Genomic DNA, 41,253 nt, shown 5'->3' with positions numbered 1-41,253 from the left:
ACTGCGGCCACGCCCTCCCATGTTGGCGTTTCCGGGGTGTGCAGCTCCAGGACCATGATGGTGATGATGATGGCCAGCACGCCGTCACTGAACGCCTCGAGCCGGTTCTTGTTCACAGGACCCGGTCCCGTCGCACGTGGCACTGCTTTCGGGCCACCCTGTCATCAGCCATAGTCGGCTCCTCTGAAGGTCTGCACTGTAGGGCGACACGCACCCGGTGGCTAGAGTACACCCGGTAGGTGGCGTGGCCGCGGCAACCCAAGACGCAAGCAGGGGAGGGCGTCAGCGTGAAAGGGGCAGCGTCACGGTCCCGGACGACGCCTTCGCCGCCGACCCTGACACCGGTCCCTCTGCTGCCATTCGCTCGTCCAGTTCAGGCCGAGCAGGTGGAAGGCACCCTTATTCGAAGGCAACGCTGTCGAGGGGCATCGCCTCGTAGATCCAAGCGGCAATCGACTGCGTGAGTTGGCATGGCCGGGCATCCTTCAAGGCCGCGGCATCAAAGTCCAGATATCCGACGCTAAGGGCCATGCCGATGAAAGCATGTAGAGCGGGAGTCGCGCTCTGCCAGCAAGGTTGCTATGTGGTGGCGTGACGAAGCCGCGTTATCAGCTCGGCCGATGGTTTCCCTCACCGTCGGCCCACTGACGCACCAGTTTCCGGAACTCTTATGGAATCCTGTTTCGCCGTCAGCCCGCCATGGGCGCCCAGTTAGATGGTGGTGACTCGTCAGGCTGACATGAAGCGCCAGGGGCTGCCGGCGTTAGTGCTGGTAGATGTCTCGGCGCTGGCCCATGGCAAGGACAAGGACGACGAGTTGTGCGTCCTGGATCTCGTGGATGATCCGATAGTCACCGGTGCGGACGCGCTTATCGCCGTTGCTGCCTGTGAGTTGCTTGGCATCGGGCGGCCTTGCCGTTTCGGCCGGATCCCGTACGGCAGTCCTGAACGGGAATGAACTGAGGATGACACGCACTGAATTCGACCTCCTGCTTGCCCTCCTTACGACCGGCAGGATTGTGCGGACCAAGGCAGATCTGGCGCGGCGTCTGCGAAATGACCTACGACGTCGACAGTTACGTCAGCGATGCGGATGAACGCGCCGTTGAGGTGCATACGGGCAATTTGCGCAAGAAGCTTGGCGACGGCAGCCAGAACCCGCGCTGGCTCGAGACCGCGCGCGGCGTTGGGTACCGGTTCGCGCCGCTGGCTCAGGGCAACTGACATGCGGGCTTGATTCGAGTTGATTCCTCAAATTTCGCCCCAGAGGGGAAGGACCGTACTCGGCCCGGTCCACTGGCCGTGAGATACGAGTCCGAAGAATTCGCCCGTCATGTAAGGTTTTGGCTCACTTCTTGCTACCGGTCAGCCAAGCGTCCAGTTCCTCATTAGTGGCGGAGTGAATCAGTTGCACTAGGGCCCAGTTGCCCTGATGATTCGGCGCCCTGCGGAGGTGGTCCTCCCAGTCTTCGGCGTATTCACGAAGAGCGGCGATTAGATCAATGGTCGCTTCTTCCGACGTCGTCTCCTCGGCTGCCAGGGCAAGCCGGGCAGGAACCTGGCCCAAGCCCCGTCCTCGTTGACTACCTGCGCTTTTGCCAAAACGTTATTCACTAAGAATTCCTTGAACAATCTGGTGTTCACCACAGGGGGAGTCCTACGATGCTCAATTATGGACGAAAGTCCGCCGCTCGTGTGCAGGAGTGCTCAACGCGCTAGGCGGCGTGAGCCGCCTTTGCTGCCGCCCACGCGGAGCCAGGATTAGCGCGGTTTGGATGCTTTTCGAGGATGGCGGCATATAGCTCGGCGGAGGTTGTGGTGGCTTCGCGCAACACGTCAAAATCTTCAAGGTAGGACAACGTTTCTGCGATATCGTCCGGGTCATCCGGGTAGTCGCTGTGTTTATGCCCTGCCACCACAGCCCTGGCGCCGAGTCTGGACAGTTGCTCAAGTGCAGATCGCCAATTGTCCCGCGATAAGGGAGTAGTCTCCGCGAGGTACGGGTGCGTGTGGTTATAAACAACGTCACCGCGACGAGCAAACCCAGACTAGGTACCCATACGGCCGTGGTGTCTTCGGTGTCTGTGAAACCCGTTGGAATGATTTGGAGTTCATGGCCATGAAGCTCCAGGACCGGCGAATCGATAACAGTGGGCAGTTGCAGCGGAGACGGGATCTCACCGGGGAACAGCATGCCCCAGAATTCCGTCAGCATTGCAGGCGAGGCATGCTTCCTAGCCTCCCGGACCGTTCCGGAGGTTGCGACTGCAGTGGCTTCCCTATACCGGCGGAGCAACTGTCCGATGCCGAAGAAGTGATCCCCATGCCCATGGGTGGAGTAAATTCGAACCAAGTTGCGGTCGAAAGAGGCGACCCACTCGACCAGCCTCTCGTTTTGTGCCGCCGTCGTGAAGGTATCGATCAAGATCGCGTCACGGGAGCCGTAGAGCAGGGTTGACGTATTCGTTACCCACTGAAGATCGGCAGGCCCATACGGGAGGTCTCGGGTAAGAGAGGGGCGACGGTCGACGAGAACGGCATACTTCAAGCTCTCGTCTTCGCTTTGAGGTAGCTGCGTGATCATTTTTCTCCTTTTGGAAGAACCGAGGCTGGCTATCATCTGGATCTCTCAGCCACCCGACGGAACCGCAGTTCCGTCGGGTGGCTGAATGTCGCAACTCGTTTCTACTTATTGCTGATACCCAGACGCTCGGATGCCTCCGGATAGGGAGTCCAACCATCAATCGGTTGGACCATCTCGAACCGTAGGCCTGTCTGCTCTCGGGCGTCCATCACCAACAAGCGGGTGGGCGCCTCTCCCATGCCGAATTCGTGGAACGGCACGTCCATATCGATGAGTGCGGTGGCTCCCATGCCGACCATTCGCTGTTTGACCGCTTCCACATCGTCCACATAGAACGTCACGTTATGAACGCCAGGGCCGCGCTCCTCGAGCTCCTCGTACCACGAGGTGGGCTGGCCCAAGATAGTTGGCGGAGGTTTCAGGATCTGAAAAACAATGTTTCCGACCTTGGCATGAAGGATAGGTCCGAATCCGAATGCCTTCTCCAGATTCTCGGAGATCTCCTTTTCCACCCGCTCCGCCCCAAGGCAATCGCTGAGGAACTCAAAGACCGCTTCCGGGTCGGGATGAACGATCTCGAGATGGAGGAGGGCCTGGGCGGTGGGTTGGTCGGTGTTGGTTGGTGGTGTGGTGTCGGTTCGTCCTGGATAGGGGTTCCAGCCGGGGACGTTAGGGCATAGTTCGAATCGGAGGCCGGTTTGTTCTCGTGCATCCATGACGAGGAGGCGGGAGGGTCCGTCGCCGAGGCCGATCTCGTCGAAGGGCACGTGAGTGTCGATGATCTCGGTGGCACCCTTGCCGAGCATCCGTTGTTTGACGGTCTCGACGTCGTTGACGAAGAAGGTGACGTTGTGGACGCTTGGTCCGTGTTCGTGGAGTTGGGTGTGCCAGGTCGGAAGGTTGGGTCCGGGGGTGAAGATCTGGAACACGATGTTTCCGACCTTGACGTGCTCGCCGACGACCCCGAAGGTATTCGAGATGTAGTCGGCGATCTCTTTCTCAACTCGCTCGGCACCGAGGCTGTCGCGGAGGAACTCGTAGGCGGCGACCGGGTTGTGGTGGACGAGTTCGAGGTGGACGAACTCGAGGGCGGTGGGTCCGGGTGACGTCGTTGTCTGGGACATGATTCGTGGCCTTTCAGTGCCCGGTGGGGAGGTGTTCGAGGAACCAGTCCCGGGCGGCTTGGGAAGTGGTGTCGAAGTTGGGTCCGGTGTAGGAGTCGAAGTGGCCTCCTGGGATCGGGACCAGCTTCTTGGGCTGCAAGGCTGTTTCGTAGGCCGCGAGAGCGATCTGGCCGTCGGTTACCCGGTCGTGAGGTGCAACGATCATCAGCAGCGGGGTGGGCGAGATCGCGGGGATCCACGACTCGACGTCGTAGCCACGCACGAACTCGACGGACTGCACGGTGAGTTCGTTGCGCCAGGACGGGGCCCGGTCGGCGTGGGTGGTGAACCATTCGTAGGAGTCGCGGTGTCCCAGCGCGGCGTGCCCGGCGGGGTCTTCAGTGACGACGGGCATCATCGTCGGTGCGGCGCCGCTCATCCGGGCGAGTCGTTCGCCGGCGAACGCGGCGTCGGTCGGTGCCCAGTGGTCGATGCGGATCTGGCTGGTGAACGATGCGGTGCCTGAGATGGCTGGGACCTGGGTGACGACGGCTTTGACCCGGTGATCGGTCGCGGCGACGACGAAGGCGTGCGAAGCGCTGTAGCTGGTTCCCCAGAGGCCGATGTGGTCGGCATTGACATCGGGACGGGATTGGGCGTAGGTGATCGCGTGCTGGGTGCAGCGGATCTGCTGCCACGGGTCGATCTCCTGACGTGGCGTACCCGGCAACGGGTCACTGGCCCCGAATCCGGGGTGGTCGTAGACCAGGCAGCTCAACCCGGCCGCCTGGAACACCTCGGCGTAGTGGTCGAGCCACATCTCTTTGACTGCTGAGAATCCGTGCGACAGGACCACGCACGGCGCCTCACCGCTGGAGTCGTCGGCGGGGTAGAACCAGCCACGCATTGTCGCACCTTGTGCGGTGAACTCGATGTCTTCACGGGCCACAGAAATTCCTCCTTGATTTGTTACGGCTTGGTGAATACATCTTCACTGGCGGCGAAGGTCGACTTCCTGCATTTGCGTGCCAGGTTCTGGCCTATCTGTGCCAGAACCTTAAATCGAAAATCAGCACGTCAGGATAATGTCGCGGCGGAGGTCCGGTAATCCCGGGGCGCGCAGCCGTACTCTGCGCGGAAGGCACGAGCGAAGTGGCTGGGATCGGAAAAGCCCCAACGTACCGCGATATCCGCGATTGAACCGGCTCCAGCGGCGAGATCCCGACGCGCCCTAGCCAACCGTCGTGCTCGCACGAACGCTCCGACAGTCTCGCCGGCCTCCTCAAAGACCCTATACACTCCGCGAACCGACATCCCGTGAGCGGCAGCGATCGAAAGGGCTGTGATGTCCCCCGACCGAAGGCGCTGCTCGATCCAGTCCTTCATCAGGGCAATTGGCGGCTCAGTTGCTCCTCCGTTTTCCGCAGTGACGTGGTGGCGGGCCGCCGGAATTAACAGCTCCAAGGCCGCACTGCGTGCCGCGCGCATTTCGGAGGCGCTCAGCCGGTCAAGCGTCCGCGCCAGCAACGCGAGGTACCCGGTAAACAACTCAGTGGCCGGTGCTGTGCGGTCAAGGAGTAGCGGTCGGAACAGGAAGTTCCCGCCACTCGTTTCCTCCAGTGCGATCAGCGGGATAATAAGTGTCTGTTTGATTTGTGGTGAGTGGACCTGAAACCGGATCGGCTGGTCGCTGCGCCACACAACAGCATCGCCTGGGCGCATGTCGAACGTTGCGTCGCCCACAACCAGCGTTTCGCTCCCTTCGCGCAGGACCGTTACACCGAGGTATGGGTCCGCTGCCCGAGCGGCCCGGCGCTTTCCTCGCATGCCTTGGCAGGGATCACAGCCAGCCTCAACAAGGGCAAGATCCTGGATCCAGCGGCGGCGGGCCCAGGACTGAAACGACGCTGCCGTCCAGGTTGCGTCGATACGCACTGCCATGTCTACAAGTGCGGTCGATAAGAACTCTTCAAAAGTGGCCTCCCTTTTGGATGCATCAACCTCAGTGAGATCCCAGTAGCCATCTGCACCAGGGGCAGGCAGCAATCGCTGCGGAATGTCTTCAATGACAGTCATGCCGATTCCCTTCCTTTTTCAAAGCTCGATACAACTGAGGCAGTCTCACAACCGTCCAACGAGAATAGGTAACGCACGAGTGACTGGTGGGGTCACGGGGTCGAATCACGTTAGAGATGGGAGACGAATGGCTTTGGCACGGCCCGCGTCCAGTGGTTCTCAGCCGTTGTTCTCGGCGTTGTATTGGATGATGGTCCGTTCGGCAACACGGAATGACTCCAAGGCGGCTGGAGCCCCGCAGTAGACCATTGCCTGAATCAAGACTTCTTGTATCTCCTTTTCGGTGACACCGTTGTTGAGTGCTCCGCGGACGTGCCCGGCGAGTTCCTGGTTTCGGTTCAGGGCAGTCAACATGGCGAGATTCAGCATGCTGCGCGTTCGCAGATCCAAACCCGTTCTGGTCCAGATCCTTCCCCAAGCAAAATCTGTAACGAGTTCCTGAATGGCCCGCGAGAAGTCACTTGCTTCCTCAAGAGACTTTTGGACATGTTCTTTCCCCATCACTTTTTCTCTCAGGGCGAGGCCTGATGTGGCAGCGGTCTGGGTTGCGTCGAAGTTCGTCAATTTCTGTTTCCTTGCCCTGTCGTCTGTACGTCCGCATGCCAGAAAACTGCTCCTATGTGGGACTCGCCCCTGCAAGGGCATTGAAGAGTGGCGCCCAAGCGTCATCCAAGGGCTGGGATATCAACCCGGTTGACCGTGACGCTTCGTTGACTCCCGAGTCTGGCGCCGGAACGCCGCGACCAAGGGGTGCAGGAGCTGATGCCGGCGCTGTTGTCTGCTGATAACTCTCACGAAACTCTCCGGGTGTCATCGCAAACTCGTGCTTGAATATCCGGCTCAAGTGACTAGCGTCGAAGAAACCCCAGCGGTGGGCAATTGTGGCCACCGGTTGGTCGGATGTGAGCAAGTCGCGCCTGACCGCCGCGAGTCGATGAGCGCGAACAACCGACCGGACGCTGTCACCTGTTGAAGCAAAGGCTCGCTGTACCGTTCGCGGAGAGACATTATGTGCTGTGGCGATGTCCTCTACCCGGAGGGTCCTGCATTGAAGATGCTCGCTAATCCATTGCTCAAGACGCGGCCGAAGCATTGGCAGGAAGTCGCTGCCGCCAACGTTGGCCTTATTACCGAGGACCAGTCCGGCGATGAGCGAAAGCATCGCGTTACGGGCACCTTCCAGTTCCGACTGCGACATTCGGGTGTATTGACGGTCGATCCCGTGCAGTAGGTCTTGGAGGATCTGTGCCAGGGGGCTGTCTGCTGTCCGGAGTACCAAGGAGTCCGGAATACTTGTTTTGGCAAGGAAGGGGATGAGGGCGGAGGAAGGTATCCTGACGCTCTTCTTCCGTACGAAATGCGGAATGACAAACTTGCCCGGCCCGCGGGTGTCGGACAGAAGCACGATCCCGGGCTGTAGGACCGCGCTTCCGTATGCCGTATCTATGACTTGTTTCCCGGCAGAGGCCGTGAAGAGCAGCAATGCCTCATCGCCTCCGCGTCCGTCCTTCGCGCTGCGCACTCCCTCGATCGGCGGAGAATCCCAGTCGGTGATCAGGATGTCCCCAAGGTCGCGCTTCAGGAACTTCCCTGGACGTTCGCTTGCTCCAATCGGCTTTAGATCCATCCTTGCGATGCGCTCATTTGCTTCGATCCTCCAATGAGCATCGAACTCCGAGTTGGTACTGAGAGTATTTCGCAGGTCTAACAAAACGGCCCTTTCCACAGTCACAGACAAAAATCCGTGGCGAACCCGAAGCATCACCCTTCAGGCCCCCACTCCGGGTTCCGACATAACCATAAGCTGAATGACTATGTTAGGGAAGAGTGGATGCGGCCTCGTTTCCGAACGTCTGAAGAAGAATGGTAACTAGTTCACCTCTGTCCCAGTGCTTACGAGGAGTTCGCCGGAATCGCGACGTGCTATCGCACTCTGCGCAGAGAACTGAAGTGTCCACAGGTTTCCGTGATGCGGATACTTGGCCACCATGACGCGGGTGAGTTCTTCGGCATCCTTGGCATCTTGATAAGCGGCAGCGAAATCCTTGATGTAGGCCCGGGTGGTGGCGATCATGTCAGTGACGGCATAGTCATCACCGTCCGGCCTTCGGTGGCCACTGACGATCATCCGGGGATTGAGGCCCTCCACAAGATCCACTGTTTCCAGCCAGTCCTCCCACTCCGCGGGCCTGGAGAGTCCGAGCATTGGATGGATTTCGTTGTAAATCGCGTCACCTGCCACAACCAGGCCGATGTCCGGCACGTGGACCACGGTGGTTGGATTGATGTCGGCCTGCTTTACCTCAATGATCTCCACCAGCGACCCATCGACGTGCAGGGTGTGGCCTTCCAAGGGATCGGGAAGGGGGCCGGCCGTCACGCAAGCGTCACCGAACAACAGATCCCACTCCACTCGTTGCTGCTCCATTGTGTCTTTGATGGCCTCCACTACGTGGGGAAGCGCCACGGCTCTTGCTTCGGGGAAGCGCTCCAGGAGCGGTCCAAAGCCCAGATAGTGGTCGGCATGTGCATGGGTCAGGTAGATCGTGGTGAGTTTCTTGCCCGAGCGCTCGATCAGGTCCCCGAGATCCTTGACGTCCTCTTTGAGGAATAGCGCGTCAACGAGGATTGCCTCCGTAGGGCCGCTGATAAGAGTCGCCGTGGTGGGAGAGAAAGTACCAGTTGGGATGCCGGGAAACTCGCGGGCCGGGATCTCGGGCCAACGGCCGGCGTAGACCGTCGCACGGACCGGCGGGCTTAGCTTCGAGGAACGGGTGTTGCTGCTCATTATGACCTCCAGTGTGGTTGGCGGCTCCGAACGAGGCGCCACAGTTGCCACGCTACGGATGAACAACGAGGTCGCTATAGGAAAATCGCGTCCCTCAGTCGCATATGTGCGCCAGGGTCAGCCACGGGAGCAGGGGCAGTTCAATTCAACGAGGCGCAGTTGTACATCACCTTGACGCGCTGGTCCCAATCCGGCGGTCACGAGCGGCTCTACGGTGATGAAGATCACGATTGCGGGGCTGCTAATCCTGCAAAGGGGGCCGTGGTCACCATGCAACACCTACAAAGGAGAAGGAGGAGCCTGGATGCCATTCTGGGAGATTTATACGCCCGAGGGCGCTTTTGCCGATGAGGACAAGGAGGCGCTGACAGAGAAAATCACGTCGATCTATGAATTAGTGAACCTGCCGAAGTTCTACGTTGTCGTCGTGTTCCACAACATGTCCCGCAACAGCATCTACGTCGGAGGCGAAGCCGCAAACAATTTCATACGCATCCGCGTTGACCATATCGCCCGCGACATGAACGAGGACATGGTCGTGAACGGGATGCCCGCAGGAAGCTTCACCACCGAACAGATTAGGGCGTACTTCCACAATCTGGCCGAGGAGATGCTGGCACCCTTCGTGAAAGAGCGCGGCTACGACTGGGAGATTCACGTCGACGAAACTCCTGAGGATCTTTGGCGTGTGCAAGGCCTCGTCCCCCCACCAGGAGAATCGGACTTTGAGAGGCTCTGGCGCAAGGAGAACCGTCCCGTCCCGTACTACTGAGCAGGCCAACAGGACTGCAACTCACCACCAACTGCCGACGAGTTAGATCAGGAAACACTTGTGAAAAATAGTGAAGCACTCGTAAGAAGAGATATTGAAATCAAGACAGAGGACGGAACCGTTCTTCGTGGCTACCTACACGCAGAACCGAACGTGGCCGCACCCTGCATCGTCATGGCCCATGGATTCGGTGGAATAAAGGAGCACATCGACCACTATGCAGCGGCCTTCGCGGTATCCGGTTTCACCGTGATCGTCTACGACCACCGAGGCTTTGGCACTTCAGGGGGCAAGCTCCGCCATGAGGTTGACCCCTATGTGCAGATGGCGGACTGGCGAGACGTGATCACACAAGCTACAGAACTTCCCGAGGTTGACGGCGCTGCCGGAGTTGGCCTCTGGGGATCCAGCTTTGCAGGAGGGCTGGCCATGGTGATCGGCGCCAACGACCCCAGGGTCCGATGTGTCGTTGCCCAGATTCCACAGGTAAGCGGGCACTTGAATAGTCGGCAGATGTTCAGCGTTGAGCAGAGAGCCGAACTCGAACGGCGCCTCGAGGCCGATCGCCGCGGCCGTATCGCCGGAGAAGCGCCTGAAATGATTCCGGTCTTCTCGTCGGACCCCAACACGCTCTGTGCCCTTCCTCCGAGCGTTGAGCAGGACTTCATCAACTTCGCTCTCCAGGATTCGCCGTCATGGAGCAACGAGGTGACGCTACGATCGGTAGCCCACTTGCTGGAGTTCGAACCAGCCGGATGGATTCCTCACCTGGCACCGAAGCCCCTGCTGATGATCGTAGGCCGGGCTGATACCTGCACCTTCCCGGAAGTCCAGTTGGCAGCATTCGAGTCCGCCCGTCATCCGAAGCAGGTTCTCGTGCATGAAGGCGGCCACTTCGACACCTATACGGACCACTTCGAGCAATCCAGCGAAGCCGCAAGTTCATGGTTCTTGGAGCACCTGCGTGGTGGCGAAGAGTTCCCCTCAATGGCTGCTGTTCCAACAGCGGTGGCGCTGGATAGGCATTAGTAGATCACGCAGCCACCGCCTTAAGCCACGCAACTGGACCTTGCCGGAGTGCGCCTGAATCACGCACTGTTCAACCAGGCGCAGTTGTACATCACCTTGACGCGCTGGTCCCAATCCGGCAGTCACGAGCGGCTATATGGTGATGAAGATCACGATTGCAGCGCTGCTAATCCTGCGACGGGGTCTACGGTCACCCATGCAACACCTACAAAGGAGAAGGAGGAGCCAGGAATGCCATTCTGGGAAATTTACACACCCAAGGACGCTTTTACCGATGAGGACAAGGAGGCGTTGACTCGAGGAATAACGTCGATCTACTACGACTTGGTCGATCTGCCGAAGTTTTACGTCGTCGTCGTCTTTCATGAGATGCCCCGCAACAGCATCTACGTTGGAGGCGAAGCGGCGAACAATTTCATACGCATCCGCCTTGACCACATAGCCCGTAAAACAGTTGACTACATCGAGCACCACACGAACAAGAAGACGGTGGTGAACGGAATCGCCCTCGGAAGCTTGACCTCGGAACAGCTCCGGGCAGACTTCCACGACAAAGTGGAGGAGGTCCTTGTGCCCTTCGTGAAAGAGCGCGGCTACGACTGGGAGATCCACGTCGACGAAACCCCTGAGGACCTTTGGCGCGTTCAAGGCCTCGTTCCGCCACCTGGATGGTCCGAGTTCGAACAGCTCTGGCGCAAGGAGAACCGTCCCGTTCCCTACTACTGAGCAAGCCGATTTCCAAGCAGGGTCTGGCAACATCGCTGGCGGCTGGGGAATCAATAACAGTTCAGACAAAAATGCTCGGCCGGTATGTTCCGGTCGAGCATTTTTGTTTCCGGCAGGGAAGGACCAGAGAGGTGCGATATTGCGGACGTCGCTCATGGAGCGGTGCTGATCATGTCACGGCTTGCGGCAGAACACCGTCGCAATAGGCAAACCGTTGTTACTTCTGTCACATTCTGATAGCTTCATCCGCTATGGAAACGATGATGTTTAACGCCGGCGGCAATGTTCAACTCGAGATTCTCGCGTCAGGCCCTCCGGGGGCGATCCGACCCCGTTCTGCTCTTCTCTTTGTGCATGGCCTCGGTCATGACGCAACGTGCTGGCGCAACTGGATGCACGCAGCCTCCGAGGATGGCTATGCGGCGTACGCGATCTCGCTCAGGGGCCATGGCGGCAGCGGAGGACGCCTGCGTTCCGCCCGGCTGAAGGATTATGTTGAAGACGTCCTTCGCGCCGTCGAGGCTGTCGATGCCGATGAGATCGTCTTGGTTGGACACTCACTCGGTTCACTGGTGGTGCAGCGGGTGTTGGCGCTGCAGCCGACGACGGTGAGCGCGGGCGTGCTTGTTGGCTCCATCACCTCCGGTCCGGCCTTCGGAACGGTGTTTTCGGTGCTGAGAAGCCATCCCTGGCAAGCGATGCGGTTTCTCGCGGGTCGAAGCCTTCGGCTGCCGCCGGACATGTTGTTCGAGCGGATGGGCGCTGAGGAGGCGGCGGAGATCTCCCGATCCCTTTGCGGGGAGTCACCCTGGGTCCAGTACCAGCTGCTTTTCCACCTTCCGGCGAAGGTGAAGTCCGAATATCCGCTTCTGTCCGTCCACAGCAGGCACGACCGAATGGTGCCAGCGCGGTCGGCGCGCGCAACCGCACGACGCTATGGCGCCGATGTGCGGGAACTCGCCGGGATCGGACATGACATGATGCTCGACGGCGGCTGGGAGGAGTCCTGGAGCGTGATCAGCGGCTGGTTGAAGGCGCTTCGGGTCGAGGCCATCTCGCGGACGGCAAGGCCAGCGGATTGAATACCGAAAAACCATTGCTTGAAAGAGCTGTGTAGCTTAAGCTTCTTTCAATCGCAGAGTTCACCCTGTGTCCCCGATCACACTTGAGGATTCGGTTGCCATGAGCAAGGCGCAAGGGAACAACCTAGACGGCAATCGCTCACGGAAGACTGCGTGCCCTGATCCACGAGCACTACGAGCTTCGCATCAGCTCACGCACGCCAACGACGGCGTGCATTAGAAAGGCAAACAACATGGCAATTGCCAACGAGGCGTCAAAGACGACCGACCTCCGGACCCCGGCATCCTCCCGCTTGACCGTTCAGGAAATACTCAATCAGGCGCCGCTTGGCAACAGGCGCCGCGTGATCATCCTTCTCGGGTTCCTGACCATGACCCTTGAAGGAGTTGAAATCGGCCTGTGGGGATTCATCTACCCACAAATAGTCACGCAGTGGGGTACCTCGCTGGCAACAGTTACCACCATGGTGACGCTGGGAGTTGTGGGCCTCACCGTCGGTTCGATGGTTGCCGGCCCGCTGTCGGACCAGATCGGCCGAAGGCTCCCGATTATCGTAGGCACGGCAGGATTCGGGCTGGCCACCTTAGGCGGCGCGCTGGCACAAAACGACCTTACGTTGGGAATCTTCCGGGTGGTGGCATGCCTGTTCCTCGGAGCTGTGATGCCCCTGGTCATCACACTCGTTGCCGAGTTTGCGCCTGAAAAGCGTAAGGCCGCCATTGTGGCCATCACGTTCACGGGTTTCCCGTTGGGGACAGTCATCACCGGCTTCCTGGCATCCACCATTCTCCCCACCTTGGGCTGGCAGTGGCTGCTCGGAACCGGAACAGTCCTGGCATTGATTCTCCTGCCCGCGCTGTTGTGGGGCCTTCCGGAATCAACGGTGTTCATGATTCGAAGGGGAGGCCGGACTGAAAAAGTGACGAAGGTACTGAGTGCCATCATCCCCGGCTTCGACATGAACACTGTGGATCTGACGGGCGCACCGCAGGCTGGCGCTGCCAAGCCGGTTGGAGGTGTCAGGGCCGTACTGTCCAAGAAACTTGTGGTGGTATCGCTGCTCATCTGGCTTTGCTACTTCATCTGCGCCGCAGTGGTTTATATGTTCCTGAACTACCTGCCGCTGATCGTCAAGCAACTTCATATCGACGCCGCGGGCACAGGCAATGTGGTTTCGATGTTCGGCATCGGCGGTGTGATCGGAGCCTTGGCTATCGGGTTTGCCATGGAGAAGCTGGGCAAATATGTATCCCTCGGTGCGGCCTTCACGCTGGCCGCCGGAGCGGCCTGGATCCTGGCATCAGTCAATCTGACCTTGCCCCTGCTGCTGGTTCTGGGCTTCACCATCGGCGTTGTGCTGGTGGGTGCCAACAGCGGTATGAACGCACTGAGCACATCCGTTTTCCCCACTGAAGCCCGCGCAACCGGCGTGTCATGGATGCACAGCTTCGGCAAGGCCGGCTCCATCGTCAGCGGTGTGCTGGGTGGCGTGATGCTGGGTGCGGGATGGGGCGTGGACCAGATCTTCTTCGCCCTGGCCATTCCACTCCTGGCCGGAGCTGCAGCCGTGGGGGCAGTCAGGGCGATGACCATGCGCCGTTCACGTTCGGACGCATAAGGGTCACACAGGACGTCAGCGATAAATAGTCCCAATCCGAGCCACCTTGCTCCTGCTCCGGAGCAAGGTGGCTCCGCTGTTTGCCGAGTCAGCCGGTGGCAAGGTTCGCTGACTTCCGAACGGGTGCTGTCGCACCTTCCGGCGCAGTTCGCTGGCAGCGCCTCCGGCAGGCGCCGACTGGAGAAGCAATTGGCATCCCGCGCCGAGCTGCTCAGGGCCCGATGCTCCCGCGCCACGGTCATGCCCTCGCGGCGAGTGCCCTGAACACGGAAAAGACCTCCGAGTGGAGCTGGACTCTCTACAAGTCCCGCTCCACCCGAAGGTCCTTCCTTGTCGCCCCTGCGCGCCGCAACCATTCCCAGAACTCAAGCGCCCGACGTCGAACATCCAGTTGGGCGCCTCCGCGCGGACTTGCTGTGGTCACGCCTATGCGGAAGCGTCAGCGCTCTTTCTTGGCTGGCGAACCGTGAATGAGTGTCCGTATTCCGGTGCCAAGAACAAAAGCCGTGGCAAGGCCCAAGAGGGCCCAGGAGATGAGTTCCGAGCCGGCGACGTCGACGGTCTTGAGCCACCGGATGCCGTAGTTCGCCGACGTTGACACCGGGAAGGTGAAGATCCAGAACGTCAACGAAAACGGCAGGCTGGCGTACTGGGGAATCAGAACCACCTGCATCAGAATCATCATGAGGAGGATTCCCGTGAGTCCTGTCTGGATGATTCCGGAACCCTCCGGGCGGATGACTATCCAGGCAACGCAGGCCGTTGCGGGGGCGGCCACATACGCGGCCAAGACGGGCTTCAACTCGTCCGGCATCTCAATCCCCGCCATGAAGCGCACCGTCACCACCGTTCCCATCACCAGCCAGAAAAAAGCGCCGGTTCCCCACGCGGCGATCGCTGCTTGGGGCAAACCCATGGTGGAGAAGCCGATGCTGGCGATGAAGGGACCTGCGGCAACGGGAAGCAGGTAACCCGGGTGGACCCATTCCAGAGTCACTCCTCCGGTCACCCAGTGGGCCAGAAGTCTTGCTCCGAGCAGCGTGAGAGCGATGATGAAGCACAGGCACAGCAGGGACCAAAACGTCTTGTTGTATTCGATGTAGTGACTGCTCAGGAGGATGCCCACCAGGGGAATGAACGACGCTGACGGGCCGTTTCCGGGGTGCCTTAGTTCTTTGTCGAAGTGTCCCTTGGACCCGTATCGGAAACTTTTTGCCAGATACCGGATAAGCAGGATGGACCAGATGCCGGCACTTATCCCGTAAAAGACCTCCGCTGGCCATGCGGGAGCACGAAGTGTCAGGCGTGCCGCCTGCCAGGCGCCTCCCAGCCCAGTGATGCCCAGGGGAATGGCAAACAGGTTGAACGGGTGCGACGGAGGCTTTGGGGGAGGTTCAGCGAGGGGAGGCGGTGGTTCAGTGACGAGATCGGGCAACTGAGCTTCCGAAGTCGTCGCAACGCGCCCTATCGTGGGCGCCTGTCTGCTGGTCAACTGAGCAGTTTCATGGCCGCACCCCACAATGCACCCGGGTTTATCCGATCAGGATGAAGCGCAAGCATTGCGGAGAAGAACTCCTCCGGCGTTGGTTGCTCGGCCAGGAGCTTTGATGCGTCCAAAAGGTACCTGCGGGTCTCTTGGATCTGTCCGGGCAGATCGGGCACTGCGGGATTCTTGTGGCCGGCCACAACGAACTTCGGATCGAGGCTTTCCGCGATATCAATCGCCCGCAGCCAGGCTTCCAGACCCCCGTCCTGGGACTCGGTCAGATAGGGGTGGACCCCGTTATAGACGGCGTCCCCGGCTACCAGGAGCCCGATGGAGGGAACGAAGAGCATGGTGGTGTTGTCGGTGTCGGTATGGCCCGCTTCAATGATCTGCAGTTCATGACCCTCAAGTTCAAACGACCCATTGTCCACCGGCTGGGTCACTGTTGTGGTGGGCGGAATCTGGTCGGGGAAGATCGAGTCCCAGAAGGAGGAACGGAACTCCGGGGAGCCGTGCATGGCCATTTCCTGGAGCGTGCCCGGGGTTGCCAGTACTGTAACCCCCGGAAACCGCTCGGCCAGGGGACCTGCGCCGAACCAGTGGTCGCCATGGCCGTGGGTGATGTAGATGTGGCTAAGTGTCCTCCCTGAGGCCTCAATCCAGTCCCCGACCCTCGTTGTCTGGTCCACCGTCATGGGCGGGTCAACCAGCACCGCGTTCTCCTGTCCGGAGATCAGCGTGGAGGATAGCGGGGACCAGATGCGGGGGTCACCGTTGGGAAGTGTGCCTCGTCCCGTTTGAGGCAGGGTGCCGGAGACAAAGACGTCGTAAACCAGCTCGGTTGTGGGTGCCATAGTATGCGTCACTTTCCCTGAAGCTTGTGGTGGTTAGAGGTGTAGCAAGAACCAGTCGAGGGCGGCGGAACTTGATTCTTCGAAGTTTTCTACGTACGGCTCGAAGTGGCCGCCCGGAAGCATCACGAGTGATTTGGGCTCCTGGGCCTGTTCGTAGGCCTCGAGGGCCAGGTCCGTGCCGGTCAGTTCATCGTCAGCGGCCACGATGAAGAGCAGCGGCTTCGGGGACACCCTTGAGGCCCAGACTCCCGGTTCGTACAGGCGCGCTGCCCGGGTGGATTGCAAGGTGACGGTGTTGTCCCAGCCGTATTCTTCCGGACCGGGTTGCGTGTAGAAGCGCAGGGCGGAGGGAAGCCGGTACGCGGCAGGCTGATTTGGATCACTGCTTACCACTGCGATCATCCTGGGTGCCTTGCCGGCGGCTTGGTCCCGTTCGTCGTCGATGAAGGACTGTTCCAGCGCCGTCCTGGCATCGCCCACTGCCCTCCGGGAGCCGGCCACATGGCCGTTAATGGCGGGCACCTGGGACACCACTGCTTTGAGCCGTCCTTCCGTGGCCCCCAAAACAAGCGCGTGCCCGCCGGAGTAGCTGGACCCCCAGAGGCCTATGCGCGAGGGGTCCACTTCGGGCCTGCCTTCGAGATAGGTTACCGCCCGGCGCCAGTCCTTGATCTGCTGCCAGGGATTGATGTCATGACGAAGTTCGCCATCACTCGCGCCGAAATTGCGGTGGTCGTGGACCAGGACCACGAATCCGTTGGCAGCAAAGCGGGAGGCGTATGCGTCGAGGCGATGAGCTCGGGTTCCGGCATAGCCGTGTGCCATGGTGATGGCGGGATGAGGCCCTGGCCCATCCGGGATGTAGAGCCAAGCACGGAGCGTGATGCCCCCATCGGCCGTGAATTCAACATCCAGTCGTTCTGCCATGAGTCTCTCTTTTCTTTCCAGCGCCCCTGGACGGGCAGGGTGAAGCCGCGGGAGCAACGCCGCGCGCCGCGGGGAATTTGTGAGGTGTGAGTAAAGGGGGTAAAGACGTGAAATAAGCGTACAGCTTTAGACTATGTCCTGCAACGATTTTTTGGCGTATGCTCCTTTCACGGCCGCGTGCCGGCTACCCATTCCAGATTTCCTTCCCCGATGCACGACGAAAGGCAGAAGCATGGCAAGCAGCTTCATCTACGACGGGATCCGAACCCCCTTCGGAAAATTCGGTAAGTCATTGGCTGGCGTTCGTCCTGACGATTTGGCCTCCCATGTGGTCCGCGAAGTGGTGGGCAGGCAGCCCGGGCTGGAAGCGGACAGGATTAACGAGGTGATCCTGGGCAACGCCAATGGTGCTGGGGAGGATAACCGCAATGTGGCGCGCATGGCTGCGCTGCTCGCCGGGCTTCCGACGTCGGTACCTGGCGTCACGGTCAATCGACTGTGCGGCTCTGGACTTGAGGCTGCCATCCAGGCAAGCCGCGCTGTGGAAATCGGAGATGCCGACCTGATTGTTGCCGGGGGTGTTGAGTCGATGAGCAGGGCGCCCTGGATCCTGGGAAAACCCGAGAGGGCGTATCCCGCTGGCCCTGAAACCCTGCACAGTTCGACGCTGGGCTGGCGTATGGTCAACCCCCGGATGAACGAGGCCTGGACTATCTCCAATGGCGAGACGGCTGAAATCCTGGCCGACAAGTTTGGCATATCAAGGACCGAGCAAGACCAGTTTGCCGTGAGAAGCCACACCTTGGCTGCCAAGGCCTGGTCCGAGGGCATCTACGACGACGAAGTCGTGCCCCATCCGGATTCGACGCTCCTCACCGATGAGGGCGTGCGACCCGGCACCTCCGAGGTGGCCCTGGCTGGCTTGGAGCCGGCGTTCCGCGACGGTGGCTCGGTAACGGCGGGTAATTCCTCTCCGCTCAATGATGGGGCGGCGGCCATGCTCATCGGCCGTGAAGGTGCCCTCGAAACGGAACCTCTGGCTCGCATCGTTTCACGTGGGGTGGCCGGCAACGATCCGAACGTTTTCGGCATTGCCCCTGTGGAGGCTGCGAATCAGGCGCTTGCCCGGGCAGGCAAGACCTGGGCAGACGTCGACGTCGTCGAGCTCAACGAAGCGTTTGCCGCCCAAAGCCTTGCGTGCCTGCGGCTTTGGCCTGACCTGGACCCGGAGAAAGTGAATATCCATGGTGGAGCCTTGGCGCTGGGCCACCCGCTGGGGGCGTCCGGCTCCCGCATTCTCATACACCTGGCGCGCGAGCTGAAGCGCCGTGGAGGCGGTGTTGGAGTCGCTGCCATTTGCATCGGCGTCGGGCAAGGCCTTGCTGTCGTTCTGGAGCGATAGCCGCCGCCCCGCCCCCCGCGCGGTTGCGGCACCCAAGGCGTTTTCGAATTCTCAATCAACACTCTTGTCTGAAATAGGTAAAGCGGATACGCTTACTTCAGCTGCCTTTCACTAGGCTCCAAAACTTCCCACCACCGCAGGCCGCGCCGATGCAGCCTCAGGTCGCGTTTCTTCTAAGGAACGCCCCCACACTGACAAGGAAAGATAAAGGCTCTCCATGATCATCAATAGTGCGGATCTCGACGCCGTCGACTCCTACAAACTCCTCATCGGAAGCATCATTCCCAGGGCCATCGCCTGGGTGAGCACCGTCTCACCCGACGGAGTGGCCAATCTTGCGCCCATTTCCTTCTTCACGGCGGTGGGGCGAAAGCCGCCCATGGTGTCGATCTCGCTGCAGCCGCGCTCAGACGGGAAGACCCTCAAGGACACCTTCGTCAACATTCGCGAAACGGGAAACTTTGTGGTGAACGTGGCGACCCTTCCACAGGCAGACGCCCTGCACTCCTCCGCCTTCGAATTTCCCTCGGGCATCGACGAGTTTGAGGCAGTGGGGCTGGAAAAAGAGGCTTCACAAGCCGTGTCTGCGCCCAGGATCAAAGACGCTCCCATCGCAATGGAATGCATCGTTAACCGCATCATCCCTGTGGGCGAGATGAACGATCACGTGGTCTGGGGCGAAGTTGTCCGTTTCCACGTCAAAGACGAGCTTTACCTGGAACGAGGCCGGATTGATACGGCAGCAGTTACCGCCGTCGGGCGGTTGGCGGCTGAGTACACCCTGGTTGAAAACGTGTTTACCACGCCGCTTGAGGATGAACTCCTCAAGTCCAAGCACAAGCAACGCATGGCACGGCTGGACGGTCAGCCGAGCGACTGGTCACCCATCAATACAGCAGCCTGGTCCCCATCCGGCTCGACCCTCACCAAGGAGCAGTAGATGAGCACTGTAATGGAGCAGTTGCAGAAGCAGGACCCCTCGTTGACAACCACTGGCAGCGGCGATGTGGCCGTACTTTTCATCCACGGATTCCTGGATGACCAGAGTGTCTGGGACGACGTCGTCTCCGAACTCGCCACCGCGAACGCCCAGTTTCTGAGGCTGGACCTGGCAGGGATGGGGGACCGGAGCGGGGACGAAGGCCCCTACAGCCTGGAGCGATACGCCGACGACGTCGCTCGCGTCGTGGCGGGTCTGGACAGGCCCGTCGTGGTCGTCGCGCAGAGCATGGCAACGCTCGTAGCCGAACTAGTTGGGGTCCGCCATCCAGACAAAGTGGTGGGTGCTGTATTTGTTACCCCGGTGCCTTTAGCGGGGACACACCTTCCTGAGGAAGCTGTTGGTCCTTTCCGGCATCTGGGTGGAGATGCAGCAGCCCAACGAGGGATCCGGCAGTACCTCGGCGGCGGGTTGAACGAGTTCGGGTTGGACAAGCTCACCTACATAGGGGGCCGCATCCGTCCGGAAGTCGTGACCCACCTCGTGGACTGCTGGAACGAAGGGATTCCGAACGCCCCTGCGGAGAGCGAATTTAGCTCACCAGTGTTAATAATCCGCGGTGAAGCAGACCCGTTCGCGACCGCCGAGCTGATCTCTTCAGCTGTCGCCCCGCGATTCCGGCACGTCAAGGAGGAAGTACTCAGCGGGGCGGGCCACTGGCCTCACGTCGAGCAGCCTCAGAACGTGGCCGGTTTCATCGGCCGATTCCTCAAAGAAGTTTCTGAAGCATCTGCCACTACGTCTGGCGGAGGAGACGCCCAAGGCTGGATCAACGCTTTTGCCAGCAAATCCGCTGACGACTTTGGCGAGGCCTTCCACCGCGACGTGGTGCTTGAGGCTTCCGTTATCCGATCGCCCATCACCGGCCGGGAGAACGTGAAAGCGGTAATGAGCGCAGCCAGCTCTATTTACGAATCGCTGGAGTTCACCCATCAAACCGTCAATGGGCCGCGCACTTACCTTGAATGGCAGGCCACCGCGTTCAGTGGTCTCAAGATCGACGGAGTCACTATCCTCACCAAAGACGAAGCCGGCCAGATCGTCTCGGCTGCCATCCACCATCGCCCGCTTGACGCAGCGCTCCGGTTTTCGGCTGAACTGGGGAAACGCCTCGGGAAGTCCGTGGGCGATGAATCCCGTTTCTACTCCGCCGACTGATTCCTTCGGATTCAGCTGGTTCGCAACTACTTCCTAGCGAAAGGGCTTATGCCAATGACCCACCTTACGTTTACGGTCCAGGACCAGATTGCCACCATCATCCTGGACAATCCGCCCCAGAACCGGATCGACCTTCAGATGGCGGACGAGCTTTCCGAAGCTGTGACCGTGATAGGCAGTAGCGACGCCCGTGTGGTCATCATTCGGGCTGAAGGCGCCGACTTCAGTTTCGGAGGCGACATCATGACGTGGCCGGGTGCGGAAACGCGGGAGTTGCGTGCCTTGTTTGAGCGCTACATGTCAGTCTTCAACCAGTTGGAGTTGCTGCCGATGCCGGTGATTGCCGAAGTTCAGGGCCTTTGCTTTGGAGGAGGGTTTGAACTCGCCCTGCGGGCCGACCTCATTTTCGCAGCAGAATCAGCGGAGTTCGGGCATCCGGAGCAAACTCTTGGCATCGTCACCCTCTTGGGTGGCATCTATCGCGTTGCCGAAAGGGCAGGCAAGACCCGGGCAGCAGAATGGGCGATGACTTCGGAGAAAGTATCCGCTTCTGAAATGAACCGAGCAGGAGTGGTGAACCGCGTCGTTTCCGATGACAAGCTCCGGGAGGAAGTCTTGGCGTTTGCCCAGCGGATCGCCACTGGAGCTACACAGGCATACGCTGCGCATAAGGCGCTCCTGAGAACCTGGTCGTTGGGCGGCGTCGCTGCGGCAGACCAAGCGATGTTCGATATCGCCATGCCGTTGTTTGAACGCGAAGACACCCAGGCCGGGCTGAAATCGGCCGTGGAGGCACTGGAAGCGGGACGGCCGCGCCCGGTGTTGGAATTTCAAGGCCGCTAATCGCACTTAACATGGTGGATGGCCAAGGGTGCCCTGGAAGTTGGCGAGAGGGGATGCAGTGAGCGACTGGAACGCGACGCAACGCTATGACATGGAAAGTGCTCCCGGAGGGCTGGGTTTTGTGCATGACCTGCTCAACACGAAATCGGCTGGAAAGCCGCGAAGGACCGATTTGTTGCTTGATCTCGGGCTCGCCCAGGATTGGCTGGATGCTGGTCTGAAACAGTGGGCACTGGCCACCGGACGGCGTTATGTCGAAGTCAAACTTACGGAACGCGACCTGGAACACCTGCGGTACTTTCGTGATGAACTTGCGGGCACGCTAAACGCCGGAGGCGACCCGGACGCCGTCGTTCGTTCCGACATTGACGCCTTGCCCACAGTCTGGACGACCGCCACCTCCTTGAGGCTCAAGTCCAATGGCGAGATCCAGGCTGAACCGCAGGGAGCCGGAGCCGGGCACATTGAATCCCTGGCTATGACGGAGATCTTCCAGGCCCAACTCGCAGGGACCTGGCATCGGCTCAAACTATGCCGCAGCGAAAAATGCAGGGTTGCGTTCTTTGATCGCTCCCGCAACAACAGCGGCGTGTGGCATGACGTAAGAATTTGTGGAAACCCGGCGAATCTCCGGGCGCACCGAGCACGAAAACTTGAATCAAAGCTCGTGAATTGACTCCCATTTCTGTTCGTTCGTGAACAATGTGCAGGAGGGGTCTTTTCGCTGACCGGGCTATTAACCCCACTAAGGACCTCAATGCAAGCTTTACCTGCGGACAATTCCGCCCGAATCACCGAGTACGCGCATCCTGACAGGCTGGTTACGGCTGAATGGCTTGTACGGCACATGGCTGATGACAGACTGGTCATCGTGGAGTCTGACGAGGACCCGCTGCTTTATGAACTGGGCCATATTCCGTCGGCCGTTAAAATTGACTGGCATACAGATCTGAACGACCCTGTTATTCGCGACTATTTGGCGGGGCAGGAATTTGCCAATCTAATGATGTCCAAAGGTATTTCGCGGGACAGCACCGTTGTCATTTATGGTGACAAGCACAACTGGTGGGCAGCCTATACCCTCTGGGTGTTCCGTCTCTTTGGCCATCCTGACGTCCGCTTGCTCGATGGCGGGCGGGAAACGTGGATCTCCGAAGGGCGTCCCCTCGAGACTTCGCTGCCGCCGGCAAGGAGCGCAACGTCCTATCCGGTAGTCACGCGCGATGACTCGTCCATCCGGGCGTTCAAGGAGGACGTCCAGGAACACCTCGGCCTATCCCTCATCGACATCCGCAGCCCCGAGGAGTACACCGGCGAGCGGACTTCAATTCCCGATTACCCGCAGGAGGGGGTCCTCCGTGGCGGGCATATCCCTGGAGCACGCAATGTGCCGTGGGCGCGGGCTGTTTCGGATAATGGAACGTTCAGGCCGCGGAGGGAACTGGAGCAGATCTACTTCCAAGAAATAGGCCTGAAAGCGGACGATCAAGTTATCACATACTGCCGTATTGGTGAGCGCTCAAGCCATTCCTGGTTCGCCCTGACTTTCCTGCTGGGTATGGACCGGGTGAGGAACTACGACGGTTCCTGGACCGAATGGGGCAATGCCGTACGGGCTCCCATAGCGGTAGGTAGCTGAAGCGAACAAGAGGAGCAGTTGTGAGTGAGCGTAAACGAGTCGTAGCGTGGGACGATCCAGCCATTGGCGCGGCCGCCATGCCCGGCATGAGCGGCCTGGAATACCTGCACTCAATGATGGGCAAAAAACTGCCACCCCCACCGATGGGCGAACTACTGAACATGACCCTGGTGGATGCGGCACTGGGCACTGTCACCTTTACCTGTCATCCCGACGAGTCCCATTACAACCCAATCGGCTCGGTTCACGGCGGGCTCCTCTGCACCCTGCTCGATTCCGCCCTTGGTTGCGCCGTGCAGACAACCCTTCCCCAAGGCCAGGGTTACACCTCCATAGAGATTAAGGTGAACTACCTACGCTCGGTGCAGGCTGACAGCGGCCCATTGACCTGTGTAGGCGTTGTATCGAAGCCTGGCAATCGCGTTGCCTTCGCGGACGGCACTGTCACTGACGCCAAGGGCAAGCTCGTAGCTACCGCCACAGGCTCCCTGCTCGTCTTCGCAATCGACTGACCTGGTGGGGTCAGCGCCACAGAGGGAGAGCCCCCGACCGGTTTCGGTCGAGGGCTCTGCCGAGTGAATCGCCCGGGATCTACATCCCTGAACTCTTCGTCCGGACCGCGGCCGGCGCAGTCGTCGAAACAAGGTGCTCACCCTCCAATACTTCGGGGTCTGCCGGTGCGACGGTGGCACGTTTTCCCCTGCTGCCGGTCTCGGGCAGCGTGAAGTACACGATGAGGCATAGGGCGACTATCGCGATCATGTAGTAGGCGACGAACATTGGCTGTCCGGCGCCAACGAAGGCAGCAGCGACCAGTGGTGCGGTCCCGCCGAAGATGGCAATCACGATCTGGTGAGAGAACCCGATGCCGGACACCCGGACGGATGCAGGAAACAGTTCTGCCTGAATCGTCGGGTAGACCGACTGCCAGATACCAAGGACCACCCAGCCTGAAGCTGAAACCAAAACGTAAACGCCGAACCCTGGCTGGTTCAACAGCAAAAGCAAGGGGTAGAACAGTGCGATCATGCCGATGGCGCCGATGATGGGGAAGATCTTGCGGCGGCCGAGACGGTCGGAAAGATAACCACAAATTGGCACGATGATCACGAGTAATGCAAGTCCGATGACACTTCCTGCAAGCGTTGAGGCGAGGTCCCGGCCAGTCGTGAGTTTGGCGTAAGTGGGCAGGAAGGTCGCCCATGTGTAGTACGCCACTGCGGGGGCAGAAAGGGCTGCCGTCTGCAGCAGGGCCTTTGGATGATCGCGCAGGAGATCCCGCAGACGCGCCGGTGCAGACTTTTGATCGACGGCGGCACTTGCTTCAAATTCAGGGGTTTCATCCGAACGGGCGCGCAGAATGAGACCGACTACTCCGAGCGCACCGCCAATGACGAACGGAATGCGCCAACCCCACGCAGCCAGTTCATCGGGGGAGAAGGCTGAAGTGACCATAGCCGCAGCACCAGTCGCTGCGAGAGTTGCGAGGCCGCTTGCCATGTTGGAAAACGAACCGAAGAGACCCCTGCGGTTTGCAGGAGCGTGTTCGACCATGAACGCGATGGCGCTCTGCTGCTCGGTGCCGGCGGAGATTCCTTGCAGGATGCGCGCAACCAAGAAGAGAATTGGGGCGGCGTAGCCGATGGTTCCAAAGGACGGCGTAAGGCCGATGATCAGGGCTCCGAGGGCCATCCCGGAGATGGACAGTGTCAGAATAAGCCGTCGGCCGAAACGATCTGCCAGCGGCGAGATGATGATGCCGCTAAGAGGCCGAACCACAAACCCCACCGCGTAAGTGAGAAGGGCTGCCACGAGGGATGCGAACGCAGAGTCACTCGGAAAGATCTGCGACGAAAATACTGCTGCGAGCAGCCCGTAGATGTACCAGTCGTACCACTCCACAAAGTGGCCGATGGTACCTGCGATCAGGTTGACGCGGCGGCGGGGCGGCTCGGACGCTTCGGGAAATTCCGAAGAGCCTGGACTGTCCAGCGCTTCTTTTGAGGTCTTCATTGAACTCTCCATATTTGGGTTCCAGGGAGGATAGGGTTTCGATCCGGGGCATCGGCGAGGCGGCCGACTGCGATATGGGCGCTTAATGCCAAGCATGGGGCCGGTACGCGAACTCTTCAAGGCTTTGCGTTTCCAGCGGTTCTTACCTGGGAAACGCAAATGAGATCGGTTGCTGAGATCGGTTGCAATCAACCTTACGGACTGAATGTGATGCTTGTCAACGTTTTACTTGTGGCGCGTGTAGGCCGAAGGTCGGTTTACTCAGCCTCAATGGAAAGAGGCGCTTCGTTGTTGAAGTCCAGGAATTGCACTCCGGACCAGGCGCACTCCAAGCTGCCGTACGCAGACCAGTATTCATCCCAATGGGCGAGTTTCCACTGGTCGCGCTCCAGTCCGCGGTGGGTGAGCCGTTCGCGGAGAACTTCCTGACGTACCCGCACTCGGATGACTGTGATCTCGCACGAGGGCCACAGAAAGTTTTCTGCAGCACGGGTCAAATAATCTGCTTCTCCGAAGTAGGCTCCAAAGGGAGCATCAAGGACCACTGACCGGCCGAGGCGTAGGTTCACGCCCGCCACATCCATGAGGGTTTCGTACTCAAGGGGCAGCAGGTTGTCGCGATAGTAGTCGTTGGACTCGCGGTCGGTGGGATCGTGCCCGGTCGCGGTCAGCGCGAATTCAACGAAGCGGCCACATACCCGGTCCTTGTCCAGGTATGCCGCTTCCTGTTCCTTTGCTGTTTGCTGGGCAACCGTCGTTTTTCCCGAGCCGGCCGGTCCGATAACAATGAAGACACCCGGAGACATTATCGGCGGGCCTCTGCCACTGCTGACAGGAATTCCTCGGCAGCTTTCGTGACGCGGGTAAAGTCGCCGTCCGGCTGCCATGCCTTTGTCACGTAGCTGCCCACACCGACGCCCGCCACGCCCGCCGCGAACCATTCGCCGACGTTTTCCAGTGTCACGCCACCTGCGGGCATGATCGGCAGATGGGCCAGCGGCGCCAGCACAGACTTCGCATAGGCAATGCCGCCAGCCTCGGTGGGGAAGAGCTTGAGGATATCCGCACCCGCTTCTGCTGTTTCCACTAGCTCAGTCGGTGTGTAAGCCCCACTGATTGTTGGTATTTGGTATCGGTTGGCTGTGCGGATCATCGCAGGGTTCAACTGCGGGCTGACCAAGAACTCTGCGCCGGCGCGGATGCACTCGTAGGCTGAATGCTCATCCAACACGGTCCCGGCGCCGACTGCCACGCCGGTGGGCCCATGCTTGGCGGCGAGTCGTCGAATGACGTCTACGGCGCCGGGAATGGAAAGCGTGATTTCGAGGGCTTTGAAGCCTCCTTCGATAGCGGCTTCCGCCACGCGTTCGGCGAGTTCGGCGTTCTCGAGTCGCACGATGAGTACGGCCCCGGATTCGTCGATGGTTTGCAGGGTGCGAAGTTTCTTTTGCATGCTGGCTTCTTTCCGGACGGGAAGCGTCCTGGTCTTGAGCAGCCCGGCTCGTGTTGATGTTCCGTTGACAAACTCTCCCACCATCCATACTGTTATTGCAACCGATCTCAGCAACCGATCTCATACAAGGGGGTATTGCGGTTGACTCATGTGCGCACAATCATTCTTGGTGCTTCCCATTGGCACGTTCCGCTTTATGCGCAGGCCATTGGCGACGAGCACAACGTCCTCGGAGTCAGTGACGAGGACGTGTCCATCGTCCAAGGACTTGCCGACGGCTGGGGAGCACCGGTGGAGGCTGACTGGCAGAAGCTAGTGGACCTTCCCGATGTTGGCCTTGCCTATGTCTTTGGCCCCCACGATGGCATGGCGGAGAAGTGTTTTGCCCTGATAGAACGGGGTATTCCGTTCGTGGTGGAAAAGCCGCTGGGAACTTCACTTGCCCAACTTTCTGCCGTACGTAAGGCCGCCGAGGCAGCTGGCGTGCCCGCCACAGTACCCTTGGTCCAGCGGGGCGGCCCGACCGACCGATGGCTGGCTAAAGCTGGACGACCGACGTACCAGCGAACATCTTTCATCGCAGGACCACCATCCCGGTATCTCTCCAACGCAAACCCCTGGATGCTCGACCCCATCAAGGCTGGCGGAGGATGCTTGGCCAACCTCGGTCCACATTTCGTTGATCTGTTCCTTCAGGGCTGCGATGAGTCAGTGGCACATATCCAGTCCCGGCTCTCCTCGGTCCTTCATGACCAGGCTGTTGAGGATCATGCCACTTTGATCATCACCACGCCGGCCGGACGCGAAGCCATTGTTGAGGTGGGCTACGCATTCCCCGGCTCCCCGTTCAAGCGCTACTGCAGCTTCACTTCGGTCGGAGAAGCGGGATTCGCGTCCGTCGATTCAGACGGCACAGCTACCTTCACGGCCCTGGACGGCACCACGGAATCCGACAAGATCGATGTGGACAGCGACCCGCTCTACGACCCCTTCGTGCGGAGTGTCGCACGGACACTGGATGATGGATTCCGGGGCTTGCCCACGCTGGCCCAGCTCGAGAATGTCATGCGGCCCATTTGGCGGGCCTATGACGACCAGCACGGAGGAAATGAACATGCCTGACCTGAGTATCGACGTCGTTGCAAAAGCTGCCGGTGTCCACCGGTCAACAGTCTCCCGGGCGTTCTCACGCCCTGAGGCGGTGAAGAGTGAAACACGCGAGCACATCCTCCGGGTCGCCGAGGCACTCGGCTACACCATGAGTCCGCTGGCGCAAGCGCTCCGTCGAAAGACCAGCACCATCATTCCTCTGATTGTCCCTGACATTACGAACCCGTTCTTCGCAGAACTTGCCAAGACAATGACACAGGCAGCTGACGAGCGCGGCTACCAACTCATGCTCTGCGTCACCAACGGCGACCCGGCCAAGACCGATGGATACTTCACAGCGATGCAGGCGATGTATGCCCCGTTCGGGATTGTGGCGCCCTCCACGAAGGTGGATTCCGAAGCCCTGAAGCGTTTTGCCTTCGGCCATAAGGTGGTGGTGATCGACCGCGTGGAAGGTGACGACTCCGTTCCTACGGTCACCGTCGACAGCCGCAAAGGAATCATGCTGGCGTTGGACCATTTGCATGCCTTGGGGCACACCTCGATCGGCTACGTTTCCGGTATCGCCGGGACACATACGGCCCAAGACCGTATGGACGCCTATCTGGAGCTCACCGCCCAAAGCGGCAGCGCGCCCGTGGTGCTGGACAGCGGGTCAGACCTGGATGCGGGAACGCGCGGGGCAGAGCACTTCCTGCAGATGGACAATCCGCCGACGGCTATCATCGCGGCCAACGACATGGTGGCCTTTGCAGTGATCTCGGAACTCGGTCGGAGCGGCCTGCGGGTACCGGACGACGTGTCGGTCATCGGGTTCGATGGGCTCGCTCTCGGTGCGCGCTTCAACCCTCCCCTGACAACAGTGCGGCAGCCCATCGCCGACATGGGACATATCGCGATCGAATTGGCAGAAAAGCAGAATGTTGACGGCTCCGTGGACCACATCGTCCTTGAACCTGAGCTTCTGGTGCGCGGTTCCACCTCGGGACCTCGAAAATGAGTGCGGCAGGGGAGTCGACGCTCCGGCGTCTGCCGGGACTCCAGTACACGGACCACGTGGGACTGACGGTTCCAAACCTTGACGAGGGCGTTCGGTTCTTCGTCGAAGTGCTCGGAGCTGAAGAGCTATACCGCTCCGAACGCGGGCCCGACGAAGATTTTATGCCCACGAACTTCGAAGTCCCGGCAGATGCCAAGCTCACACTCGCCATGCTGAGACTGCCTCCGAACCTCAACATCGAGCTCTTCGAGTGGAGCAGCGCTGAGCGGCGCGAGACGCCACCGCGTCATTGCGACGCCGGGGGACACCACCTGTGCTTCGTCGTGGACGACGTCGATGGAGCCATCGAAGTGCTTCAGGAAACACCAGGGGTACGCGTGCTCGGGGAACGCAAGGAAGTCGCAGGTGACAGCCCTCGTGTATCCGGCAACCGCTGGACCTACTTCATTACCCCTTGGGGGCTGCTGATGGAGATCGTGGATCGGTCCCGCGTCGCAGACCCACCCCGGCTGGTCGGTCCCGCGGACTGGGCAGCAACAAGAAAGACGTCAGAAAGGACATGAAACCATGCGGCTAGCTGGTCACACACTAGGCACCCCGGACCACACGGTTCCCCAAGCAATTAATCTCTTCCGATCGGTGGGGCTCGATGCCGCCGAAGTCATCTACCAGGATGACTACAAGTCCGGGTTGCCTTTGGGTGACCATCGCGCCGCGATGGAGGCACTGAAAGCGGCCGAAGGCGCAGGTGTGCCCATAGTGGGTCTGACGCCATACACCACCGCCATCAATGCCCTGGACGCCGTGGAATGGCGCAAAGCAGTCGACGAATTCCGCGGCGCCATAGAGACCGCACACCTGCTCGGCGCCGACCGGGTCCGTGTTTATGCAGGTTCCTGGCACCCCGGTGACAACGATCACGCGGCACGATGGGCAAAACTGCGTGAAGCCTTGGAGACCCTCGCGCCTGAAGCAGGCCAGGCAGGGGTTCGCCTTTGCGTTGAAAACCACTTCGGCACTATGACCCAGACCGCTGCGGACACCGCTGCATTGGTCCGGGAAATCGCCCATCCTGCTGTCCGGGTTCTCTATGACCAGGCCAACCTGACATTCACGCACGACGAAAACTACGAAGAAGCCTTTGCAATCCAAGGCGATCTGATAAGTCACGTCCACGTAAAGGACCTCGTCTTCACCGATCCCAATGCCACCTTCCGCGCCACTGAAACAGCCCGAGTCAACGCTTCCGAGCGGGCGGTCCGCTCCCGCGTCGTGGGAAGCGGCGTGGTTCCCTGGTCCCAAATCCTCGCCACGTTGCTGCAGCACGGCTACGACGATGTGCTGAGCATCGAGCTTGAATACCGGTGGCACCCCCAAGACCTCCCTGCGCCCGAAGATGGATTCCGCCAATCCGCCGCAGTCCTGCGCTCAATGCTCTCTGATCTCTCTGAAGTAAGGAACGCCCGATGAACACGAATCGTCTCCGCGTCGGAGTTGTCGGCGCGGGCAATATCGCCACCATCGCCCAATTACCCACGCTCGTACAACGCGACGACGTCGAATTAGCAGCCCTCGTCTCCCGGCGTGAAGATCCCAGCGGTCTGGTGCGGCGCTGGGGCTTCAACTCCGCTTTTAAGACCGTGGAGGACATGTTGGCCTCGCAGGAACTGGACGCTGTCTTTGTACTGACACCACGCGCAGAGCACGCCCATGCCGTCCAACTGTGCCTTAATCGTGACGTCGACGTGTTCTGTGAAAAGCCATTGGCCCCGGCAACCGATGAGGCAGAACGCCTTGCAGATCTCGCCGACGAACGCGGTCGGGTGCTCATGGTCGACTTCAACCGCCGCTATGCGCCCGTCTATACAGCCGGCAGGGAAATTTTCGGAACCAACGGCGCCACCTTCTGCGTCGCCCAGAAAAACCGCCCCGGATCTGAATACCGCGCGACGTTCGAGAACGCCATTCACATGGTCGATCTCCTCCGCTGGTACTGCGGCGGCGAGCCTGAACACGTCGCCGCCCACGCCGCCGGTGAGGACCCTTGGGAAGAAGACGGCCTCGCAGCAACCATCCGCTTCAGCACAGGGAATACAGGCGTCTTGATGGCGGCCCGTACAGCGGGAGCTTGGAACGAAAAACTGGACGCCTACGGTGACGGAAAGACCGTCGAAGTCAGGGCACCCGAAACGGTTTCCACCACGATCAACGGCGTCACGACATCACGGGAACTTAGCGCCGAGGCATATGGCTGGGCGACAGCCACCGACACTCTGGGGTTTTCCGCCGCCGTTCACCACTTCCTGGACCGGGTCGCCGACAGGGGGCAACCCCTGACTTCTGGCCGCGAAGCCGTTCACACGCAACGCCTGCTGGACCGGATTCTCGCTTCCGCCGGCTTGCCCACAGAAGAACAAGCCGGCCGCGAATGGGCCAGCCACGCAGTCAGCGGAAGCTGAAGCACCAGGCGAGACCGCCCAGCACCACGTCAGGTCTACGAAGGCGGTTCACCGTTCTTCTCGGCATTCTCCTGGTCGCCTTCAGTGCCAGGCAAGCGGTGTCGGCAGCATCCCCACTCCTTGACGCAATAGGTGAGGACCTTCCACTCGATGCCGTGTCAACAGGGACGCTGGGGATGCTGCCGACGGCCGGCTTCGCCTTAGTAGGCTTTCTGGCTCTCCCGCTCGTGCGTCGCATCCAGCTGGAGCATCTGCTTTTAGTTGCACTCCTGCTGACAACCTTGGGTCAGGTCGGACGCGCAGTGGGTTGGACCACCCTGGTCTTTTTGGCTTTCACCTGGATCGCCATGCTGGGCATCGGGATGGTCAACATCGTGGTTCCGCCGCTTCTGATGAAGTTCTTTCCCAAGAGAATCGGGCTTCTCTCAGCCCTTCACGTGACTCTCCTGGGCGTCAGCACGGCCATTGCCGCCCAATGTGCCACACCCTTGGCCAATCTTTATGGCTGGCGGTTGTCAGTCGGCATTTGGGCGGGCTTCAGCGCAGTCGCAGCCCTGCCCTGGCTGGTGGTTCTTGCCGGGAAGTGGAAAGCCGAGCGCAGCGCGAAGCCAATAAGTCGTGACCCTCCAGCGCCACCTGATAGCGCGATACAGCCCTGGCGATCCTCGATCGGCTGGGGTATGGCGCTAATTTTCGCCGGATGCTCAAGCAATACCTTTGCAGCCCTGATGTGGCTTCCGGCTGTTTTTGTCGACCGGGGGATGAGCGGGGAAACGGCTGGCTCTATGCTCGCGCTGTATTCAATTATCGGCCTGCCTGTAGGTCTGATCGCGCCTCTGGTGGTAGCACGAATGCCTCGCCCCATGCCCATCGCGGTCCTGTTCGTTGTCGCGTTCGCCATCGGCTACGCGGGCATCGTCTTTGCTCCACCAGCTTCTGGAGTCGTGTGGGTGGTCATTGCTGGGTTGGGCCAGGGTGCCTATTCCTTTGCGTTCACGATGATCAACAAACGCACCAGAACGGAAGCTGGCTCGGGGGCACTATCGGGGTTCGCCCAGGGAGTCGGCTACGCCCTCGCCGGCATCGGCCCACTGCTTTTTGGTCTACTGCACCAACCAGGCGATAACTGGTTGCCCTCTTTCAGTATGCTCGGAGCCTGGCTTTTGGTGCTGACCGCGGGAGCCATAATGATCAACAACCCACGCTGTCTGGACGATGTACGCGAAGCCGGCACACCAGAGCATCAAGCACCTCGCCTCTGGATCAAATAAATCCTTGACAGACCCCTTCGGCCATCTTATGTTTATTGCAACCGATCTCAGCAACCGATCTCATTCGGACTGAAGCTAAATGCAACCGATCTCAAAGGAGAGACGCAATGATGAGAAGCTCAGGCACTTTGACCGCCGTGGCCCTTACCGCGGCACTACTGACAGGCTGCTCGAGCACCTCGGGCGACGCAGGCAACGAGAAAGAAGATGGTCCAGTGGTATTGACGTACTGGGACTTCATGGATCCGAGCCAGAACAATCCGCGGGCCGCGGCGCTGAAGCAAAACATCGAGAACTTCGAGAAAGAAAATCCCAACATCGATGTCCAGTTGTCAACGGTTTCCTTCGGAGACATGATCAGCAGGCTCCCGCAGGCAGCAGCAGCGGGCCAGACACCCGACGTGGTCAAAATGTTCGCCCCGGTGGTCCCACAGATTGCAGCCGCCCAGGTCTATCAACCGCTCCCGGACGAAGCTAAGCAGGTCACAGACTGGCTGCGCCCTGCAGACAAGCTGGCGGACAAGGACGGGAAGCAGGTAGCGGTGCCGTACGACTACCGGACCTGCACGCTGTACTACAACGACAAGACCCTCAAGCAGATCGGAGCGGCTGTCCCCACCACCTGGGACCAGGTGGCGGATGTCGCCGGAAAAGCAGCAGCCGCTGGCTACACAGGGTTCGGCACGGGCTTCTCCGGTGTCGATAACTCCGCGATCATCTCGACATTTTTTGATTGCTTCATGAGTGAGGTGGGACAGGACATCTCGGATAAGGACGGCAAAGCCGCTTTTGACACCGACAAGGGTAGAGAATTCGCCGACTTCCTTGTCAAGCTCAAGAAAGCCGGAGGCATGTCAAACAGCGTTGTCGGCGACCAGTACTCCACCGTCACCGACGGCCTGCAGAACGGCACAGTTGCTATGGCGGTCCTTGGAACAGAACGCCTTCTGACACTGCAGAAGGCCAACCCGGACATCAAGTCCGCCACTCTTCCCAAGGCTTCGAATGGTTCGAACACAGGATCGACCTTCGGCTGGACCCTTGGCATTGGTGCGGGAAGCAAGCATGCCAAGGCGGCTTGGAAGTTCATTGAATACATGACCGGACCGAAGGCTGGTGCATTGATGGCAACCGGAGGTGACGTACCCACTCGTTCCGCGACCTTCAAGGAGCCATACTTCAGCACGCCCGAAGCGAAGACGGTACTGGATGTGAGCAAGTTCGTTGAGGAACACAGCGAACCGCACACCTACCCGGACAACTGGATCGCCATTGCAAGTGGCCTCGCCGGCGCCGGCCAGGAGTTGTATCTCAACAACCGGTCAGCGGACGAATTCATGAAGATTGCCCAGGACGCGGCCAACAAGTGAGGCTCGTTCCCGACAGGAACATCGACGCAACTGCACTGGTCCCAGGAAAGCGAAACCCATGTCAGTGACACAAGCACACCGCACGGCGCGGAGCACCACGCCCCCTGCCAGGTTAGCCCGGACAGACCGCGCTGTATGGCTCTACGTCGTCCCGGTCGTAGCGGTCTTCCTCTTCGTTTTCGTCGGGCCCCTGATCTACACGGCCTGGACTGCCCTGCACGAAACCACGTACTACCAGATCAAAGAGTTCTCCGGGCTGAATTCATTCACGGAGCTCTTCTCAGACAAGGATCTGCCAAAACAAATCGGTACCACTCTTGCCTTCTCACTTGGTGCCTTGGCAATCGCCCTGCCGCTGGGGTTTGCCTCTGCAGCGGTACTGAACAAGATCATCCGCTTCAAGCGGACGGTTCGAAGCCTGTTCCTGCTTCCTTGGCTGATGTCACAAGCCACCGTCGGCACCCTTTGGCTATGGTTCCTTAATCCCAACTATGGTCCGGGCACAGCTATCACCAAGGCTTTGGGCTTCGGCCCCACGGACGTGTTCTCATCGCCCGGTTCTGCCTTGGTGGCTGTAACCCTCATCACCGCATGGTGGTCCTATCCTCAGGCCATGGTTCTGTTCCTGGGTGCCCTGCAGACCGTTCCGAATGAACTTTACGAGAGCCTCCGCGTCGATGGGGGAAACGCCTGGCAGGGATTCGTGAACATCACGCTACCCTTCCTCCGGAACACCATCGTCTCGGTCGTCGTCGTCCTGCTCATGCTCTATGTACAGATGGTGACCATCATCCTGGTCATTACGCGAGGCGGCCCGCTCGGCGGCACGGAAACCCTCTCCATGCGTGTATTCAACAAGACATTCCAAGACTTTGACCTCTCGGGAGCCTCGGCAACTGCCATTCTGCTCTTCGCTATCAACATCGCGCTGACCCTGGTAGCCATTCGCTTCCGACGGAAGGACACCCTGTGACTGCTGTAATCCCGGCCAAACGCCGACGTCCTGGGCAGATTCTGCGGCGGGTGCCCATCTGGGTAATTGTTGCTGTAACAGCAGCCCTTGTGTTGCCTCCAATCCTTTGGATACTGTCGACCTCCTTGAAGACTGAAGCCAATACCGTGGCTTTCCCACCGGTGTGGATCCCGGCCCCATTCTCCTTCGACAGCTACGCCGGCCTGTTTACCTCCGCTAATGTTCGCTTCTTTGCGAACTCAATCATCTACGCCATTGGATCGATTGTTCTCGCCTTGGCAGTGTGTGTACCGGCAGCGTACGTCGCCACCCGTTTCCGCGGCCGTCGTATGGAAAGCCTCATGACGGGCATTCTGGTGCTGTCTATGGTTCCGGGTGTTGTAGTCTTCATCGCGCTCTATTCCATGTTTGTCAAAACGTCCCTCATTAACAGCTACCCTCTGCTGATCCTGGTTTACACGGGCATAATCTGCGGACAGACGATCCTGTTTCTTCGCAATTTCATCGAGAACATTCCGGTTGAGATCGAGGAAGCTGCGGCAATTGATGGCTGCAGTCGACTTCAAATACTTATACGGATTGTGCTGCCACTGATCCGTCCGGGTATAGCGGCCGTAGCAATCTTCATCTTTGTGTTCGTCTGGAATGACTTCCTCGTCGGAACCGTCCTGGCAACCACCGAGGACATGAAGACCGTGCAGAACGGCATCGTCCGGTATATCTCAACCGGCTTCGGCAACTTCTGGGCGTCCTTCGGCGCGTTCGTTATTGTCGCGTTCATTCCCGTCCTGGGCATTTTCGTCGCATTCCAACGCTGGTTCATCGCGGGCCTGACCTCCGGTGGTGTCAAATCATGAGCGCACAGGCAACTGCTCCTCGTGTAGCCGTCGTCGGAGGGGCCGGCTGGGCAGGATCACGGCACGCGCGCGCATTCGCCGCGGCGGGGGCCGACGTCGCAGTCATTGTAGAGAAGGACGAGCGTGGCATTGCGCTCGCTCAGGTGTTAGGCGCACAGTTGGTGCCCAGTGCCCAGGAACTCGACCCTGAGCACCTGGACCTGGTTGTCGTAGCATTGCCCACTACGGTGCAGCCGCTCATGGTCGCAGATTTGCTGAACAGGGGATTCCGTGTGTTGACGGAAAAGCCGGTAGCTGCAGATGCCGAAGGCGCTGCGGTCATGGCTGCCGCTTCTGGTGTAAATGAGAGGCTTATGGTGGGGTACACGCTTCACCATCATCCCGCCGCCTCAATTGCCTCTCAATGGGTCAGGAACAACGACGTGATCGCTGTTTGTGTTCGTTCGGTCGCCCATAAAAAGGACATCAACTCGTGGCGCGCTGACCCGAAGGAGGGTGGCGTCGCCGTCGTGAATGGCATTCACGCCATCGAACTGGTCTCATCATGGTTTGACGGTGACCCAAAGGTGCTGACTACCAGTACCAGCAGCAGCCTGTATGGGTCCCCGGTGCCAGAGCATGTCATATCCGCCCTCGAATTTCCTGAGGGTGCCGTATTCACGATGCAGAGCTACTGGTCTCCCTGGCAGGAGCCGGAAGGTCTCAACCAGGGCGATTGGAGCCTCACCATCGATGTCCTGGCAACTACAGGCCGGCTGTTGTGGTCCAACGATTCAGTTCACATCTGGGACCGTGACGGTGGCCATTCCGTGAACACTTTCGAGCCCTCGGATCTCTTCCTTCGCCAGGCAGAGGCGGCGATAAAGTTCTGCGCGGGTGAAAGTCCCGCAGTCGGGTTCGCTCAAGCACTCCACGCTACAGAAATCGCCGATGCCCTCCTGGCAGCGGCAGTTTACGGCGCTGAGGATGTGGTTACCCCGTAGCATCGCGAAAAACTAGACAGTGGCACCGGCCGAACTGAGCAATACCAAGTAAGGATTGAAAATGAGCCTCAAAGACCAAGTGGTTTTGGTAACGGGATCGAGTGGGGGAATCGGCGACGCCGCCGTCAGCGCACTCACAGCGGCAGGCGCCGTCGTCATCGGCGGGGACCGGTCCCCTAAAGAGGGCCAATCGCTAAAGGAGTTCTACCCCCTCGACATCACGTCGGAAGAACAATGCGCGACCCTTGTTAAGGACATCGCAGCCAAATATGGTCGAGTAGATGTCCTCATCCATGCAGCCGGAGTGCTGGGCCCCACCCCCAACATCATGGAAACAACCACAGAAGAATTCGACTCAATTCTGAGGATCAACGCCACGGCGACCTTCACGATGGTGCGGGAGACCGCCAAGTCCATGCTTGAGTCCGGCACGGCCGGCGCCATCGTCGTCCTGTCCTCCGTCGCGGCCAAAGAAGCACGCCTCAATTACTTGCCGTACAACGCGAGCAAGCTCGCCGTTCTGCACATCATGTGGTCATTCGCCGAACTGCTTGGGCCTGACGGCATCTCAGTCAACGCCATCGCCCCAGGCCCAGTGAACACACCCATGCGGGCACAGTTCGACAAGGATTCCGGCTCGGGAGCGGCTGCCAGCAGGGCAAAGAGGGCAGCCCAACTGCCGATGCGCCGGTTTGCCGAACCCGAGGAAGTCGCCCGCGCCATCCTTTTCCTTGCCGATCCGGACAACCGCTACATCACGGGAGTGTCTCTTGATGTGGCAGGGGGAGCACATCTGGGAATCGGAACCTGAATCACCAGGCGCGGGGTTTCACAAACCTTGAGGCCCCGTCAGGGCCGAGCCCCTCCGCAATTAACAGGGAGCGAAGTGAAAGCCGAAATCAGACATCATCACACTGCCCTTCATGTCGCGGACCTGGAGCGTAGCGCACGGTTCTATGCCGACGGGCTAGGACTGGTCCGTTCGGAGGCTTGGACGTCAGGGTCCTACATAGGCGAACTCTTCGGCCGTCCGGGCGTAAAGGTCAGAGCGCTGCTCCTCACGACGCCTGACGGAACCTTTCAGTTGGAACTCGTCCAGGTCGAGGATCCTCCAACCGCCATCAACCCCACTGAGGCGCAGCCGGGAACGGCGCACCTTGCCTTCACGGGTGTTGACGTCCGGAAGGTGTTCGCTGAGATGACGGCGCTCGGATATGGTGCGTTGTCCGAACCGGTTGGGCCTGATTCCGGCCCAAATGCAGGGGGTCTGCTGATCTACTTGCTCGACCCGGATGGTAACCGGGTGGAGCTCATTCAGGCACCGGACTGGCGGGATCGCGGCACATCCTGACAAACAACACGCGCACTAAATCCGGAGCCTCTTAGGAGGTCGACCGAGAAGGGCCATAAATGAAACGGGCCCTGAGCCTCATCGATAACGACGCTGGCCGTCGACGCGGTGAATGGCGACCTCGCCGCGTGCTCAAGACAACCCGACAGCGCCTGACTTGGCGGTATCGTCCTTGCCTAGTGCTGGTAGATGTCCCGCCGGTGGCCCAGGGCGACAACCAGGACGATCAGCTGCCCGTCCCGGATCTCGTAGATGATCCGGTAATCGCCGGTGCGCACGCGCCAGTCGCCGCTGCTTCCGGCGAGCTTCTTCGCCCCCGGCGGGCGCGGGGTTTCGGCGAGGAGTTCGATGGCGGCCTGGATCCGCCGGCGTGCATCGGGTGGGAGTTTGCGCAACTGCCGCAGCGCGGCTGGCGCGACCTGCACGGCATAGCTCACGCCAGGCCCAGTTCCGCCTTGACTTCCTCCCAAGGCACCGGGCCTTCGCCGGTGTCGGCCATTTCGGCCCGCGCCGCGTTCGCCGCCCGGAGGTCTTCCAGGTCTTCGGCGGCTTCAATCAGCGTGGCGAGGTCTTCGGCGTCGATTAGCGCCGCGACGCGGCGGCCACGGCGCAGCAGATACACCGGTTCATGGCTCACCCGGGCGGTATCGACTGCCTCCGAGAGCCGGCTCCGTGCGTCCGTCACAGTCATTTCGCTCATGCCCCAATCTTAGACTCGCTAGCGCTGAAATGTACATCAGCGCGGAAAGCGCCGAAACCCCGATACTGGATGTTCCATTTTTTCTGCCATGTCGTGGAGGAAATCCAAGTCCTTCGCTGAAGCGGGGGCCGGGACAGTTTCTATGGCAGCGCGCGCGGGTATGCGGTGTGCACTGGCTTACCCTCGTCGATCCCTAGACCCCGCGCACAGCTTGCCCTATCGTTGGGGCATCAACGGTCATTGGCCGGAGGAGCTCCGCTGCGGAGGTAAATCATGGGTATCATTTCTTCCGGTTTCCGTGGACGACGGTCCGAGAATTCTGCGTTGCCTCCGGGACAGCATGAAACGCAGGACTTTCCCGTTCTGACGGCTGGACCCGCTCCGCTCATTCCCGCCGATGAGTGGGAGTTCTTCATTACGGCGGAGGATGGCCAACGTCTCGCGTGGTCCTGGGATGAGTTCATGGCTTTGCCGCAGGAGGAGATCACCGAAGACATTCACTGCGTGACCAGCTGGTCAAAGCTGGGAACGACGTGGCGCGGAGTTTCAGTGGACACGCTTTTCGAAAACGTGGAGACCACCCGCGACTTCGCCACCGCCCATTCCTTCGGCGGCTACACAACCAATGTTCCGCTGTGGGATCTCCTGGGCGGTAAGGCCTGGGTGGCCTGGGAATTTGATCACGAACCTCTTGAACGGGCACACGGCGGTCCGGCGCGGCTTTTGGTGCCGCATTTGTATTTCTGGAAAAGCGCCAAGTGGATTCATGGCTTGGAACTGACTGACGAAGACGTTCCAGGTTTCTGGGAATCGAATGGATATCACCTTCACGGCAATCCGTGGCGCGAGGAGCGGTACTCGTGAGGCCTTTGCCGTGAGTTCTGTATGGCGGGTCGCGGAAGTGGTGGGCGGGGAACTGGAAAACGCCACAGCCCGAACCATTAGGCTGCGCGTGGATGGTTTGATGGGATATCTGGCCGGGCAACACATTGATATCCGCCTCACCGCAGAGGACGGGTATACAGCCATCCGGTCCTACTCCGTGGCATCGGCAAGTACGGATGAGCATCTGGAAATCACCGTTGATGAACTGCCCGACGGCGAAGTGTCACCTTACCTTGTCCGGGACCTGGCCGTGGGGGACCAGTTGGAAATCCGGGGACCGGTGGGCGGCTGGTTTGTCTGGCGGCCAGCCAATGCGAACCCGGTGCAGCTGATCGGGGGAGGGTCAGGTGTGGTGCCGTTGATGTCGATGATCCGTGCCCATCGGGCGTCCAACAGCGGGGCCCCTTTCAGGTTGCTCTATTCCCTCAGATCTCCGGATTCTTCGCTTTATCGGGACGAGCTGCACCGTTTGGATCAGGAATCAGCCAAGCTGATGGTCGATTACATCTACACGCGTTCGACGCCGGACGGCTGGCCGGCAGCGCCAGGTCGCCTTACTTCCGAGGGCCTTTTGGGCAAGATCTTCCCAACAGAGGAGAACCCCGATGTTTTTGTTTGCGGCCAAACCGTCTTTGTGGAGACCGTTTCGGACTGGCTTGTAATGGCCGGTTATCCGCCGGAGTCCATAAAGACCGAGCGGTTTGGCGGGACGGGAGGCATCCGGTGAACAGCACCGACGACTTTGCTGTCCCCGAGTCCGATGACCAGGACATTGCAGCAGCACCCCATGACCCGATTCCGTATGTAGACGGGAACGCCGCAGCCGGCGCCCTATCCGAAGTGTTCCGCATCGACATCATCGCGGCGCTGGGACGCTGCAGACACTGCGGTTCCGTCAGGGCTTTTGGCGAGGCCATGGTCTTCACCGACGCGCCCGGAATTGTGGTCCGGTGCCGCGACTGTCAGGGCGTGCTGCTGCGATTGGTCCAAACACCAACCAAATACTGGCTGGATTTGAGTGGCCTCAGCTACTTGGAGATCGACCGCGAAGAGTAGGCGTCCGTTGCCTTGGCACCGCGAGCGGGGCCGCCTCACTGCCCAATCCTGGAAGATGTGAAGTTTACCCATGCGCTGGCCAGGAGTCGGTCACCGGTTCTCCTAAGTCTGAATAGGAGTGAGCTTATTCCTATTTTCTGGCCAAAGTACGAATAACGGCGTCATTGGTGATGGCTTGTGACGATCCAGTGGCGAGCAGCGCGGGTTGCCACCGCAGAGACGCTCCGGCGCTTCTCGTCGTCGTCACGGTGGTGCTTGGTGTATTCGTTCACCGGGAGGCTGCGGGTTCCCACCCGTGAACGCGTCTGTCGAGCAGCAGCACCAGAACCAAGTTCCTGATTCGGCGCGCAGGGCTGCTAATCGTCGCGTGGTTAGGAGTGAAGTAGCCGATTAACCGCCGCCGTTATCGCTTTGAGGAGACCTGGCGACAAAGTGCTCAACCCGGCGGTCCGGGACCAGCCAGATCAGCGCCACAACGGTGAACATGGCGATCCCGAACAGGGGCTGGACCAGGGTGGCTGCGATGCCGGCCATGTAGATCACGGGGGATGCTTTGCCTTTCCAGTCCCGGCCGACAGCCCGGGCAAGGGCCCCGTCCTTGCCTTGGGCGGCGATCAGGCGACGTTCCAGGATGTAGTACGCGATCGCTGCACACAGCAGGTTGATTCCGTATAACAGGACGGG

The 41,253-nt window shown here is 59.9% G+C and carries 46 protein-coding genes and 3 pseudogenes; 28 read left to right on the top strand and 21 right to left on the bottom strand.

Going from position 1 to position 41,253, the window contains the following annotated elements; genetic code table 11:
- The 3 genes from AC1DD7_RS23965 to AC1DD7_RS23955 all read right to left on the bottom strand — a co-directional run.
- Nucleotides 1–116: TMEM175 family protein (locus tag AC1DD7_RS23965; protein WP_477516853.1), on the bottom strand; the 116-nt coding region annotated here is incomplete at its 3' end.
- A gap of 283 nt (nt 117–399) precedes the next feature.
- Nucleotides 400–531, bottom strand: a complete 132-nt coding sequence (locus tag AC1DD7_RS23960; RefSeq protein WP_442019231.1) for a hypothetical protein — start codon at nt 529–531, stop codon at nt 400–402.
- A gap of 232 nt (nt 532–763) precedes the next feature.
- Nucleotides 764–976: a type II toxin-antitoxin system RelE family toxin gene (locus AC1DD7_RS23955; RefSeq protein WP_442005907.1), complete on the bottom strand. Its 213-nt coding sequence runs from the start codon at nt 974–976 to the stop codon at nt 764–766.
- Here AC1DD7_RS23955 and AC1DD7_RS23950 point away from each other — a divergent pair.
- Nucleotides 909–1,224, top strand: a pseudogene (locus AC1DD7_RS23950) (winged helix-turn-helix domain-containing protein); the annotation flags it as partial. The gene AC1DD7_RS23955 and the pseudogene AC1DD7_RS23950 sit on opposite strands and share 68 nt — an antisense overlap.
- 124 nt (nt 1,225–1,348) lie before the next feature.
- Here the strand turns inward: AC1DD7_RS23950 and AC1DD7_RS23945 are convergent.
- The 9 genes and pseudogenes from AC1DD7_RS23945 to AC1DD7_RS23905 all read right to left on the bottom strand — a co-directional run bounded on the left by AC1DD7_RS23945 (nt 1,349) and on the right by AC1DD7_RS23905 (nt 8,551).
- Nucleotides 1,349–1,567 (bottom strand): hypothetical protein, encoded by a 219-nt coding sequence (locus tag AC1DD7_RS23945; protein WP_442005908.1) that lies wholly within the window; start codon nt 1,565–1,567, stop codon nt 1,349–1,351.
- Nucleotides 1,568–1,715: 148 nt separating this feature from the next.
- Complete coding sequence (locus tag AC1DD7_RS23940; protein WP_477516854.1) at nt 1,716–1,916, bottom strand: hypothetical protein; 201 nt, start codon at nt 1,914–1,916, stop codon at nt 1,716–1,718.
- 128 nt (nt 1,917–2,044) lie between these two features.
- A pseudogene (locus AC1DD7_RS23935) lies at nt 2,045–2,584 on the bottom strand (MBL fold metallo-hydrolase); the annotation flags it as partial.
- A gap of 101 nt (nt 2,585–2,685) precedes the next feature.
- Nucleotides 2,686–3,708 carry a VOC family protein gene (locus tag AC1DD7_RS23930; protein ID WP_442003612.1) on the bottom strand — a complete coding sequence of 341 codons (1,023 nt, stop codon included), beginning with the start codon at nt 3,706–3,708 and terminating at the stop codon, nt 2,686–2,688.
- A gap of 13 nt (nt 3,709–3,721) precedes the next feature.
- Entirely contained in the window at nt 3,722–4,636 is a 915-nt protein-coding gene (locus tag AC1DD7_RS23925) for an alpha/beta hydrolase (RefSeq protein WP_442003613.1), read from the bottom strand.
- Between the two features lie 128 nt (nt 4,637–4,764).
- Nucleotides 4,765–5,763 carry a helix-turn-helix domain-containing protein gene (locus AC1DD7_RS23920; RefSeq protein WP_442003614.1) on the bottom strand — a complete coding sequence of 333 codons (999 nt, stop codon included), beginning with the start codon at nt 5,761–5,763 and terminating at the stop codon, nt 4,765–4,767.
- A 159-nt stretch (nt 5,764–5,922) separates the two neighbouring features.
- Nucleotides 5,923–6,327 carry a carboxymuconolactone decarboxylase family protein gene (locus AC1DD7_RS23915; RefSeq protein ID WP_442003615.1) on the bottom strand — a complete coding sequence of 135 codons (405 nt, stop codon included), beginning with the start codon at nt 6,325–6,327 and terminating at the stop codon, nt 5,923–5,925.
- Between the two features lie 52 nt (nt 6,328–6,379).
- Nucleotides 6,380–7,390: a helix-turn-helix domain-containing protein gene (locus AC1DD7_RS23910; protein ID WP_442003616.1), complete on the bottom strand. Its 1,011-nt coding sequence runs from the start codon at nt 7,388–7,390 to the stop codon at nt 6,380–6,382.
- 243 nt (nt 7,391–7,633) lie between these two features.
- Nucleotides 7,634–8,551, bottom strand: coding sequence for an MBL fold metallo-hydrolase (locus AC1DD7_RS23905; protein ID WP_477516852.1), 918 nt, complete (start codon nt 8,549–8,551; stop codon nt 7,634–7,636).
- A 304-nt stretch (nt 8,552–8,855) separates the two neighbouring features.
- On the opposite strand from AC1DD7_RS23905, the gene AC1DD7_RS23900 reads away from it, so the two are divergent.
- The 5 genes from AC1DD7_RS23900 (at nt 8,856) to AC1DD7_RS23880 (ending at nt 13,779) form a co-directional block, all read left to right on the top strand.
- Nucleotides 8,856–9,323 (top strand): tautomerase family protein, encoded by a 468-nt coding sequence (locus AC1DD7_RS23900; RefSeq protein ID WP_442003618.1) that lies wholly within the window; start codon nt 8,856–8,858, stop codon nt 9,321–9,323.
- A 60-nt stretch (nt 9,324–9,383) separates the two neighbouring features.
- The gene (locus AC1DD7_RS23895) at nt 9,384–10,352 is read left to right on the top strand and encodes an alpha/beta hydrolase (RefSeq protein WP_442003619.1); all 969 of its coding nucleotides are present in this window, start codon (nt 9,384–9,386) and stop codon (nt 10,350–10,352) included.
- 231 nt (nt 10,353–10,583) lie between these two features.
- Complete coding sequence (locus tag AC1DD7_RS23890; protein ID WP_442003620.1) at nt 10,584–11,078, top strand: tautomerase family protein; 495 nt, start codon at nt 10,584–10,586, stop codon at nt 11,076–11,078.
- 251 nt (nt 11,079–11,329) lie between these two features.
- Complete coding sequence (locus tag AC1DD7_RS23885) at nt 11,330–12,160, top strand: alpha/beta hydrolase (RefSeq protein ID WP_477516851.1); 831 nt, start codon at nt 11,330–11,332, stop codon at nt 12,158–12,160.
- A gap of 233 nt (nt 12,161–12,393) precedes the next feature.
- Complete coding sequence (locus AC1DD7_RS23880) at nt 12,394–13,779, top strand: MFS transporter (RefSeq protein WP_442003622.1); 1,386 nt, start codon at nt 12,394–12,396, stop codon at nt 13,777–13,779.
- 439 nt (nt 13,780–14,218) lie between these two features.
- Here AC1DD7_RS23880 and AC1DD7_RS23875 read toward each other — a convergent pair whose 3' ends face one another.
- From AC1DD7_RS23875 to AC1DD7_RS23865, 3 genes are read right to left on the bottom strand one after another with little or no spacing between them, the layout of a single operon-like run.
- A complete protein-coding gene (locus tag AC1DD7_RS23875; RefSeq protein ID WP_477516850.1) occupies nt 14,219–15,271 on the bottom strand; it encodes an SLAC1 family transporter in 1,053 nt (350 codons plus the stop codon).
- Nucleotides 15,268–16,119 (bottom strand): MBL fold metallo-hydrolase, encoded by an 852-nt coding sequence (locus tag AC1DD7_RS23870; protein ID WP_477516849.1) that lies wholly within the window; start codon nt 16,117–16,119, stop codon nt 15,268–15,270. The genes AC1DD7_RS23875 and AC1DD7_RS23870 overlap by 4 nt, the downstream gene beginning before the upstream one ends.
- 33 nt (nt 16,120–16,152) lie before the next feature.
- Nucleotides 16,153–17,046 carry an alpha/beta hydrolase gene (locus AC1DD7_RS23865; RefSeq protein WP_477516848.1) on the bottom strand — a complete coding sequence of 298 codons (894 nt, stop codon included), beginning with the start codon at nt 17,044–17,046 and terminating at the stop codon, nt 16,153–16,155.
- Between the two features lie 232 nt (nt 17,047–17,278).
- Here AC1DD7_RS23865 and AC1DD7_RS23860 point away from each other — a divergent pair, with 232 nt between their 5' ends.
- The 7 genes from AC1DD7_RS23860 (at nt 17,279) to AC1DD7_RS23830 (ending at nt 23,600) form a co-directional block, all read left to right on the top strand.
- Nucleotides 17,279–18,448, top strand: coding sequence for a thiolase family protein (locus tag AC1DD7_RS23860; RefSeq protein ID WP_442019220.1), 1,170 nt, complete (start codon nt 17,279–17,281; stop codon nt 18,446–18,448).
- Between the two features lie 217 nt (nt 18,449–18,665).
- On the top strand, nt 18,666–19,388 hold the full coding sequence (locus tag AC1DD7_RS23855) for a flavin reductase family protein (protein ID WP_442003627.1): 723 nt from the start codon (nt 18,666–18,668) through the stop codon (nt 19,386–19,388).
- A complete protein-coding gene (locus tag AC1DD7_RS23850) occupies nt 19,389–20,606 on the top strand; it encodes an alpha/beta fold hydrolase (protein WP_477516847.1) in 1,218 nt (405 codons plus the stop codon). It begins immediately after the preceding gene.
- A gap of 54 nt (nt 20,607–20,660) precedes the next feature.
- Nucleotides 20,661–21,449, top strand: coding sequence for an enoyl-CoA hydratase/isomerase family protein (locus AC1DD7_RS23845; RefSeq protein ID WP_477516846.1), 789 nt, complete (start codon nt 20,661–20,663; stop codon nt 21,447–21,449).
- A gap of 58 nt (nt 21,450–21,507) precedes the next feature.
- The gene (locus AC1DD7_RS23840) at nt 21,508–22,125 is read left to right on the top strand and encodes a CGNR zinc finger domain-containing protein (RefSeq protein ID WP_442019216.1); all 618 of its coding nucleotides are present in this window, start codon (nt 21,508–21,510) and stop codon (nt 22,123–22,125) included.
- An 81-nt stretch (nt 22,126–22,206) separates the two neighbouring features.
- Entirely contained in the window at nt 22,207–23,088 is an 882-nt protein-coding gene (locus AC1DD7_RS23835; RefSeq protein ID WP_477516845.1) for a sulfurtransferase, read from the top strand.
- 20 nt (nt 23,089–23,108) lie between these two features.
- Nucleotides 23,109–23,600: a PaaI family thioesterase gene (locus AC1DD7_RS23830; RefSeq protein ID WP_442019214.1), complete on the top strand. Its 492-nt coding sequence runs from the start codon at nt 23,109–23,111 to the stop codon at nt 23,598–23,600.
- Nucleotides 23,601–23,679: 79 nt separating this feature from the next.
- Here the strand turns inward: AC1DD7_RS23830 and AC1DD7_RS23825 are convergent, their stop codons facing one another.
- The 3 genes from AC1DD7_RS23825 to AC1DD7_RS23815 form a co-directional block, all read right to left on the bottom strand.
- The gene (locus AC1DD7_RS23825; RefSeq protein WP_477516844.1) at nt 23,680–25,101 is read right to left on the bottom strand and encodes an MFS transporter; all 1,422 of its coding nucleotides are present in this window, start codon (nt 25,099–25,101) and stop codon (nt 23,680–23,682) included.
- A gap of 257 nt (nt 25,102–25,358) precedes the next feature.
- Nucleotides 25,359–25,907: a P-loop nucleotide/nucleoside kinase family protein gene (locus tag AC1DD7_RS23820; protein ID WP_442019212.1), complete on the bottom strand. Its 549-nt coding sequence runs from the start codon at nt 25,905–25,907 to the stop codon at nt 25,359–25,361.
- A complete protein-coding gene (locus AC1DD7_RS23815; RefSeq protein WP_477516843.1) occupies nt 25,907–26,554 on the bottom strand; it encodes a bifunctional 4-hydroxy-2-oxoglutarate aldolase/2-dehydro-3-deoxy-phosphogluconate aldolase in 648 nt (215 codons plus the stop codon). Before AC1DD7_RS23815 ends, AC1DD7_RS23820 begins: the two co-directional genes overlap by 1 nt.
- Nucleotides 26,555–26,704: 150 nt before the next feature.
- Between AC1DD7_RS23815 and AC1DD7_RS23810 the strand changes: the two genes are divergently transcribed.
- The 12 genes from AC1DD7_RS23810 (at nt 26,705) to AC1DD7_RS23755 (ending at nt 37,928) form a co-directional block, all read left to right on the top strand.
- Nucleotides 26,705–27,676, top strand: coding sequence for a Gfo/Idh/MocA family protein (locus tag AC1DD7_RS23810; RefSeq protein WP_442019210.1), 972 nt, complete (start codon nt 26,705–26,707; stop codon nt 27,674–27,676).
- On the top strand, nt 27,669–28,664 hold the full coding sequence (locus AC1DD7_RS23805; protein WP_442003637.1) for a LacI family DNA-binding transcriptional regulator: 996 nt from the start codon (nt 27,669–27,671) through the stop codon (nt 28,662–28,664). Before AC1DD7_RS23810 ends, AC1DD7_RS23805 begins: the two co-directional genes overlap by 8 nt.
- Nucleotides 28,661–29,227, top strand: a complete 567-nt coding sequence (locus tag AC1DD7_RS23800) for a VOC family protein (protein ID WP_477516842.1) — start codon at nt 28,661–28,663, stop codon at nt 29,225–29,227. Before AC1DD7_RS23805 ends, AC1DD7_RS23800 begins: the two co-directional genes overlap by 4 nt.
- Nucleotides 29,228–29,231: 4 nt before the next feature.
- A complete protein-coding gene (locus AC1DD7_RS23795) occupies nt 29,232–30,134 on the top strand; it encodes a sugar phosphate isomerase/epimerase family protein (protein WP_477516841.1) in 903 nt (300 codons plus the stop codon).
- The gene (locus tag AC1DD7_RS23790; protein WP_477516840.1) at nt 30,131–31,123 is read left to right on the top strand and encodes a Gfo/Idh/MocA family protein; all 993 of its coding nucleotides are present in this window, start codon (nt 30,131–30,133) and stop codon (nt 31,121–31,123) included. The genes AC1DD7_RS23795 and AC1DD7_RS23790 overlap by 4 nt, the downstream gene beginning before the upstream one ends.
- Before the next feature lie 98 nt (nt 31,124–31,221).
- Entirely contained in the window at nt 31,222–32,394 is a 1,173-nt protein-coding gene (locus AC1DD7_RS23785; RefSeq protein WP_477516839.1) for an MFS transporter, read from the top strand.
- A 107-nt stretch (nt 32,395–32,501) separates the two neighbouring features.
- Nucleotides 32,502–33,764, top strand: a complete 1,263-nt coding sequence (locus AC1DD7_RS23780) for an ABC transporter substrate-binding protein (RefSeq protein WP_477516838.1) — start codon at nt 32,502–32,504, stop codon at nt 33,762–33,764.
- Nucleotides 33,765–33,822: 58 nt separating this feature from the next.
- A complete protein-coding gene (locus AC1DD7_RS23775; RefSeq protein ID WP_477516837.1) occupies nt 33,823–34,737 on the top strand; it encodes a carbohydrate ABC transporter permease in 915 nt (304 codons plus the stop codon).
- Nucleotides 34,734–35,594 (top strand): carbohydrate ABC transporter permease, encoded by an 861-nt coding sequence (locus AC1DD7_RS23770; RefSeq protein ID WP_477516836.1) that lies wholly within the window; start codon nt 34,734–34,736, stop codon nt 35,592–35,594. The genes AC1DD7_RS23775 and AC1DD7_RS23770 overlap by 4 nt, the downstream gene beginning before the upstream one ends.
- A complete protein-coding gene (locus tag AC1DD7_RS23765) occupies nt 35,591–36,577 on the top strand; it encodes a Gfo/Idh/MocA family protein (protein WP_477516835.1) in 987 nt (328 codons plus the stop codon). Before AC1DD7_RS23770 ends, AC1DD7_RS23765 begins: the two co-directional genes overlap by 4 nt.
- Nucleotides 36,578–36,638: 61 nt before the next feature.
- Nucleotides 36,639–37,388, top strand: a complete 750-nt coding sequence (locus AC1DD7_RS23760; protein ID WP_442003645.1) for an SDR family NAD(P)-dependent oxidoreductase — start codon at nt 36,639–36,641, stop codon at nt 37,386–37,388.
- Between the two features lie 75 nt (nt 37,389–37,463).
- Nucleotides 37,464–37,928, top strand: a complete 465-nt coding sequence (locus AC1DD7_RS23755) for a VOC family protein (RefSeq protein WP_477516834.1) — start codon at nt 37,464–37,466, stop codon at nt 37,926–37,928.
- 176 nt (nt 37,929–38,104) lie between these two features.
- On the opposite strand, the gene AC1DD7_RS23750 is transcribed toward AC1DD7_RS23755, so the two are convergent.
- Together AC1DD7_RS23750 and AC1DD7_RS23745 are read right to left on the bottom strand one after the other, a co-directional pair.
- On the bottom strand, nt 38,105–38,365 hold the full coding sequence (locus AC1DD7_RS23750; RefSeq protein ID WP_442003647.1) for a type II toxin-antitoxin system RelE family toxin: 261 nt from the start codon (nt 38,363–38,365) through the stop codon (nt 38,105–38,107).
- Entirely contained in the window at nt 38,362–38,628 is a 267-nt protein-coding gene (locus tag AC1DD7_RS23745) for a type II toxin-antitoxin system Phd/YefM family antitoxin (RefSeq protein ID WP_442003648.1), read from the bottom strand. Before AC1DD7_RS23745 ends, AC1DD7_RS23750 begins: the two co-directional genes overlap by 4 nt.
- Before the next feature lie 273 nt (nt 38,629–38,901).
- Here AC1DD7_RS23745 and AC1DD7_RS23740 point away from each other — a divergent pair, with 273 nt between their 5' ends.
- The 3 genes from AC1DD7_RS23740 to AC1DD7_RS23730 are packed head-to-tail and all read left to right on the top strand — an operon-like array spanning nt 38,902 to nt 40,569.
- The gene (locus tag AC1DD7_RS23740; protein ID WP_477516833.1) at nt 38,902–39,492 is read left to right on the top strand and encodes a molybdopterin-dependent oxidoreductase; all 591 of its coding nucleotides are present in this window, start codon (nt 38,902–38,904) and stop codon (nt 39,490–39,492) included.
- Nucleotides 39,443–40,240 carry a ferredoxin reductase gene (locus AC1DD7_RS23735; protein WP_442002447.1) on the top strand — a complete coding sequence of 266 codons (798 nt, stop codon included), beginning with the start codon at nt 39,443–39,445 and terminating at the stop codon, nt 40,238–40,240. Before AC1DD7_RS23740 ends, AC1DD7_RS23735 begins: the two co-directional genes overlap by 50 nt.
- Complete coding sequence (locus tag AC1DD7_RS23730; protein WP_442002448.1) at nt 40,237–40,569, top strand: DUF6510 family protein; 333 nt, start codon at nt 40,237–40,239, stop codon at nt 40,567–40,569. The genes AC1DD7_RS23735 and AC1DD7_RS23730 overlap by 4 nt, the downstream gene beginning before the upstream one ends.
- 390 nt (nt 40,570–40,959) lie before the next feature.
- On the opposite strand, the pseudogene AC1DD7_RS23725 reads toward AC1DD7_RS23730, so the two are convergent.
- Nucleotides 40,960–41,253, bottom strand: a pseudogene (locus AC1DD7_RS23725) (TMEM175 family protein); the annotation flags it as partial.

It is taken from the genome of Paenarthrobacter sp. 10L412 (assembly GCF_056395565.1).
Note: the sequence above shows the minus strand (reverse complement) of the source record. Positions and strands in the feature narration are given on the sequence as shown.

Bases quoted from the DNA above. Each gene is read 5' to 3' on its own strand.
- AC1DD7_RS23960 (WP_442019231.1), bottom strand. From the start codon at position 531: ATGGCCCTTAGCGTCGGATATCTGGACTTTGATGCCGCGGCCTTGAAG.
- AC1DD7_RS23930 (WP_442003612.1), bottom strand. From the start codon at position 3,708: ATGTCCCAGACAACGACGTCACCCGGACCCACCGCCCTCGAGTTCGTC.
- AC1DD7_RS23920 (WP_442003614.1), bottom strand. From the start codon at position 5,763: ATGACTGTCATTGAAGACATTCCGCAGCGATTGCTGCCTGCCCCTGGT.
- AC1DD7_RS23910 (WP_442003616.1), bottom strand. From the start codon at position 7,390: ATGGATCTAAAGCCGATTGGAGCAAGCGAACGTCCAGGGAAGTTCCTG.
- AC1DD7_RS23905 (WP_477516852.1), bottom strand. From the start codon at position 8,551: ATGAGCAGCAACACCCGTTCCTCGAAGCTAAGCCCGCCGGTCCGTGCG.
- AC1DD7_RS23900 (WP_442003618.1), top strand. From the start codon at position 8,856: ATGCCATTCTGGGAGATTTATACGCCCGAGGGCGCTTTTGCCGATGAG.
- AC1DD7_RS23890 (WP_442003620.1), top strand. From the start codon at position 10,584: ATGCCATTCTGGGAAATTTACACACCCAAGGACGCTTTTACCGATGAG.
- AC1DD7_RS23885 (WP_477516851.1), top strand. From the start codon at position 11,330: ATGGAAACGATGATGTTTAACGCCGGCGGCAATGTTCAACTCGAGATT.
- AC1DD7_RS23880 (WP_442003622.1), top strand. From the start codon at position 12,394: ATGGCAATTGCCAACGAGGCGTCAAAGACGACCGACCTCCGGACCCCG.
- AC1DD7_RS23870 (WP_477516849.1), bottom strand. From the start codon at position 16,119: ATGGCACCCACAACCGAGCTGGTTTACGACGTCTTTGTCTCCGGCACC.
- AC1DD7_RS23865 (WP_477516848.1), bottom strand. From the start codon at position 17,046: ATGGCAGAACGACTGGATGTTGAATTCACGGCCGATGGGGGCATCACG.
- AC1DD7_RS23860 (WP_442019220.1), top strand. From the start codon at position 17,279: ATGGCAAGCAGCTTCATCTACGACGGGATCCGAACCCCCTTCGGAAAA.
- AC1DD7_RS23855 (WP_442003627.1), top strand. From the start codon at position 18,666: ATGATCATCAATAGTGCGGATCTCGACGCCGTCGACTCCTACAAACTC.
- AC1DD7_RS23850 (WP_477516847.1), top strand. From the start codon at position 19,389: ATGAGCACTGTAATGGAGCAGTTGCAGAAGCAGGACCCCTCGTTGACA.
- AC1DD7_RS23845 (WP_477516846.1), top strand. From the start codon at position 20,661: ATGACCCACCTTACGTTTACGGTCCAGGACCAGATTGCCACCATCATC.
- AC1DD7_RS23835 (WP_477516845.1), top strand. From the start codon at position 22,207: ATGCAAGCTTTACCTGCGGACAATTCCGCCCGAATCACCGAGTACGCG.
- AC1DD7_RS23825 (WP_477516844.1), bottom strand. From the start codon at position 25,101: ATGAAGACCTCAAAAGAAGCGCTGGACAGTCCAGGCTCTTCGGAATTT.
- AC1DD7_RS23820 (WP_442019212.1), bottom strand. From the start codon at position 25,907: ATGTCTCCGGGTGTCTTCATTGTTATCGGACCGGCCGGCTCGGGAAAA.
- AC1DD7_RS23815 (WP_477516843.1), bottom strand. From the start codon at position 26,554: ATGCAAAAGAAACTTCGCACCCTGCAAACCATCGACGAATCCGGGGCC.
- AC1DD7_RS23805 (WP_442003637.1), top strand. From the start codon at position 27,669: ATGCCTGACCTGAGTATCGACGTCGTTGCAAAAGCTGCCGGTGTCCAC.
- AC1DD7_RS23800 (WP_477516842.1), top strand. From the start codon at position 28,661: ATGAGTGCGGCAGGGGAGTCGACGCTCCGGCGTCTGCCGGGACTCCAG.
- AC1DD7_RS23795 (WP_477516841.1), top strand. From the start codon at position 29,232: ATGCGGCTAGCTGGTCACACACTAGGCACCCCGGACCACACGGTTCCC.
- AC1DD7_RS23790 (WP_477516840.1), top strand. From the start codon at position 30,131: ATGAACACGAATCGTCTCCGCGTCGGAGTTGTCGGCGCGGGCAATATC.
- AC1DD7_RS23780 (WP_477516838.1), top strand. From the start codon at position 32,502: ATGATGAGAAGCTCAGGCACTTTGACCGCCGTGGCCCTTACCGCGGCA.
- AC1DD7_RS23775 (WP_477516837.1), top strand. From the start codon at position 33,823: ATGTCAGTGACACAAGCACACCGCACGGCGCGGAGCACCACGCCCCCT.
- AC1DD7_RS23765 (WP_477516835.1), top strand. From the start codon at position 35,591: ATGAGCGCACAGGCAACTGCTCCTCGTGTAGCCGTCGTCGGAGGGGCC.
- AC1DD7_RS23760 (WP_442003645.1), top strand. From the start codon at position 36,639: ATGAGCCTCAAAGACCAAGTGGTTTTGGTAACGGGATCGAGTGGGGGA.
- AC1DD7_RS23745 (WP_442003648.1), bottom strand. From the start codon at position 38,628: ATGAGCGAAATGACTGTGACGGACGCACGGAGCCGGCTCTCGGAGGCA.
- AC1DD7_RS23740 (WP_477516833.1), top strand. From the start codon at position 38,902: ATGGGTATCATTTCTTCCGGTTTCCGTGGACGACGGTCCGAGAATTCT.
- AC1DD7_RS23735 (WP_442002447.1), top strand. From the start codon at position 39,443: ATGGATATCACCTTCACGGCAATCCGTGGCGCGAGGAGCGGTACTCGT.